The 52,298-nt window shown below is 68.3% G+C and carries 46 protein-coding genes (1 of these 46 running past the window's edge); 29 read left to right on the top strand and 17 right to left on the bottom strand.

Annotated elements, in window-relative coordinates; all coding sequences use genetic code 11:
* Positions 1-186 precede the first annotated feature (186 nt).
* From AB0F51_RS37690 to AB0F51_RS37675, 4 genes are all read right to left on the bottom strand, one after another.
* Positions 187-423, bottom strand: a complete 237-nt coding sequence (locus tag AB0F51_RS37690) for a hypothetical protein (RefSeq protein WP_360288284.1) — start codon at positions 421-423, stop codon at positions 187-189.
* Between the two features lie 225 nt (positions 424-648).
* Positions 649-1,407 (bottom strand): IclR family transcriptional regulator, encoded by a 759-nt coding sequence (locus AB0F51_RS37685; protein ID WP_360288282.1) that lies wholly within the window; start codon positions 1,405-1,407, stop codon positions 649-651.
* A gap of 24 nt (positions 1,408-1,431) precedes the next feature.
* Positions 1,432-1,623, bottom strand: a complete 192-nt coding sequence (locus tag AB0F51_RS37680; protein ID WP_360288280.1) for a hypothetical protein — start codon at positions 1,621-1,623, stop codon at positions 1,432-1,434.
* Between the two features lie 3 nt (positions 1,624-1,626).
* On the bottom strand, positions 1,627-2,523 hold the full coding sequence (locus AB0F51_RS37675) for a GNAT family N-acetyltransferase (protein WP_360288278.1): 897 nt from the start codon (positions 2,521-2,523) through the stop codon (positions 1,627-1,629).
* Between the two features lie 132 nt (positions 2,524-2,655).
* Here AB0F51_RS37675 and hutH point away from each other — a divergent pair, with 132 nt between their 5' ends.
* The 9 genes from hutH (at position 2,656) to hutI (ending at position 13,001) form a co-directional block, all read left to right on the top strand.
* Positions 2,656-4,209 carry a histidine ammonia-lyase gene (gene hutH, locus AB0F51_RS37670; RefSeq protein ID WP_360288276.1) on the top strand — a complete coding sequence of 518 codons (1,554 nt, stop codon included), beginning with the start codon at positions 2,656-2,658 and terminating at the stop codon, positions 4,207-4,209.
* 15 nt (positions 4,210-4,224) lie between these two features.
* Complete coding sequence (gene hutU, locus AB0F51_RS37665) at positions 4,225-5,880, top strand: urocanate hydratase (RefSeq protein ID WP_360288274.1); 1,656 nt, start codon at positions 4,225-4,227, stop codon at positions 5,878-5,880.
* A gap of 141 nt (positions 5,881-6,021) precedes the next feature.
* Entirely contained in the window at positions 6,022-7,023 is a 1,002-nt protein-coding gene (locus tag AB0F51_RS37660) for an ATP-binding cassette domain-containing protein (protein WP_360288272.1), read from the top strand.
* A complete protein-coding gene (locus tag AB0F51_RS37655; protein ID WP_360288270.1) occupies positions 7,020-7,676 on the top strand; it encodes an ABC transporter permease in 657 nt (218 codons plus the stop codon). Before AB0F51_RS37660 ends, AB0F51_RS37655 begins: the two co-directional genes overlap by 4 nt.
* Positions 7,676-8,383: an ABC transporter permease gene (locus AB0F51_RS37650; RefSeq protein ID WP_360288268.1), complete on the top strand. Its 708-nt coding sequence runs from the start codon at positions 7,676-7,678 to the stop codon at positions 8,381-8,383. The genes AB0F51_RS37655 and AB0F51_RS37650 overlap by 1 nt, the downstream gene beginning before the upstream one ends.
* 20 nt (positions 8,384-8,403) lie before the next feature.
* On the top strand, positions 8,404-9,327 hold the full coding sequence (locus tag AB0F51_RS37645; protein WP_360288266.1) for an ABC transporter substrate-binding protein: 924 nt from the start codon (positions 8,404-8,406) through the stop codon (positions 9,325-9,327).
* Complete coding sequence (locus AB0F51_RS37640) at positions 9,320-10,525, top strand: allantoate amidohydrolase (RefSeq protein ID WP_360288264.1); 1,206 nt, start codon at positions 9,320-9,322, stop codon at positions 10,523-10,525. Before AB0F51_RS37645 ends, AB0F51_RS37640 begins: the two co-directional genes overlap by 8 nt.
* Positions 10,522-11,829, top strand: coding sequence for a formimidoylglutamate deiminase (locus AB0F51_RS37635; RefSeq protein WP_360288262.1), 1,308 nt, complete (start codon positions 10,522-10,524; stop codon positions 11,827-11,829). Before AB0F51_RS37640 ends, AB0F51_RS37635 begins: the two co-directional genes overlap by 4 nt.
* Positions 11,826-13,001: an imidazolonepropionase gene (gene hutI / locus AB0F51_RS37630; RefSeq protein ID WP_360288260.1), complete on the top strand. Its 1,176-nt coding sequence runs from the start codon at positions 11,826-11,828 to the stop codon at positions 12,999-13,001. The genes AB0F51_RS37635 and hutI overlap by 4 nt, the downstream gene beginning before the upstream one ends.
* Before the next feature lie 40 nt (positions 13,002-13,041).
* On the opposite strand, the gene AB0F51_RS37625 is transcribed toward hutI, so the two are convergent.
* The 3 genes from AB0F51_RS37625 to AB0F51_RS37615 form a co-directional block, all read right to left on the bottom strand.
* A complete protein-coding gene (locus AB0F51_RS37625; RefSeq protein WP_360288258.1) occupies positions 13,042-13,677 on the bottom strand; it encodes a hypothetical protein in 636 nt (211 codons plus the stop codon).
* A 31-nt stretch (positions 13,678-13,708) separates the two neighbouring features.
* Positions 13,709-14,242: a hypothetical protein gene (locus tag AB0F51_RS37620; RefSeq protein WP_360288256.1), complete on the bottom strand. Its 534-nt coding sequence runs from the start codon at positions 14,240-14,242 to the stop codon at positions 13,709-13,711.
* A gap of 176 nt (positions 14,243-14,418) precedes the next feature.
* The gene (locus AB0F51_RS37615; protein ID WP_360288254.1) at positions 14,419-14,904 is read right to left on the bottom strand and encodes a GNAT family N-acetyltransferase; all 486 of its coding nucleotides are present in this window, start codon (positions 14,902-14,904) and stop codon (positions 14,419-14,421) included.
* A 229-nt stretch (positions 14,905-15,133) separates the two neighbouring features.
* On the opposite strand from AB0F51_RS37615, the gene dnaK reads away from it, so the two are divergent.
* From dnaK to AB0F51_RS37595, 4 genes are read left to right on the top strand one after another with little or no spacing between them, the layout of a single operon-like run.
* Positions 15,134-16,996, top strand: a complete 1,863-nt coding sequence (gene dnaK, locus AB0F51_RS37610) for a molecular chaperone DnaK (protein ID WP_360288252.1) — start codon at positions 15,134-15,136, stop codon at positions 16,994-16,996.
* Positions 16,993-17,694, top strand: a complete 702-nt coding sequence (gene grpE / locus AB0F51_RS37605; protein ID WP_360288250.1) for a nucleotide exchange factor GrpE — start codon at positions 16,993-16,995, stop codon at positions 17,692-17,694. The genes dnaK and grpE overlap by 4 nt, the downstream gene beginning before the upstream one ends.
* 29 nt (positions 17,695-17,723) lie before the next feature.
* Positions 17,724-18,893 carry a molecular chaperone DnaJ gene (gene dnaJ, locus AB0F51_RS37600; RefSeq protein WP_360288248.1) on the top strand — a complete coding sequence of 390 codons (1,170 nt, stop codon included), beginning with the start codon at positions 17,724-17,726 and terminating at the stop codon, positions 18,891-18,893.
* Positions 18,893-19,351: a helix-turn-helix transcriptional regulator gene (locus AB0F51_RS37595; protein ID WP_360288246.1), complete on the top strand. Its 459-nt coding sequence runs from the start codon at positions 18,893-18,895 to the stop codon at positions 19,349-19,351. The genes dnaJ and AB0F51_RS37595 overlap by 1 nt, the downstream gene beginning before the upstream one ends.
* A gap of 52 nt (positions 19,352-19,403) precedes the next feature.
* On the opposite strand, the gene AB0F51_RS37590 is transcribed toward AB0F51_RS37595, so the two are convergent.
* Positions 19,404-20,600, bottom strand: a complete 1,197-nt coding sequence (locus AB0F51_RS37590) for a glycosyltransferase 87 family protein (RefSeq protein ID WP_360288244.1) — start codon at positions 20,598-20,600, stop codon at positions 19,404-19,406.
* On the bottom strand, positions 20,597-21,829 hold the full coding sequence (locus tag AB0F51_RS37585) for a glycosyltransferase 87 family protein (RefSeq protein ID WP_360288242.1): 1,233 nt from the start codon (positions 21,827-21,829) through the stop codon (positions 20,597-20,599). The genes AB0F51_RS37590 and AB0F51_RS37585 overlap by 4 nt, the downstream gene beginning before the upstream one ends.
* 143 nt (positions 21,830-21,972) lie before the next feature.
* Here AB0F51_RS37585 and AB0F51_RS37580 point away from each other — a divergent pair, with 143 nt between their 5' ends.
* The 4 genes from AB0F51_RS37580 (at position 21,973) to AB0F51_RS37565 (ending at position 27,737) form a co-directional block, all read left to right on the top strand.
* Positions 21,973-23,826, top strand: a complete 1,854-nt coding sequence (locus AB0F51_RS37580) for a sensor histidine kinase (RefSeq protein ID WP_360288240.1) — start codon at positions 21,973-21,975, stop codon at positions 23,824-23,826.
* Positions 23,823-25,694 carry a sensor histidine kinase gene (locus AB0F51_RS37575; RefSeq protein ID WP_360288238.1) on the top strand — a complete coding sequence of 624 codons (1,872 nt, stop codon included), beginning with the start codon at positions 23,823-23,825 and terminating at the stop codon, positions 25,692-25,694. Before AB0F51_RS37580 ends, AB0F51_RS37575 begins: the two co-directional genes overlap by 4 nt.
* Positions 25,691-26,377 carry a response regulator transcription factor gene (locus tag AB0F51_RS37570; RefSeq protein ID WP_360288236.1) on the top strand — a complete coding sequence of 229 codons (687 nt, stop codon included), beginning with the start codon at positions 25,691-25,693 and terminating at the stop codon, positions 26,375-26,377. Before AB0F51_RS37575 ends, AB0F51_RS37570 begins: the two co-directional genes overlap by 4 nt.
* 85 nt (positions 26,378-26,462) lie before the next feature.
* A complete protein-coding gene (locus AB0F51_RS37565; RefSeq protein ID WP_360288234.1) occupies positions 26,463-27,737 on the top strand; it encodes a hypothetical protein in 1,275 nt (424 codons plus the stop codon).
* 41 nt (positions 27,738-27,778) lie between these two features.
* Here AB0F51_RS37565 and AB0F51_RS37560 read toward each other — a convergent pair whose 3' ends face one another.
* Positions 27,779-31,501: a S8 family peptidase gene (locus AB0F51_RS37560; protein ID WP_360288232.1), complete on the bottom strand. Its 3,723-nt coding sequence runs from the start codon at positions 31,499-31,501 to the stop codon at positions 27,779-27,781.
* A 257-nt stretch (positions 31,502-31,758) separates the two neighbouring features.
* On the opposite strand from AB0F51_RS37560, the gene clpB reads away from it, so the two are divergent.
* From clpB to AB0F51_RS37545, 3 genes are all read left to right on the top strand, one after another.
* Entirely contained in the window at positions 31,759-34,341 is a 2,583-nt protein-coding gene (gene clpB / locus AB0F51_RS37555) for an ATP-dependent chaperone ClpB (RefSeq protein WP_360288230.1), read from the top strand.
* A 150-nt stretch (positions 34,342-34,491) separates the two neighbouring features.
* Positions 34,492-35,037, top strand: a complete 546-nt coding sequence (locus AB0F51_RS37550) for a hypothetical protein (protein WP_360288228.1) — start codon at positions 34,492-34,494, stop codon at positions 35,035-35,037.
* On the top strand, positions 35,037-35,390 hold the full coding sequence (locus AB0F51_RS37545) for an ArsC/Spx/MgsR family protein (protein ID WP_360288226.1): 354 nt from the start codon (positions 35,037-35,039) through the stop codon (positions 35,388-35,390). Before AB0F51_RS37550 ends, AB0F51_RS37545 begins: the two co-directional genes overlap by 1 nt.
* Before the next feature lie 159 nt (positions 35,391-35,549).
* On the opposite strand, the gene AB0F51_RS37540 is transcribed toward AB0F51_RS37545, so the two are convergent.
* On the bottom strand, positions 35,550-36,935 hold the full coding sequence (locus tag AB0F51_RS37540; protein ID WP_360288224.1) for an ankyrin repeat domain-containing protein: 1,386 nt from the start codon (positions 36,933-36,935) through the stop codon (positions 35,550-35,552).
* Complete coding sequence (locus tag AB0F51_RS37535; RefSeq protein WP_360288222.1) at positions 36,932-37,900, bottom strand: gluconolaconase; 969 nt, start codon at positions 37,898-37,900, stop codon at positions 36,932-36,934. The genes AB0F51_RS37540 and AB0F51_RS37535 overlap by 4 nt, the downstream gene beginning before the upstream one ends.
* A gap of 146 nt (positions 37,901-38,046) precedes the next feature.
* Between AB0F51_RS37535 and AB0F51_RS37530 the strand changes: the two genes are divergently transcribed.
* The 3 genes from AB0F51_RS37530 to AB0F51_RS37520 all read left to right on the top strand — a co-directional run bounded on the left by AB0F51_RS37530 (position 38,047) and on the right by AB0F51_RS37520 (position 40,673).
* Entirely contained in the window at positions 38,047-39,246 is a 1,200-nt protein-coding gene (locus AB0F51_RS37530; RefSeq protein WP_360288220.1) for a sensor histidine kinase, read from the top strand.
* Complete coding sequence (locus AB0F51_RS37525; protein ID WP_360288218.1) at positions 39,243-39,875, top strand: response regulator transcription factor; 633 nt, start codon at positions 39,243-39,245, stop codon at positions 39,873-39,875. Before AB0F51_RS37530 ends, AB0F51_RS37525 begins: the two co-directional genes overlap by 4 nt.
* A 198-nt stretch (positions 39,876-40,073) precedes the next feature.
* On the top strand, positions 40,074-40,673 hold the full coding sequence (locus tag AB0F51_RS37520) for a hypothetical protein (protein ID WP_360288217.1): 600 nt from the start codon (positions 40,074-40,076) through the stop codon (positions 40,671-40,673).
* Between the two features lie 129 nt (positions 40,674-40,802).
* On the opposite strand, the gene AB0F51_RS37515 is transcribed toward AB0F51_RS37520, so the two are convergent.
* Positions 40,803-41,954, bottom strand: coding sequence for a pyridoxal phosphate-dependent aminotransferase (locus AB0F51_RS37515; protein ID WP_360288215.1), 1,152 nt, complete (start codon positions 41,952-41,954; stop codon positions 40,803-40,805).
* A 217-nt stretch (positions 41,955-42,171) separates the two neighbouring features.
* On the opposite strand from AB0F51_RS37515, the gene AB0F51_RS37510 reads away from it, so the two are divergent.
* Positions 42,172-43,032 carry a DMT family transporter gene (locus AB0F51_RS37510; protein WP_360288214.1) on the top strand — a complete coding sequence of 287 codons (861 nt, stop codon included), beginning with the start codon at positions 42,172-42,174 and terminating at the stop codon, positions 43,030-43,032.
* Positions 43,033-43,067: 35 nt separating this feature from the next.
* Here AB0F51_RS37510 and AB0F51_RS37505 read toward each other — a convergent pair whose 3' ends face one another.
* Positions 43,068-43,517, bottom strand: a complete 450-nt coding sequence (locus AB0F51_RS37505) for a MarR family transcriptional regulator (protein WP_360288212.1) — start codon at positions 43,515-43,517, stop codon at positions 43,068-43,070.
* A gap of 94 nt (positions 43,518-43,611) precedes the next feature.
* Between AB0F51_RS37505 and AB0F51_RS37500 the strand changes: the two genes are divergently transcribed.
* The gene (locus AB0F51_RS37500; protein ID WP_360288210.1) at positions 43,612-45,192 is read left to right on the top strand and encodes an MFS transporter; all 1,581 of its coding nucleotides are present in this window, start codon (positions 43,612-43,614) and stop codon (positions 45,190-45,192) included.
* A gap of 125 nt (positions 45,193-45,317) precedes the next feature.
* On the opposite strand, the gene AB0F51_RS37495 is transcribed toward AB0F51_RS37500, so the two are convergent.
* Both AB0F51_RS37495 and AB0F51_RS37490 read right to left on the bottom strand, forming a co-directional pair.
* On the bottom strand, positions 45,318-47,330 hold the full coding sequence (locus tag AB0F51_RS37495; RefSeq protein ID WP_360288208.1) for a glycosyl hydrolase family 28-related protein: 2,013 nt from the start codon (positions 47,328-47,330) through the stop codon (positions 45,318-45,320).
* 138 nt (positions 47,331-47,468) lie between these two features.
* The gene (locus tag AB0F51_RS37490; protein ID WP_360288206.1) at positions 47,469-48,167 is read right to left on the bottom strand and encodes an FCD domain-containing protein; all 699 of its coding nucleotides are present in this window, start codon (positions 48,165-48,167) and stop codon (positions 47,469-47,471) included.
* A 227-nt stretch (positions 48,168-48,394) separates the two neighbouring features.
* On the opposite strand from AB0F51_RS37490, the gene AB0F51_RS37485 reads away from it, so the two are divergent.
* From AB0F51_RS37485 to AB0F51_RS37475, 3 genes are read left to right on the top strand one after another with little or no spacing between them, the layout of a single operon-like run.
* Complete coding sequence (locus AB0F51_RS37485) at positions 48,395-49,696, top strand: sugar ABC transporter substrate-binding protein (RefSeq protein WP_360288204.1); 1,302 nt, start codon at positions 48,395-48,397, stop codon at positions 49,694-49,696.
* 4 nt (positions 49,697-49,700) lie between these two features.
* The gene (locus AB0F51_RS37480) at positions 49,701-50,657 is read left to right on the top strand and encodes a sugar ABC transporter permease (protein ID WP_360288202.1); all 957 of its coding nucleotides are present in this window, start codon (positions 49,701-49,703) and stop codon (positions 50,655-50,657) included.
* Positions 50,654-51,490, top strand: coding sequence for a carbohydrate ABC transporter permease (locus AB0F51_RS37475; protein WP_360288200.1), 837 nt, complete (start codon positions 50,654-50,656; stop codon positions 51,488-51,490). The genes AB0F51_RS37480 and AB0F51_RS37475 overlap by 4 nt, the downstream gene beginning before the upstream one ends.
* Here AB0F51_RS37475 and AB0F51_RS37470 read toward each other — a convergent pair.
* Positions 51,448-52,161, bottom strand: a complete 714-nt coding sequence (locus AB0F51_RS37470) for a pyrimidine 5'-nucleotidase (protein ID WP_360288198.1) — start codon at positions 52,159-52,161, stop codon at positions 51,448-51,450. The two genes, AB0F51_RS37475 and AB0F51_RS37470, sit on opposite strands and share 43 nt — an antisense overlap.
* A 52-nt stretch (positions 52,162-52,213) precedes the next feature.
* Between AB0F51_RS37470 and AB0F51_RS37465 the strand changes: the two genes are divergently transcribed.
* Positions 52,214-52,298, top strand: partial view of an SDR family oxidoreductase gene (locus tag AB0F51_RS37465; RefSeq protein WP_360288196.1) — the start only. The gene runs 683 nt beyond the window's last position; 85 of the gene's 768 nt are visible here — the first part of the coding sequence; it begins with the start codon at positions 52,214-52,216; its stop codon lies off the right edge, out of view.

The raw sequence follows: 52,298 nt of genomic DNA, 5'->3' as shown, positions 1-52,298 counted from the left end.
TGGAAGTTAAGCCCTTCAGCGCCGATGGTACTGCGACCGGGAGGTCGTGGGAGAGTAGGACGTCGCCGGACATTCACACTGTTAAGGGCCACCCCATTGGGGTGGCCCTTAACATTTCCCCCACCTACCGCCACACAGCGAGACGATGACCGCTGAAGAAGTCCGTCCGGACGGTGCCGGCGGGATTCAGCGACTGACGCTCGAGTCGAAGAAGTAGGCGACGTCGCTCAGGTGGTGAGAGCCCGCAGACCAGACCGGCTCGGGCAGACCGGCGTACCAGGGGGCTTTGCGGGCGAACTCGAAGGTGTAGGTCGGCGTTCTCGACGAGAGCAGCCGGTTCGTCTCTGCCGCCGGGACAGCCCAGCTGGAGTCGGTGAGCCGAGAGCGCGAGTCCGGCCGGCTTGAGGTCGGAGTAGGCCGCACGGACCCTCTCGGCGTCAGCTCCGAAGGCCACCTCAAAGCTGCTCTCGGTAGACGCCGTCCGTGGTCGTCGGGTGCAGAGGCACTACCGGCCCACCCAGTACCGGGCCGAAGTGGTCATCGGCCGTGGCGGCCAGGAGATCTTCGGATGGAATGTCGCGCAAGCGCGATCGCCATCGCCAGTCCGCGGTGGGGGGCGCCGCGGACGGGATGACGCGGAAAACAGCACTAGCCGCGGAGGCGGCGGGTTAGGGCGTCGGCGGCTTGGCGGGTGCGGCGGGCCAGGAGGAAGCGCTCGTTGGCGGGAACGGCGTCCGTGCGGAAGGTGATGCTGATGGCAGCGACCGGGTGGCCGGCGTGGTCTACGGCCGCGCTGGCGACGGAGGCGACCCCGGGAGTCACATGCGAGTCCTCCACCGCATAGCCCTGCCGCTTCTCGTCGGAGAGGATGCGACGCAGTTGGCTGAGCGTCTGGGGCCCCTGGTCGGTTCGGCGTACGAAGGTTTCCGGCGTAGGGAACAGGGCGCGGACCTGAGCGGGCGGGAGCTCAGCCAGCAGCGCGCGGCCGGAGGCGGTCAGCGTCGCGGGCAACCGGACACCGACGTCGGTGACGAGCGTGACCGGCCGGGGTGGTTGTTCCTTCAGCAGATAGACGAGTTCGCGTCCGTGCAGTACGCCGAGATGCGCCGTCTGGCCGACCTCGGCGACCAACTGGGCCAGCAACGGCCGGGCCAGCCGCTCGAGCGGATCGTGCCGCAGGTACGCCGAGCCGATCTCGAAGGCGGCCACCCCCAGCCCATAGCGCTTCTCCTCCGGCAGGTGCACCACGAAGCCCTCGCTGATCATTGCCTTCAGCAAGTGGTACGTCGACGAGCGTGGCAGTCCCACCGCGGAGGCGATGCGCTCCATCGGTACCGGTCCGGGCTGGGTGGCCAGGAACGTCAGCACCCGCAGGGTGCGGGTCGAGGCGGGAACGTTGCCGCTCACAACAGTGAGACTAGCGGGCCTGTCTCAGATTTCGGACGATTGACGGCTTTTGGTGCGCCCGCGCCGGATCCAGAGCCGCAATCCCTCGCCGGCCAGGGCCAGCGCGAACAGGCCGGCGGCGATCTCCCAGTCGAAGTACTCGGTGCCCGACGTCAGGAAGCCGACGGCGACCGCCAGGGCCGCGAAGAACGCGACCGCGAGGAAGAACCGATTCACAGGTCAGAGCACCTTCTCCGCGGTCCACGCCGCGGCGGTCAGTCGATAGCCGAGCCACTCGTTCACCGCGAGCATCGGTGCGTTGCCCGCGTCGTTTCCGGTGAACGCGCGCTCGAACCCTGCCTCTCGGCTGCGTGTCAGCGCGGCCGCCTTCACCACCTTGGCCAGCCCTCGCCCCCGGTACGCCGGGACGGTCCCGGTCAGGTTCGACCAGATCACTCGCCGGTCCGGATCGGCCGTCGTCGTCACGAACGACACGACCTCCTCACCGGCGAGCAACGCGATGCTGAGGTCGAGGCGCACGTCCGGGTGGTCCCAGTCGTGCGTCAACCACTCGTCGTACGGCGAGATGTGCGACAGCCCACTCGGGTCGTCACCGGCGACGGCCACGTTGGCCTCCCACAGCCGGCGGGGCTCGAGCGCGGTGAAGTCGACGAGCCGCAGGTCATCCGGCACGGGAGGCGGTTCAGGTACTGCGCTGAGCTCGGCGCAGGAGTGACTCATTTGCCGGCCGATCTCGTAACCGCGATGGATGGCGAACTCCTTGGAGGCGTCCTCATCCGCGACGACGACCAGGAGGCTGTGGGCACCCGCGTCGGTAGCCACCGCGGTGACCCGATCGGCGAGGGCGCTCCCGATGCCACGCCGTCGGTGCGCCGGGGGCACGTGCACCGTGATCCGCACCCGCGGAGCCACCTCGTCCGGCGACGGCCGGAAGACGTTCCCGTAGCCGACCACTTCATCGTCCTCGACCGCGACCAGCACGACCCGCGTGGTGGTCTTGCGAAGCTCCGCCTCGATGCCCCGAGCGGTCTTCACCAGGTGCGGCATCGCTGCCGCCCAAACCCCGGCAATCCCCACCGCGTCAGCAGGCGTCGCCGCCCGGATCCCGAACCCCATCCCTGAACCCTAAAGCGGACCGGGGTCTCACTCGCCCCGAAGAAGCTCTCTGAGCTGCACATGTCTCGAATCTGAGACGGTATACGGGTGGTGGTGCTGTGATCGGCGCGGTGGGCGGGGTGCAATGGGCAGGTGAACAGGCAAACATCCCAGGCAGTGACAGTCGGTGTCGGGCCGCTCAGTCCGGCTGACGTCGTCGCGGTGGCGCGCTACCGGGCGCCGGTGCGGATCGACGACCAGGCACTCGAGGAGATCGCGAAGTCGCGGACCGCCATCGAGGCGCTGGCCCATGCGGAGACCCCGCACTACGGCGTCTCCACCGGCTTCGGTGCGCTCGCGACCCGGCACATCGCGCCCGAGCTGCGCGCCCAGCTGCAACGCAGTCTCGTCCGGTCGCACGCGGCCGGCTCCGGCCCCGAGGTCGAGGCCGAGGTAGTCCGCGCGCTGGCCCTGCTCCGCCTGTCCACCCTCGCGACAGGCCGGACCGGAGTGAAGGTCGCAACTGCTCAGGCGTACGCCGGGCTGCTCAACGCCCAGCTGACCCCGGTCGTGCACGAGTACGGCAGCCTCGGCTGCTCCGGTGACCTCGCGCCCCTGGCTCACGTCGCGCTCGCCGTGATGGGCGAAGGCCACGTCCGCGACGCCGACGGCACGCTGCTCCCCGCGGGCGACGCGCTCGCCCAGCACGGGCTCGAGCCGGTCGTGCTGGCCGAGAAGGAAGGCCTGGCGCTGATCAACGGCACCGACGGCATGCTCGGCATGCTGGTGCTCGCCCTCGCCGACCTGGACCGGCTGCTCAAGACCGCCGACATCGCCGCCGCGATGAGCGTCGAAGGCCAGCTCGGCACCGACCGGGTCTTTGCCGAGGACCTCCAGGCACTCCGCCCGCACCCCGGGCAGGGCGCGGCCGCCGCCAACCTGCGCGCAGTACTGAGTGACAGCGGGATCGTCGCGAGTCATCGCGGGCCCGACTGCAACCGCGTGCAAGATGCCTATTCGTTGAGGTGTTCGCCGCAGGTGCATGGCGCCGCGCGTGACACCTGTGCCCACGCGGCCACCGTCGCGGGACGTGAGTTGGCGGCCGCGATCGACAACCCCGTCGTCCTGCCGGACGGACGTGTGGAGTCCAACGGCAACTTCCACGGGGCGCCGGTCGGCTACGTGCTCGACTTCCTCGCGATCGCCGTCGCGGATGTCGCCAGCATCAGCGAGCGGCGGACCGACCGGTTCCTCGACGTCGCCCGCAACCACGGCCTGAACGCCTTCCTGGCCGACGATCCCGGCGTCGACTCCGGCCACATGATCGCGCAGTACACCCAGGCCGCGATCGTGTCCGAGCTGAAGCGGCTCGCCGTGCCGGCCAGCGTCGACTCGATCCCGAGCAGCGCGATGCAGGAGGACCACGTCTCGATGGGCTGGTCGGCCGCACGCAAGCTGCGCAAGGCGATCGACGGCCTGGAGCAGGTGCTGGCCGTCGAGATCCTCACCGCGGCCCGGGCGCTCGACCTGCGGGCACCGCTCGAGCCTTCGCCCGCCACAGCCGCAGTACTGCGGGAGCTGCGGGCGCACGTCGAGGGACCGGGGACCGATCGGCACCTCGCCCCCGAGATCGCACACTCCGTCAAGCTCGTTGCTGACGGCACCTACTTGTCCGCTGTCGAGGCCGTCACAGGCCCACTGAACTGAGAGGCTGGATCACACATGTCCGGACCCCGACCTGTCCGCGCCCCCCGCGGTACCACCCTCACCGCCCAGGGCTGGCAGCAGGAAGCCGCGCTGCGCATGCTGCAGAACAACCTCGACCCCGAGGTCGCCGAGCACCCCGACGAGCTGGTCGTCTACGGCGGTTCGGGCAAGGCGGCGCGGGACTGGAACTCCTTCGACGCGATGGTCAGAACGCTGACCACGTTGAAGAACGACGAGACCATGCTGGTGCAGTCGGGTAAGCCGGTCGGCGTGATGCAGACGCACGAGTGGGCGCCGCGGGTGCTGATCGCGAACTCGAACCTGGTCGGCGACTGGGCCACCTGGGAGGAGTTCCGCAAGCTCGAGGCGATGGGCCTGACCATGTACGGCCAGATGACGGCCGGCTCGTGGATCTACATCGGCACCCAGGGCATCCTGCAGGGAACCTACGAGACGTTCGCCGCGGTCGCCACCAAGAAGTTCGGCGGCTCGCTGTCCGGAACGATCACACTGACCGCGGGACTCGGGGGCATGGGCGGCGCGCAGCCGCTGGCCGTCACGATGAACGACGGCGTCGCGATCTGCATCGATGTCGACTCGAGCCGGATCGACCGCCGGATCGAGCACCGGTACCTCGACGTCCGGGCGAACTCGCTCGACGAGGCCGTCCGGCTGGCCGAGGAGGCCAAGCAGGCTCGCCGGCCGCTGTCGATCGGCGTACTGGGCAACGCTGCGGTGATGGTGCCGGAGTTGCTCGCCAAGGGCGCGCCGATCGATATCGTGACCGACCAGACATCGGCGCACGACCCGCTGATGTACCTGCCGGTGGGGGTCGAGTTCGACGACTGGACGACGGCCCGGCAGAAGGATCCGGCCGGCTTCACCGAGCGCGCGCAGGAGTCGATGGCTCGCCACGTCGAGGCGATGGTGGGCTTCCAGGACGCGGGTGCCGAGGTGTTCGACTACGGCAACTCGATCCGCGACGAGGCGCGCAAGGCGGGTTATCACCGCGCATTCGACTTCCCCGGCTTCGTACCGGCGTACATCCGGCCGTTGTTCTGTGAGGGGAAGGGCCCGTTCCGGTGGGCCGCGCTGTCGGGCAACCCGGCCGACATCGCGAAGACCGACCAGGCGATCATCGACCTGTTCCCGGACAACGAGCACCTGACCCGGTGGATCAAGATGGCCGGCGAACGCGTTGCCTTCCAGGGGTTGCCGGCCCGGATCTGCTGGCTCGGTCAGGGTGAGCGGGACAAGGCGGGCGTGCGGTTCAACGACATGGTCGCCTCGGGTGAGCTGGAGGCGCCGATCGTGATCGGCCGCGACCACCTCGACACGGGCAGCGTCGCCTCGCCGTACCGGGAGACCGAGGGCATGCTGGACGGTTCGGACGCGATCGCGGACTGGCCGTTGCTGAACGCGATGGTCAACGTCTCCAGCGGCGCTTCCTGGGTGTCGATCCACCACGGTGGCGGCGTCGGGATGGGCCGGTCGATCCACGCCGGTCAGGTGTCGGTTGCCGACGGCACCGATCTCGCCCGGCAGAAGCTGGAGCGGGTCCTGAGCAACGATCCCGCGATGGGTGTGATCCGGCACGTGGACGCCGGGTACGAACGAGCAGACGAAACAGCCGCCGAACGAGGCATCAGGATCCCGATGCGGGAGAACTGACCGCTGCACAGTGCGACCGAGGCAATCCAGAGCGCTAAGGTGCACATTCTTGCGGACCGAGATACCCGCTAATCCCGTGTTCGCGGGCTCTCGGTCCCCTAGGATCGTTCGGGCGATCTCCGACGAGCGCGAAGGGGCGCCATGATCGAGTTCGAAGACGTCACCAAGCAGTATCCGGGCGGCACCGTGGCCGTCGACAGCCTGAGCCTGCGAATCCCGAGCAACCAGATCACCGTGTTCGTCGGACCTTCGGGCTGCGGCAAGACGACCTCGCTGCGGATGATCAACCGCACGATCGAACGCACCAGCGGCCGGATCTCGATCGACGGCGAGGACATCAACGCCGGAGACCCGGTCGCCCTGCGCCGACGGATCGGCTACGTGATCCAGCACGCCGGGCTGTTCCCGCACAAGACCGTGGTCGACAACGTCGCCACCGTGCCGAAGCTGCTCGGCTGGGACAAGAAGAAGACCCGGGCGACCGCGATGGAGCTGCTCGAGCGGGTCGGCCTGGACGTCAAGCTGGCCGAGCGGTACCCGGCCCAGCTGTCCGGAGGCCAGCAGCAGCGGGTCGGCGTTGCCCGCGCGCTCGCGGCAGACCCGAAGATCATGTTGATGGACGAGCCGTTCAGCGCCGTCGACCCGATCGTGCGGCACCAGTTGCAGGAGGAACTGCTCCGCCTGCAACGCGACATCGGCAAGACCATCGTGTTCGTCACGCACGACATCGACGAGGCGATCAAGCTCGGAGACAACGTCGCCGTACTGCGTGTCGGCGGCAAGCTGGCCCAGTTCGCGCCGCCGGCGGAGTTACTCGCGCACCCGGCCGACGAGTTCGTCGAGAGCTTCGTCGGCAAGGATCGCGGCTATCGCGCCCTGACCTTCCTGCACATCGACGGCCTCCAGCTCGGACCGCTGCCCAGCGAGCTCGTCCTGGACGACGCGGGGAAGCCGACCGGCTGGCGCAAGGGCGCGGGCGAGCTGCTGCCGATCGGCTCGACCTTCGACCGGAGCGACTCGGTGCGAGCGGCACTGGACGCAGTACTGACGTCCCCCACCGGCCAGGGCGTCTGCGTCGACGAGTCAGGCAAGGCCATCGGCGTCGTCGACCAAGCACTCATCGCCGAGACGTTGCGCTCATGAGCTGGATCGGCGACAACCTGGATGTGATCTGGGCGGCGCTGCGGGAGCACCTTTACCTGTCGGTGCTGCCGGTGTTGATCGGCCTACTGATCTCGGTACCGCTCGGCTACGTCGCCACCCGGTACGGCTGGTTGGCGAATCCCTTGGTGGCGCTCGGCGGCGTGCTCTACTCGCTGCCCTCGCTCGCGTTGTTCATCGTGTTGCCGGCCGTCCTCGGCACGAAGGTGCTGTCGCCGGTCAACATCATCGTCGCGCTGACCGTGTACACAGTCTCGCTGCTGATCCGGAACGTGATCGACGGCCTGCGATCGGTACCGCCCGAGGTCCGGCAGGCCGCGATCTCGGTCGGCTACAGCACCTTCCGGCGGGTGATCGCGGTGGACCTGCCGATCGCGGTCCCGGTCATCTTCGCCGGGCTCCGGGTGGTGACGGTGGCCAACATCTCGATGGTCAGCGTCGGCGCCATCATCGGGATCGGCGGCCTCGGCGAGCTGTTCACCGACGGCTTCCAGAAGAACTTCCTGACACCGATCGTGGTGGGCATCGTGTTGTCACTGGCGCTCGCGCTGGTGGCCGACCTGGTCATCGTCGGGCTGCAGCGGATCCTGACTCCCTGGGCCCGGGTGTCCACCGGCAGAGAGGCGGCCGCCTGATGATCCAGGGAATGCTGGACTTCCTCACCGATCCGGTCAACTGGTCCGGCGCCGAAGGTATTGGCAACCGGATCCTGCAGCACATCTGGTACACCTTCCTGTCCCTCGGCCTGGCTGCGCTCGTCGCCTTCCCGGTCGGCGTGGTGATCGGACACACCCGGCGCGGCGCCTTCCTGGCCATCAACCTCGGCAACGCCGCCCGTGCGCTGCCGACCCTCGGCTTGCTCACGCTCGTCGTCCTGCTGATGGGCCGGATCGGCGTGCTCCCGGTGCTGATCGCGCTGGTCGTCCTGGGCATCCCGCCGATCCTCACCTCGACCTACGCGGGGATCGCGGGCGTCGACCCGGACACCGTGGACGCTGCGCGCGGGATGGGGATGACCGGCGGCGAGATCCTGCGCAAGGTCGAACTGCCGATCGCGCTGCCGCTGATCATCTCCGGTCTGCGCAGCGCCACCCTGCAGATCGTCTCCACCGCCACCATCGCGGCCCTGGTCGCGCTCGGCGGTCTCGGCCGGTACGTCGTCGACGGGCTCTCACTGCGGGACTTCCCGCAGATGCTGACCGGCGCCGTCCTGGTCGCGCTGCTCGCCGTCGGCCTCGACCTCCTGTTCGCCCTGCTCGCCCGGCTGACCGTCTCCGACGGTCTGACCGGACGGGTCAGCAAAGCCCTCTCCCAGCCCAACCCGGCCCAGGCCGGTACCTGACGGACCCCTTGGAGGATCCCGTGTTTCACCGTGTAGCCATCCGCACCGCCGTCGCCGGCCTGGGGCTCGTGCTGCTCGCCGCATGCGGCGGCGGTGGCGATCCGCTCGACAGCGGGACCGGCGGGGACAAGAAGGCCCCGGACAAGGTCAGCAGCATCACCATCGGCTCGGCCAAGTTCGGCGAGAGCGAACTGATCGCCGAGATGTACGCCCAGGCTCTGCAGGCCAAGGGCCTGACCGTGAAGAAGCAGCTCAACATCGGCCAGCGCGAGGCCTACATCGCGGCCATCAAGGACGGCTCGGTCGATGTCCTGCCCGAGTACACCGGCGCGGCCCTGGAGTACTTCAAGAAGGGCGCCGAGACCGGCGACGACGACGCGACGTACGAGTCGCTGAAGAAGGCTCTGCCGGCCGGCCTGGAGGTGCTGGAGAAGTCGCCGGCCGCCGACGAGGACACCATCGTGGTGACCAAGGCGACCGCGGACAAGCTCGGCCTGAAGTCGATCGCGGACCTGAAGGGCAAGAACCTGGTGGCCGGTGGCGGCGCCGAGTTCAAGATCCGGCGGTCCGGCCTGGCCGGCATGAAGTCGGAGTACGACGTCGACTTCAAGGAGTTCAAGACGCTCGACTCCGGTGGCCCGCTCAGCCTGCAGGCGCTGAAGAGCAACCAGATCCAGGTGACCAACTTCTTCACCACCCAGTCGGTGATCAAGGAGAACAACCTGGTGATGCTGGAGGACCCGAAGTCCATCCTGCCGCCGAACAACGTCGTGCCGCTGGTCCGCACCGACCACAAGGACGCCACGGTCACGGACGCGCTGAACGCCGTCTCGGCCAAGCTCACCACCGAGGAGCTGACCGACCTGGTCAAGCGCGTCGAGGTCGGCAAGGAGCGGTCCGAGGCGGTCGCCAAGGAATGGCTGACGAAGAACAGCCTTGTCTGAGTCATTCGAGCAGCTGTGGGCGGCGCTGGCCGCCGTCGGCCGGGACCCCGAGACCGGGGGTTACCGCCGCGGCGGCTGGACGCCGGCCGAACGCGAGGCCACGCACTGGTTCACCGACCAGTGCGAGGCCCGCGGTCTGACCATCGAGTCGGACGGGATCGGCAACCTGGTCGCCTGGTGGGAGCCGACGGCACAGTCGGAGGGCACCCCAGGCATCGTGACCGGGAGCCATCTCGACTCGGTGATCGATGGTGGCGCCTTCGACGGTCCGCTCGGCGTGGTTTCCGCGCTGTCTGCAGTGGACCGGCTGCGCGCTGAGGGCTTCGTGCCCTCGGTACCGATCGGGATCGGCGCGTTCGTCGAGGAGGAGGGCTCACGCTTCGGGATGCCCTGTCTCGGTTCGCGGATCGCCACCGGTGTGCTCACGCCGGAGAAGGCCCTTGCCCTGCAGGATCGCGAGGGCGTCTCCCTGTCCGACGCCCTGGCACGGGCCGGCACCGATCCGGACCGGGTCGGGCCTTCGTCGTTGCTCTCGCGGATGGCCACCTTCGTCGAGTTGCACGTCGAGCAGGGACGCGCGCTGACCGCGCCGGTGGGAGTCGCGAGTTCGATCTGGCCGCACGGGCGGTTCCGGTTCACCTTCCGCGGTGAGGCGAACCACGCGGGCACCACGCTGATGGAAGACCGGCACGACCCGATGCTGACGTACGCGATGACGGCTCTCGCCGCGAACAAGCAGGCCCGGCTGGCCGGCGCGCGAGCCACCTTCGGCAGGCTGTCCGTCGAGCCGAACGGGACCAACGCCGTACCGTCGCAGGTGACCGCCTGGCTGGATGCCCGGGCGGCGTCCGCCGACGTGCTGGAGTCGTTGCTCACGGCAATCACCAGGCAGGCGACGGAACGGGCCGAGCGGGACGGTACGACGGTCGAGATGGTGCCGGAGTCCGTCTCGCCGATCGTTGACTTCCAGCCGGGGTTGCGGGACCGGCTGAGCGCAGTACTGGATGATGCGCCGGTGTTGCCGACCGGGGCCGGGCATGACGCCGGGGTGTTCTCCGATGCGGGGATTCCGACGGCGATGCTGTTCGTGCGGAATCCGACCGGGGTTTCGCACTCCCCGGCCGAACACGCGGAGATGGACGACTGTCTGGCGGGGGTCGAAGCGCTGGCCGCAGTACTGAAGGATCTGGCTCGGTGACGGCTTACTGGTGTGAGCAGGCGCTGCTGCCGTCCGGGTTGGCCGCGAGTGTGCTGGTCACCGTTGTGGATGGTCGCTTCACCTCTGTCGAGGTGGATGCGGTGCCTGGCGACGCGGTGCGGCTCAACGGGATAGTGCTGCCGGGCTTGGCGAACTGCCACAGCCACGCGTTCCATCGCGCGTTGCGCGGGCGCACCCAGACCGAGCGGGGCACCTTCTGGACCTGGCGCGAGCAGATGTACGCCGTTGCCTCCGTGCTCACGCCGGACAGCTACTACCAGCTCGCCCGCGCCGTGTACGGCGAGATGCTGCTCGCCGGGATCACCGCGGTCGGGGAGTTCCACTACTTGCATCACGCACCGGGCGGCCGACGCTATGACAACCGGAACGCGATGGGCGAGGCGCTGATCGCGGCGGCCCGGGATGCCGGCCTCCGGATCGCGCTGCTCGACACCTGTTATGTGGCAGGCGGAATCGACCAGCCGCTGAACGAAGTGCAGCAGCGGTTCAGCGACGGCGACGCGGCTGCCTGGGCGTCGCGGGTGCTCGACCTGCGCGCTGCGGACGACGTGGTGATCGGTGCTGCCGCCCACTCGGTCAGGGGTGTGCCGCAGGATCAGCTGAGCGCAGTGGCCTCTGCTCTGCCGCACGCGCCGCTCCACATCCACCTGTCCGAGCAGGGCGCCGAGAACGAGGCCTGCCTGCAGGCGTATGGCCGGACGCCTTCGCAGGTGCTCGACGAAGCAGGATTCCTCAGTGGGCGGACGAGTGCGGTGCATGCCACCCACCTGACGCCGGTGGATATCGGGCTGTTGGGGAGCTCGGGGACGTACTCGTGCTTCTGCCCAACCACCGAACGCGATCTGGCCGACGGCATCGGCCCGTCCGTCGCCCTGCGGGACGCCGGTTCGCCGCTGACGTTGGGCTCGGACAGTCACGCAGTGATCGATCTGTTCGAGGAGATGCGCGCCGTGGAACTCGACGAGCGCCTCGCCTCGCAGGAGCGCGGGCACTGGTCGGCGCCGGAGTTGCTTGCCGCGGGCACCGTTGTCGGACACCGCTCGCTCGGCTTCGACGATGCGGGCCGGATCGAGGTCGGCGCGTGGGCGGACCTGGTCGCCATACGGTCGGGCAGTGTTCGTACTGCGGGCACCGGCGCGTCGGTGGAGGCGGTCGTTTTCGCTGCCAGCGCGGCAGACGTGCGTGACGTAGTGGCCTCGGGCAACCACCTGGTCGCCTCGGGAGAGCACGGGAAACTGGATGTGGCGGCCGAGCTGGCCGCATCGATCGGAGCGGTGACGTGACCTCGTTGTTGCTGACCGGGATCAGCTCCCTCGTCACGAACGACACCAGCTACGGCTCGGTCGACGGGGCGCCGCTGGGGGAGATCCAGGATGCGGCCGTCGTGATCGAGGGGTCGCGGTTCGCGTGGGTCGGGTCGCGCCGGGATGCGCCGGCGGCGGACAGTTCGGTGGACGTCGGAGGCCGCGCGGTGATTCCGGGCTTCGTGGACTCGCATTCGCATCTCGTTTTCGCGGGCGACCGGGCCCAGGAGTTCGCGGCCCGGATGACCGGTACGCCGTACAGCGCGGGTGGCATCCGTACGACGGTAGCCGCGACCCGGCAGGCCTCCGATGACCAGCTGACCGCCAACGTGGCCCGGTTGGTGGCCGAGATGCGTCGGCAGGGCACCACCACGGTCGAGATCAAGTCGGGGTACGGGCTCACCACGCTGGACGAGTCGCGGGCACTGGCGATCGCGTCGGCCTTCACCGACGACACGACGTACCTGGGCGCGCACGTCGTACCGGCTGAGTTCGCCGACGATCCGGCGGGGTATGTCGACCTGGTGACCGGGCCGATGCTGGCGGCGGCCGCTCAGCATGCGAAGTGGGTGGACGTTTTTGTCGAGCGAGGTGCGTTCGACGCGGACCAGGCCCGGGCGATCCTGCTGGCCGGCGCCGCGAAAGGGCTCGCTCTGCGGGTCCACGCAAACCAGCTCGGCGAAGGGCCCGGCGTACAGCTGGCGTGTGAGCTCGGAGCTGCGGCGGCTGACCATTGCACGCACCTGTCCGATGCCGATGTGGATGCCCTGGCGGCTTCCGGCGTGGTTGCCGGGTTGCTGCCGGCTGTCGAGTTCTCCACACGTTCGCCGTACCCGGATGCGCGGCGCCTGATCGATGCCGGGGTGACCGTGGCGCTGGCGACCGACTGCAATCCGGGCTCGGGCTACTCGTCGTCGATGCCGCTGTGCATCGCGTTGGCCGTGCGGGAGATGCGGATGACTCCGGCAGAGGCGCTCTGGTCGGCGACCGCCGGCGGTGCTCGTTCGCTCCGGCGTGATGACGTCGGCCGGATCGTGCCGGGTGCTCGGGCCGACTTGGCGGTGCTGGACGCGCCGTCGTACCTGCACCTGGCCTACCGCCCCGGCGTGCCACTGGTGACACACACGTTCGTCGCGGGACGGCAGGCCTAGTGCCTGAACACTTGAATGGTGACTAGCTACCTGCGGTAGATCAGCCTGCTGCGCGGAGCTCGGCCAGGACCTGGTCGGCGGTGCGCATGGCCTTCGCCTGCTTCGCCACCGGTGACGACCCGTCCAGGCCGGAGGCAACACTGCCGTCCTTGTTCACCAGCAGCAGGCTGCTCTGGCTGGTCAGGACGTAACCGTCGTAGTTGAACTCCGGCGCGATCTTGGTCAGGACCAGGATCACGTCGGAGCCGACACCAGGTGTCCGGCGTTCCTCGACGACCACCCGCGAGCCACTGATCTCGGTCATCAGCGCCAGGTCCACGTGCTGGGTCCGCTTGCCCCGGACGTGGTCACTCACCTTGACGGTGAAGATCGTGTACTTCGCGGTCGGGTCGCCCTTGGCCAGCAGGACGCCGGTCTTGGCCTTGGTGATCTGGCCGCGGACGACCAGGTCGGAAGCCTTGGCCAGACCCTTCAGGTCGGCGTCGGCGAGACTCTCGTCGGTGTCCGTGTTCGCCTCCGTGCCGTCGGCGTGCTGGTAGAAGGAGCGGTCGTCGTCGTGCTGGTGGGTGGCGTGGTCGTGCTCGGCCTGCGGGGTCTGACTGCCACCACAGCCGGCCGTTGTCACGGCCAGTGCGGCGGCGCCCAGCGCAGCGGCGATTTTCGATCGACAAAGCATCGGAATTCTTCCTTTCTGCCCGCTGGCCGGATCAGTAGTTCGCATTGATGGAGCTCTTGTCGTGCGCGTCGAAAACGGTGACGATCGGCGGCGCGGCACCTTGGGTCATACAGGACGCATTGGTACTGCGGTGGCCCAGGCCGGCGACGTGACCGAACTCGTGCGTCGCGGTCTTGCGCCACTGCGTCGTAGTACCGATCGTGCGGCCGTTCAGCCGGACCGACTTCGAGGCACAGCGCGAACCGGACCAGGCGTTGCAGCTGGTCGAGCCGTACCAGGTGTCGGGATAGCTGGCCGCGTAGGACGACACGTTGTAACCCGAGGGACAGTGCACGCTGCTGGCGTTGACCTCGGTGGCACTGACCTGGCTGATGGCGTACTGGGAAGCGTTCTGGCCGTCGACCCAGCCGGAGACGCAGACCCGCCACGCGGTGGTGTTGAGGATTCCACTGGCGGCGCCTTGGCCGTGAGTGGCCTGGGCGGCGGGTGGAGTGAGCGCTGCGGCGCCGAGCAGAACTGCTGCGGCGATCGCGAGAGAGCGCAGGGTGAAATGGCGGAAGTTCATTCTTGAATAACCCCCTTCGAGGTGCCGAGATTGGGCGTTCAGGGCACTTCGCCCAAAGATCCGGCCCAAATCCGGGACCGTCAAGGGAGAGACCGCTTTTTCCCGGTTTTCCGGCACATTTGATCAAAAGGGGACGCATTCCCGGCAGGCGGGAATGCGATTTCAGCGGCGGCTGATCAGTCCGTCAGTTCCTTGGAAAGCATGGCGCTGGTGGTGCCGTTGGGGCGGCGGAGTTTGCCTACCTCTACGAAGCCGCGGGCGGCGTGGAAGGCGAGGGACGGGTCGTCCGGCGGGTCGGACTGGACCCGGCAGACCAGGCGGTCGAACGGTTTGGCGGCGCGTTCGATGGCGCGGTAGACCGCGGTGGCGACGCCCTGCCGGCGGTACGCTTCGGCGACCACGATCCGGTCAAGGTGCAGGAAGCGGTCGGCGTAGGTGTTGACGAACCACTGGTAGTCGAGCGAGTCATGGGCGGAGCCGGGCGCGAAGGTGAGGACGAAGGCGGCGAGCTCGCCCTCGATCTCCACCACGGCGGCGTGGGCGGCGATCAACCGGAGCCAGTCCAGCCGGTCCGGGCCCAGTGGGTCCGTCTGCTCGACAGCGGCGGCGTTCAGGGCGAGCACGGCCGGTTCGTCGGCTGACGTCAGGGGGCGGAGTTTCACAGGCACACCTTCCCACGGGGGACACCTTCCGCGGCAGGGGTTCGGTCAGGGCTTGACCCCGTCCGAACCCGGAAAATCCGGGCTCAGGGTTGGGAATGACCCAGGGGTAGGGCAATGTTGAGCCAGGTGAACTCAAGTCTGCGGATCCTGACCGCGGTCCGATTTGAATCCGGACCCCGGGATCGGCAAACTTGAGTCTGCATCACTCAACTTCGTGGAGGTAACGCACATGGCCCGCGCGGTCGGTATCGATCTCGGTACGACGAACTCCGTCATCGCCGTACTGGAAGGTGGCGAGCCCACCGTCATCCCCAACGCCGAGGGAGCCCGTACGACGCCCTCGGTGGTGGCCTTCGCCAAGAACGGCGAGGTCCTGGTCGGCGAGGTGGCCAAGCGCCAGGCCACCACGAACGTCGACCGCACGATCCGTTCGGTCAAGCGCCACATGGGCGAGGACTGGAACGTCTCGATCGACGGCAAGAAGTTCACCCCGCAGCAGATCAGCGCGTTCGTGCTGCAGAAGCTGAAGCGGGACGCCGAGGCGTACCTCGGGGAGCAGGTCACCGATGCGGTCATCACCGTGCCGGCCTACTTCTCCGACGCGCAGCGCCAGGCGACCAAGGAAGCCGGCGAGATCGCCGGGCTGAACGTGCACCGGATCGTCAACGAGCCGACCGCGGCCGCGCTGGCGTACGGGCTGGACAAGGGCACCGAGCAGACCATCCTGGTCTTCGACCTCGGTGGCGGCACCTTCGACGTGTCGCTGCTGGAGATCGGTGACGGCGTCTTCGAGGTGAAGGCCACCTCCGGTGACAACCACCTCGGTGGTGACGACTGGGACCAGCGGATCGTGCAGTGGCTGGTGACCCAGTTCAAGAACAAGAACGGCACTGACCTGTCCGGCGACAAGATGGCCATGCAGCGGCTGCAGGAAGCCGCCGAGAAGGCCAAGATCGAGCTGTCCAGCGCCGCCGAGACCTCGATCCACCTGCCGTACCTGAGCCTGACCGACTCCGGCCCGCTGCACCTGGAGGAGAAGCTCTCCCGGGCCGAGTTCCAGAAGCTCACCAACGACCTGCTCGAGCGCGCCCGCGCGCCGTTCAAGGCCGTCATCAAGGACGCCGGCATCGACGTGTCGAAGATCGACCACGTGATCCTGGTCGGTGGCTCCACCCGGATGCCCGCGGTCGCCGAGCTGGTCAAGGAACTGACCGGTGGCAAGGACCCGAACAAGGGTGTCAACCCCGACGAGGTCGTCGCGGTCGGCGCGTCCCTGCAGGCCGGTGTGCTGAAGGGTGAGGTCAAGGACGTCCTGCTGCTCGACGTGACCCCGCTGAGCCTGGGCATCGAGACCAAGGGCGGCGTGTTCACCAAGATCATCGAGCGCAACACCACGATCCCGACCAAGGGTTCGGAGATCTTCACCACCGCCGAGGACAACCAGCCGTCGGTGATGATCCAGGTCTACCAGGGCGAGCGCGAGATGGCCCGCGACAACAAGTCGCTCGGCAACTTCGAGCTGACCGGCCTGCCGCCGGCGCCGCGCAACGTGCCGCAGATCGAGGTCACCTTCGACATCGACGCCAACGGCATCGTGCACGTCAACGCCAAGGACCTTGCCACCGGCAAGGAGCAGCGGATGACCGTGACCGGTGGATCGGCGCTGCCGAAGGACGACATCGACAAGATGGTCCGCGACGCCGAGCAGTACGCCGAGGAGGACCGCAAGCGCCGCGAGGCCGTCGAGTCCCGCAACCAGGCCGAGGGCCTGGTCTACCAGACCGAGAAGTTCCTGCAGGAGAACGAGGACAAGGTCCCCGACGACGTCAAGACCGAGGTCAAGGACGGCGTCGCGGAGCTGAAGAAGGCGCTCGAGGGTGAGGACGCCGACGCGATCAAGGCGGCGTCGGAGAAGCTCGCCCAGTCCAGCCAGAAGATGGGTGCCGCGATGTACGCGAACGCCCAGGCGGCCGGTACGTCGGACGAGAGCGCGTCCTCGGACGAGAGCTCCAGCAGCGACGACGACGTCGTGGACGCCGAGATCGTGGACGAGGAGCGCCCGCAGGACAAGAAGCCAGAGGACGACAAGTGACCGATCGCGACCCAGGCAGCGAGTTCGGCGACGGCGAGCCCGTCGTGCGGGACAAGCGCCGGATCGACCCGGAGACCGGCGCCCTGCGGGAGCCCGCTGAGCACTCGGCGGACCCCGCGGCCGGCGTGGCAGCGGGCATGCCCGGTACGCCGGGCGCCCAGCCGCCGCGTGAGCCGTCCGACCTGACCGGGCCGTCAGCCCAGGAGGCCCTGTTGACCGAGGCGCTTGCCGAGCGTACGGCCGACCTGCAGCGACTGCAGGCGGAGTACGTGAACTACAAGCGTCGCGTCGACCGGGACCGGGAGGCGAACCGCGAGGTCGTCATCGGGACGGTGCTGACCGAACTGCTGCAGACGTTGGACGACATCGGCCGGGCCCGCGAAGCGGGTGAGCTCGAAGGCGCCTTCAAGGCGGTCGCCGAGTCGGTGGAGCGAGTCACGGAGAAGCTGGGCCTGGTGAAGTTCGGCGAGGTCGGGGACCCCTTCGACCCGCGGATCCACGAGGCACTGCTGCACAACTATTCCGACGAGGTCGACGGTCCGACCGCGACGCTGGTGATGCAGCCGGGGTACCGCCTCGGCGAGCGGATCCTGCGCGCGGCCCGGGTCGCGGTCTCGGAACCGACCGAGCAGCTCCCGGCCGACCAGGCTGCGGCCGACCAGGCCGGGACCGGCGAGGCCGAGAAGCCAGCGGAGTAGGGCATTCTTCCCGAGGAGGTGAGGCGTCGATGAGTACGAAAGACTGGTTGGAGAAGGACTTCTACAAGGTTCTCGGCGTCTCCAAGACCGCTGAGCCGGACGAGATCAAGAAGGCCTACCGCAAGCTGGCGCGCAAGTACCACCCGGACTCCAACACCGGGGACGCGTCGGCCGAGGCCAAGTTCAAGGAGGTCTCCGAGGCGTACGACGTCGTCGGGGACGCCAAGAAGCGCAAGGAGTACGACGAGGCCCGCCGGCTCTTCGGCAGCGGCGGCTTCCGGATGCCGGGTGGGGCCGGCCAGGCGGGTGGACAGGGGTTCGGCTTCGACGTCGGCGACCTGTTCAACCGGTCCGGCTCGACCGGTGGCGGAGGTCTCGGCGACATCCTGGGCGGGATGTTCGGCGGTGGTGGTCGCACGACCACCACGTCGACGGCCCGTCCGCGCAGGGGTGCCGACATCGAGACCGAGGCGACGATCGAGTTCGCCGAGGCCGTCAACGGCGTCACCGTCGCACTCCGGATGACCAGCGACGAGCCCTGTAAGACGTGCCGCGGCACCGGGGCGAAGTACGGGACTGTGCCGAAGGTCTGCCTGAAGTGCGAGGGCACGGGCATGCAGACCTCCGTCCAGGGTGGCGTCTTCGCGATGACCGAGCCGTGCACCGAGTGCAAGGGTCGTGGCCTGGTCGTCGACGAACCGTGCGAGACCTGCCACGGCTCCGGCCGCGGCCAGTCGAGCAAGACCATGCAGGTCCGCATCCCCGCGGGCGTGCAGGACGGTCAGCGGATCCGGCTCAAGGGCAAGGGCGCCGCCGGCGAACGAGGTGGACCCGCGGGTGACCTCTACGTCAGCGTGCACGTCAAGCCGCACCGGATCTTCGGCCGGCAGGGTGAGCACTTGACCCTGGCGGTGCCGGTGAGCTTCACCGAGGCCGCGCTGGGCGCCGAGATCAAGGTCCCGACGCTCGACGGCCTGCCCGTCACGGTCCGGATCCCGGCCGGTACTGCGAACGGCAGCAAGTTGCGCGTTCGCGGCAAGGGTTCGGTCCGCCGGGACGGGTCGAAGGGCGACCTGCTGCTCACCATCGAGGTCCAGGTGCCGCACGAGCTGACCGACGAGCAGCGCGCCAAGCTGCAGGAGTTCAGTACGGCGTCGGCTCAGCCCGATCTGCGTGCCGGGTTGTTCGGGAGTTCCTGATGGGCATCCCGTTCAGCCAGGTACCGACCTGGGACGACCGGACCCCGATCTACGTGATCTCGGTGGCGGCCCAGCTGGCCGGCATGCATCCGCAGACCTTGCGGCAGTACGACCGGCTCGGGCTGGTGACGCCGAGCCGGGCGAGCGGGCGCGGGCGGCGCTACTCGGCGTACGACGTGGCCAAACTGCGGTACGTGCAGCACCTGTCGCAGGAGGAGGGGGTGAACCTGGCGGGGATCCGGCACATCCTCGAGCTCCAGTCGGAGGTCGAGGATCTGCGCCGCCGGGTGAACCAGTTGCTTGCCGAGGTCCAGCGCGGTGTCGGGGTCTCCCGTCAGCACACCCAGCGCAGCCGGGTCTTCTCGGCGGGGCCGGCCGGTGACGTGATCGCGATGGGCCGCCAGCAGGCTGCTGCCCGCTGGATTCGGACCCAGCCGCTGGAGCTGGGACAGCGTTGAGTTCTTGCCGGAAGTCGTTCCCCAAGCGACTTCCGGCTTTCCCCGGAGACTCTCACCCCCTCGGAGTCTCCGGCCCGGAGGCAGCTACCCCCGAGGCGCCTCCGGCACCGAGCCCCCGGCCGGCCTGTTGGTATCCAGGCCCGGTCCGGGGGCCTCTTCGCGTAGCGACCATCAGGAAGACCAGTCCCAGCAGCACATAGCTTGAGCCGATCAGGTGTTCGGGCAACGACCAGTGACGGCCTTCGGGGTCGAGGAGTGTGTGCGGCCCGACCACGAACGGGATGGTTGCCAACAGCATCCATCTGCTCCGCTTCCACAGGTAGAGCGTCGCGGGAAGAACCCACACCCAGTGATGCGACCAGCTGACCGGTGACGCGAGCAGACCCCAAACCGCGATCGCCAGCAGCGCGCGGACGTCATCTCCCTCCGCCCGCGCCCGGCGAGCCGCTACTGCAGCCAGTACGCCGGTCGCCGCGACCAACGCGAGCCACAGCAGGGATCGGCCCGGCCCGTCCGTCATCACCCGATGCAGGACCGCCTGGTAGCACTGGTTGAACGCATAGGTCGCCCCACCGATCCGTCCCGGGTCGAACAACACCCCGAACCAGTACTTCGCCGAGTCGGCGGGCGCGAGCGCCCACGCGGCCAGGCTGAACCCGGCGAAGGACGCGAACGCGACCAGGGCCGGGCGGAACTGCCGGCGTACCAGGAAATACGGGATGAAGACGGCCGGGGTCAGCTTGATCGCGATCGCCAGGCCCAGCAGGAGCCCGCGCGGCCAGCGGGTCTTCGGCAGCAGGCAGTCCAAGGCGACTAGCCCCATCAGGATCAGGTTCACCTGGCCGAAGCCGATCGTGGATCGCACCGGCTCGAGCACCATCGCTCCGGCCGATACCACCAGCCCGGCGAGCAGAGCACGTTGGTTCCAGCCGAAGAGGCGCCACGCAACGACGAGAGCCGTTGCTGTCAGCGCGGTGACGCTGGCCAGATTCATGAACAGCTCGGCGATTGTGAGCGGCAGTACGTCCAGACCGACGAACAGGATCGCGGCCAGCGGGGGATAGGTGAACGGCAACCGGATGCCGGGGACCAGGTCGGCGAAGTGTTCGGAGTACAGGCTGATCCCGTGCAGCCACGCGTAGCCGCCGGTGCGGTAGACCTTGAGGTCCAGCGAGCCCGCGTAAACGACGTACAGGAAAGGCGTCAGGGCCAGCAGGGCAGCAACCGGTACTACGAACCGCCGGGTCATCGGCGCACCCGTCGGCGGAACGCATAGGCCGCCAGGAACAGGGAGACGACTGCGCAGACGGCGTACGAGTTGCCGAGGAACAGGTCGAACCCGCGGTGCGTGTACTCCTTGTCGCCCAGGTAGGGCGAGTGCCAGGGCAACCCGAAGGCGGTAGTAACCGTCCAGAGCGTCGCCAGCCCGGCCAGCACCCGTCGCCGGTGACCGGCGGCCTCGACGACGCGGAACCAGAGCAGGACGCAGATGGGCACTGCCCAGACCCAGTGGCCGGTCCAGGAGATCGGCGAGACGAGTACGCCGGTCAGAGCCGCCAGGATGATCGACTCGAGTCGGTAGCCGCTGTCGTGCGCCCGGCGCGCTCCCAGGAAGCCGACAGCGCAGGTCAGGGCGACTGCCAGCAGCCACACGGGCGCGATCCCGTCGATGCCGCCCGCCAGCCGAGCGAACACCCCACGCCAAGCCTGGTTGCTGATGAAGTGGGTGGCGCCGGGCCGGCTGGGATCGAAGATGTAGTGACCCCAGAACTGCTTGGAAGCGTCCGGCATCGCGACAGCACCGGCCACCATCGTCCCGGCTGTCGCGGCCGAGGCGACGGCCGCCTCACGGAACCGGCGGGTCACCAGCAGGTAGATGATGAAGATGCCCGGCGTCAGCTTGATCCCGGTGGCCACTCCGACCAGTACTCCGCGGAACCGGTACGGCAGGTGACCTAGCAGGTCGACCAGCAGGAGAGCCAGCAGGACGAGGTTGATCTGGCCGAGGTCGAAGGACGACCGCACCGGCTCCAGGGCGATCCCCGCCATGCCTACGGCCAGCCCGACGGCCGCCGTCCGCTGCCAGGACCAGCTGGGCCGGATGGCACGCACAGTCACCAACCCGATGATCAGCAGACAGCTCCCCGACACCAGGGACATCACCACGCGACCAGCCCCGGTACCGAGCAGTGCGATCGGGGCGAACACCAGCGCCGCGAACGGCGGGTAGGTGAACCCGAGCGCCATGTCGTCCGGGAACGCCAGGTGGGCGGTGTAGATGTCCTCGCCGTGCAGGAAGGCCCGCGCGGCCACGACGTACACGCGCAGGTCGTACTGCAAGGAGTTCGGCGGCCAGTTCCATACGCAGAAGGCCAGGAAGAGCGCGGCCGCGGCGGCCAGAAGCAGCACCGGGCGACGGGTGATCCTGGTGGTTGAGAGCCAGCTTTCTGAGGCGGCTCGGACAGGGCTGATGGTCATGGTTTCGACCCTCGCCGCCCGGCCCGGCCCGGCACATCGCCAGGACGAGCCAGCCTCGGTCAGCGCAATGGATGACCCGCCACGCCCAGGTGTCACTCCAAAGAGTGACGGCTGGGACCCCTCCGGAGTCGCAGAATGAGCAGGTGAGCGGACAGAGCACTGCCCCGAGCGCCGGCCTGCGTCGCCTCGGCGACAAGCCCCAGCTGGTGGACGGTGCTCTCGGTCTGCTCGCCACTCTCCTTTGTGCCATCGACCTGTTCGTGGTCGGCGGCAACGATCAGTGGTGGAGCGCAGACCGCTGGGTGGTTCTCCTCGTCGGCCTTGCCCCGGCGACACTGGCGGTCCACCGCCGCTGGCCTCTCCTGCCGGCCCCCGCGCTCGCGCTGGCGTGCGTCCTGGCCTATCCGGTCGTCGAGCGTTCCTGGATCCTGATCGCCTGCCTGGCGATCGCCCTGTTCCTGCTGGCCGTCGACCGCCCACCCCTGTACGCCGGTGTGGTGGCCGCACTGGCTCTCCTCACGCCGCCAACCGTTGCCTTGGTCAACTGGACGCGGCTCTCCCACCTGGCCGGACTGCTGCCGGGGATCGAAGGGCCGGAGTGGTGGTTCCTGGGCTATTCCCAGAACCGGCTTCCGTTCTACGAGGATCCACTCGCCTGGTCCTCCTCGGACTGGCTCTACCCGCTGCTGATCGGGTCCTGGTTGCTCGGCCTGGTCTGGAAGCGCCTTCCTGCCCGTCCGGCGATCCTGCGGCCGGTCAAGGACTTCGTCACCAACCCTGCCAACCAGCTGTGGCTGGACGGCGCCCTGGCCGCTGCCTTCGTCGCCGCGATGGTCTATGACCTCTCCAACCAGCGGGCAGGCGACTGGGAAGGAGTCAAGGGCTGGGTGGTGCTGCTCGCCTGCGCCGCACCGGCGTCGCTCACCGTACGTCGGGCGATCCCAGAGATCCCGGCGATGGCGTTGGGTCTCGCCGGGCTCCTGGTGTACCCGCTGACGCAGACCCACTGGGTGCTGACGCCGGCTCTCGCCGTTGCGCTCTACTCGCTCGCTGTGTGGCGTCCGTGGCTGCAGTCGGTTCTAGTGGCGGCGGGAGGTCTGGTGGCACTCCCGGTGCTCAGCTGGGCCATCCAGGGCAAACCGGTCGCGCGGCTGCTGATGACCAATGGCTGGACCGAGCTGGGCGGCTTGCGGCAAGATGCGCTGGTCGGGCGATCCTGGCCGGTCTGGTTGTCGGCCCTCATGCTGGCAGCCTGGTCGGTGGGCCTGCTGGTCCGGCTGGCGCGGGAGAACCGGCTGGCGGCGGCCCGCGAGGCGGAACTGGTCAAGCAGAACCAGGAACGTGAGCAGGTCCAGGTGCTGCTCGAAGGCCGGTCACAGATCGCGCGGGACCTGCACGACGTGGTCGCCCACCACGTGAACCTCATCGTGATCCAGGCCGAGACCGGGCCCGACCTGGTCCAGCGGGACGAACAGGACGTACTGCAAGGGTTTCAGCGGATCGGTGATGCCGGGCGAAAGGCGCTGGGGGAGCTGGACCGGATGCTGTCGGCTCTCCGCGACGCGCACGGCGTACCCGATCCGTCGCTCACCCCGCAACCAGGGCTGGAAGACCTGCGGGCCTTGACGGAAGGCCTGTCCGACCAGGGCCTGCCAGTCTCGCTGGAGATGACCGGCGACCTCGAGCAAATCCCCGACGGGATGCAGCTCACGGCGTACCGGCTGGTGCAGGAGGCGTTGACGAATGTGGTGAAGCACGCCCGTGCCGACGTGGTCCGCGTGCTGATCGACGTCACCCCCGACGGCCTCGGCGTACGCATCACCGACAACGGCCAGGGCTTCGACCCCGACAGCCCACCCGACGGCAGACACGGCCTCACCGGTATGCGCGAACGTGTCCGCGTCCACGACGGCACCCTCACCATCACGTCCCACCCAGGAACCGGTACGACGATCGCAGCCCTCCTCCCGTACTCCGAAGCGAAGGCCAAGGCATGACTGCCCTGCTCCGCAAGATCCTCGCGAGCCGGACGACGGACGTGGTGCTGGCCATCATCGGCTTGGCCATCACCCAGGTCTGGATCTACTTCCAGCCGGCCGGGTGGCCGAATGCTCCGGTCGTCATGGTTGCCGCGGTGGCGCTCGCGCCGGCCCTGATCGCCTTCCGCCGGGTCACTCCGGTGCTGGCCGCACTCGGTCTGGTCACCGGCGCCTACTTGTCGCTCCTGCTCGGACCGACCAACTGGGTGCTCCTCGCCGGTGCCGCACTTGCGGTGTGGGCGTTGCCGAAGCGCTGCCATCCGGTCACTGTCTTGGCGACTCTCGCAGCAGTGGCGGCTCCGCCACTGCTGACAAACACGGGGTGGAATGCCCTACTGCAAAAGCTCTACGTCGATCAGGAGATCCGGCGGCAGGTCTTTGACGTAGTGCTCCGCGGGATCACTGAGAACCGGTTCGAGCGACTGCTGCTCGGGGGCTGGCCGTGGTGGCAGTCGCTGGCGCTGGTGCTGGTCGGCCTGGTTGCCATCGCTGTCTCGCTGCAGCAGCGGCAGCCGAGAGCACGTCGGGACAAGTGGTGGCGACTGGACGAGCTGCCCCGCTTCCTGGTTGCTCGTGAGCATGCCCGGGCGCTCAACGTGCTGCTGGCCTTCACCGCCACCCAGGCGGTCCTCCTGGAGCTCTGGCGTGACCGGTACTGGGGCAACTGGTGGACCGCGCCGGACTGGATGCCGTACGCGATCGCCTGCACGGGTCTCGTCCTCGTACTGCGCCGGCGCCTGCCGTCCGTCGTGGTGGGGGTGCTTGCCCTCGCTTCGCTGGTGACGTATTGGCAGACCTCGACCAGCTGGAGTGTGCTCGCGGCGTTCTCGATCGCGCTCTACAGTCTCGCGGTGCACCGGCCGCTGCGAGTTTCGTTGCCGGTGGCATCCATTCCGCTGGTCGCGCTGCCGGTGCTGGCCGAGCTGGCGCGGTACAAGCAGATGATCTGGCTCTTCCCGGCGCTGGCAGACCAGCCGTTGAGCGATGGCTTCCACAACATTGCCTACGAACATGTCGTGGACCGGCAGTGGCCGGCGACGCTGTCGCTGATCCTGGCTCTACCCGTCTGTGTCGGCGTTCTCGTCCGGGTCTACTCGCGCTATCGCAAGACTGCTGCCCGGGAAGCCGCGCTGGAGCAGCTGGCCGCGGAGCAGGACGCCGCGAAGGCGGTCCTGACCGAGCGGTCACACGTCGCGCGCGATCTGCACGACATCGTCGCGCACGCGGTGAACCTGATGGTGATCCAGGCCGAGACCGGGCCGGATCTGCTGCTCCGCGGCGATCGCGAGGTGCTCGACGGGTTCCAGCGGATCGGGGATGCCGGCCGGCGCGCGCTCGGCGAGCTGGACCGGTTGCTGTCGGCCCTGCGAGATGCAGACGGGGTTCCGGATCCCCAGTTGACGCCCCAGCCTGGGCTCGCCGAGTTGCGGCAACTGGTGGAGGTCGTGTCCCACGATCGGCTGACGGTCGAGCTGGAGCTGCAGGGTGATCCCGGCCGTCCGCCGGCCGGGCACCAGCTCACGGCGTACCGGGTGGTGCAGGAGGCGTTGACGAATGTGGCGCGGCATGCCAAGGCGACGAGAGTGACGGTGCTGGTGAAGGTCGACGAAGCGGGGATCGTGGTGCAGGTGACGGACGACGGCGAGGGGTTCGATCTCGACGCGGCGCGCAGTGCCGGCCGGCACGGGCTGGCCGGGATGCGCGAACGGGTGCGGATCCACTCCGGCGGGTTCGAGATCAAGACGGCGCCCGGTGAGGGTACGACGATCTCCGCGCGCATTCCCGTCGGTACTCCGGCGGGCGTCACCGGCGAGGGGGTCCGGTGAGCGAGTCAATTGTGCCGGCCGGTCCGATCAAGGTGATGGTGGTCGACGACCAGGACCTGGTCCGGGACGGGATCGCGATGATCCTGGACGGGCAGCCGGACATCGAGGTGGTGGCGCAGGCCGTCGACGGTGCGGACGCGATCCGGCAGGCGGCCGCGGTACTCGATCTCGCGGTGGTCCTGATGGACGTGCGGATGCCGGTGATGGACGGGATCGAGGCGACCCGGAGACTGGCCGCCGGGCCGAACGCGCCACGGGTCCTGATCCTGACCACCTTTGATCTCGACGAGTACGTGTACGACGCGTTGCGGGCCGGTGCTAGTGGCTTCCTGCTGAAGCGGTCGTCGCGGGACGAGCTGATCAACGCGGTCCGGGTGATCGCGGCGGGCGACGCGTTGCTCGCACCACCGGTGACGCGGCGGCTGATCGACCGGTTCGCCGACAGCCGGCTCGACCCGGCGGTGGCTGCCCAGCTCGACGTACTGACCGCGCGCGAACGGGAGGTGCTCGTGCTGGTGGCCAAGGGCAACTCCAACGCGGAGATCGCGGCCGAGCTGCACCTCACCGACCACACGGTGAAGACGCATGTCAGCCGGATGCTCGCCAAGACCGGACTGCGCGACCGGGTCCAGGCGGTGATTCTGGCGTACGACGCAGGGCTGGTGACCGCGGGCCAGCGGTGATGTCAACCGTTGACGGACGGGGCGATCTACCGGAAGGATAACTGCGACGCCGCTGCAGCCAGCGCCCCGTGAGAACGAGGAACGCATGACGAAGCTAGCCGCAGTACCTGTACTCGTCCTGTCCGCCGCCCTCCTGACAGCACCGGCAGCCGCGCACGCCACGACGGCCGCCGTCACCACCTACTACGTCGACTCGTCCGCCGGCAACGATGCCGCCGACGGCCTCAGCAGTGCGACCGCCTGGCGCAGTCTGGCCAAGGTGAACAGCTTCCCCTTCGATCCGGGCAACCGGATCAGCTTCAAACGCGGCGGTTCCTGGACCGGCACGCTCAAACTGTCGCGCTCCGGCGACGAGGGCAACCCGATCGTGGTCGAGGCCTACGGCAGCGGCAACCTGCCGGTCGTCGGCGGGCCGGTCACGAACTGCGTCGAGGTCACCGGCTCGCACTGGTTCATCGGCGACCTGCGCGCCAGCAACTGCAATTGGGCCGGTTTCGAGTTGTTCGGCGACCACATCGTGATGGACACCATCCAGGCCGACGCGAACGTCACCGGGGTGTCGATCGTCGACGGCTCGGACCGCAACACGATCCGCTGGAGCACGATCACGAACAACAACAAGATGAGCAAGCTGACGCCGAAGGAGGTGAACCCCGACGACGACTCCGGTGCCTTCGGATTCCTGGTGCACGGCAACGACAACGTGATCAGCCGGAATGTGATCAGCGGCCACTACGCCTTCAGCTACGACTACGGCTTCGACGGTGCCGCGGTCGAGATCTTCAACGGCAACCGGAACCGGATCGAGTACAACACGACCTCGGACAACGAGACCTTCACTGAACTCGGCCGCAACGGCACGGGCAAGACAGCCGACGGCAACGTGTTCGCCTACAACAGCGTCACTTCGACCAAGGCGCTGGCCGGATTCCTCGTCACCCGGGGTGCCGGCAGCAACATCGGCCCGGTCCGCGGAACTGTCGCGGTGAACAACTCGGTCTACCTGCCGAACGGCGACGGCTTCAGTTGCGATGCGGGTTGTGGCGCGGACATCCTCAAGCTTCGCAGCAACATCATCAAGGTCGGCAAGAAGGTCGGCTACGAGGATGCCTTCGACAGTGGTGATCCCGCCGACAGCGCCGACGAGGATCGCGGCGTCTACTCGGGCAGTCAGTACCAGTTCACGCTCGGCCCGAACTCGGTGAAGGCCGACCCGCTCTTCACCAGCGCCACAGACCTGCGGCCGAAGGCCGGCAGCCCGGCCATCGGGCGCGGTGAGAACGCCGGGTTCGCCTACGACCTCGCCGGCAAGTCTCTTGCCGGCGTGACCCGTTGGGACGCCGGCGCCTACCAGTCCTGAGTGGGAGGGGGTGGAGCTTTGCAGGGCTCCACCCCCTTTGCTCACTTCAGCCCGTAGGCCTTGCTCACTTGCTGTTCGAGCTTGCCGCCCGCCTCGTCGGTCGCGGTCAGCCGGAGCGACGGTGCGTTGCCCGCCTGGCTCGCCGGGTGCGTCACCGCCGTGATGTATTTGCCGTCAGCAACCTTCGCCAAGGGCAGTGCGGTCCAGTGCGTCCCGTCGTACGACAGCTCCAGCTTCGCCGAGGTGAACTTGGCCTTGGTGCTCGAGCCTGCCTGATGACGCAGCCCGAAGGTGATGACCGTCGGCTGCCCGGTCTTCACCTGGTTGAGGTCGTCGGCCTGCGGTACGTCGAGATCGGCCAGCACCAACGGCATCACCTCTTGGGCGTCACCGCTGGACTTGAACGACCAGACCGACTTCACCTGGGTCGAGTACTTCCAGAACGTGTTCTCCCGCTTCGCGTCCAGAATCACCCGGTACTGCGCGGCGTCGGCGGGCGTTTCCACGAACACCGCGGGGTCGCTCGCCGAGGCGATCTCCTGCCCGTCGCGCTCGACCGAAAGGGCGAACTCGCCCACTCCCGAGAAGGGGTCGGCGAACTCGGCCGGACCTCGCCGGAACGGGCTGAGCATGACCACGAGACTGCCCGCGTCCTGACTGACGAAGGCGGCCTGGGTCGGGGTGGCCGGCAGGCCGCTGTTCTCCACCGGTGCGATCCAGCGCTCGGTGGTCCGGGCGCCCGCCCGATAGGTCTTCTGGGGCGTGAGCGTGTTGGCGGTGAAGCCGCCGTTGTCCAGGATGAGAGAGCTGTGCCACTGCATGCCGTTGGCCAGCACGTACGAAGTACGGCGTAGTGGTGTGGGCAGCACCGGCGGGAGCCAGGTGCCGAAGTAGCTTCCCATCGGGGTGGTGGAGGTTCGTGTCTCGGAGACCTGGGTGCCCTCGGTGTGAGCGCCGATGATGTCGTCCACGCGGGCCAACTGGGCGGGCTCGAGGACGAGGCGTACGCCGGCCGGAATGTGGTTCGCCCACGGTTGTGTGTAGTCGTAGACGACCGGAGTCGAGGTGGTACCGGTCAGCTTGACCGAGACCGGGCCGGTCTTCAGTTGCTCGATCATGGCCAGCGCGTGCTTGCGCGAAGTACGGAAAGCCGGGATCTTGGCCTCCGGCGGTTCGCCGTACGCCCAGTAGGAGAAGACGCCGTTGTTGCCGGGGACATCCGGGTTGTAGAGCAGCGCGGCGGCCGCGCCGGCGTCCTCGGCCAGCTTCACCAGTTGTCCGTTGTACCTGGGATCTTCGTTGGTGTAGCGAATCAGGGCGAGCTTGCCCCGGACTCCGTCGAGCTCACCCGGGTTCGCCGCGCCCGCGTCGTACAGCTGCAGGGTTTTCGTGCCGGTGAACCTCGGTCCGAAGACGAAGTCCGCCGCGTCGATCGGCTGGCCGCCGACAACCGACGCCTGGTACGGCGGAACTTCCAGCCGGCCGCCGGTGGAGAACTCGCTGGTGCCGATGGTCGCCTTCGCGGTCGGGCTGGCCGCGAGCGTGCGGGGTGCGCCGCTGAGCGAGATGCCGCTGCCGCCGGCCAGCAAGCCGTCGGAACCGGTGCGCAGGTAGGAGATACCGACCGAACGCGGCCTCAGATCGGGACGGCCCTCGACCGTGGTCTCGACCACTGCGGTCTTCCGGCCGTCGAGCGTGATCGTGGCGTCCTTGGTCACCGCCGTCTCCGGGCTGGTGACCAGATCGAACCGTTGGGGCGTGGAGTCGGTCGTCGCGCCGAACAGAATGGTGGTCGCCTCGTACTTGCCCGGTGGAACGCGAAGGGACGCCTTACCGTTCCGCATCGGCAGGCCGAACGGGCCGAGGTCGAGCGGCTCGCCGTCGAGGCGGCTGATGATCACATCGGCGGTGGCGGGACTGCCGTCGTGCTGGATGCCGTTGATGGTCAGCTCGTACAGCTCGGCCTCGGCGTACCAGCCGATGGTGGTGACGATCGGGTCGGAGCCGGCCGCGGTCGCGGTGATCCGGCCGGAGAAGATGCCTTGGCCGGCGGCGGCACGATCAGCCGTGACAGTGACCTTCGCCTCACCACCAGCCGGTACTACGAGTTGGCTCGCGCTGAGCTTCGGGGCCGGCTCCATCGTGGTGGCGAGGCTGAGCGTGACCGGCGTACTGGTGGGGTTGTGGTAGGTCAGTTCGCGGCTGACCGGGTCCGTTGCCGGGTAGGGCCAACGGAGGATGCCGAGCTCCAGTTCGCCGGTGTCGACCGTGACGCTCTGGTCCGTGGCCTGGTCGGCGTCGACGCGTCCTGCGCCTTGTTCGTCGACCCGGCTGCCTTGTTGCGGGTCAGCTGTGGAGATCAGCCGGGCCTTGAGTTGAGCGGCCTTCCAGTCTGGGTTGGCTTGGGCGACCAGGGCAGCGGTACCGGCGACATGAGGGCTCGCCATCGAGGTGCCGCTGAGGGTTGTGTAGTTGTCGTCGACCGGTTCGCCCCGGCTGGTTCCGGCGGCGCGGGCGGCGACGATGTCGGTGCCCGGCGCGGAGATCTCCGGCTTGAGGGCGCCGTCGCCCTTGCGCGGGCCGCGGCAGGAGGACCGGTTGAGCGATCCGTCCCGCTGCAGGTTGCCGACGGCCAGGGCGTCGTCGGCCGCGGCGGGTGAGCTGACCATGAACGGGCCGGTGGCGAAACAGTTGCCTGCAGCAATGACAAAGAGGGTGCCGGTGGAGCGGCTGATCCGGTTGACGGCCTGCGAGAGGTCGTCGGTGCCGTCGCTGGGTCCGCCGCCGAGGCTCATGTTGATGACCGAGGCGCCCTGGGCCGCGGCCCACTCCATGCCGGCGATGATGCCGGAGAACTCGCCGCTGCCGTCGTCGTCGAGGACCTTGCCGTTCAGCAGGGTCGCTTCGGGGGCGACGCCTTTGTACTTGCCGCCCGACGCCGCGCCGGTGCCTGCCGTGATGCTGGCGACGTGGGTGCCGTGACCGTTGTGGTCGACAGCGTCTTCGGTGGCGGTGAAGTTCTCGGCCGCCGCGATCCGGCCCTTGACGTCGGGGTGCATCGGGTCGATCCCGGTGTCGAGGACGGCGACCTTCACGCCCTTGCCGGTCAGGCCGCGCTGCCAGGCGGCCGGCGCACCGATCTGGGGCACGCTCTGGTCGAGTTGCACTGTGACCTTGCGATCCAGGGAGATGCGCTGGACGGTGCTGGTGACTCGAGCCGTGTTGCCGGGCGTCAGTGAGCGCCAGAAGTCGGGTGTCTTGGTGAGGGCGGCGGACTTGGCTCCGAGACTGCTGAGCACGCGGGTCTTGGTCGCGCCGGGGACTGGGGTCTGCTTCGCCTTGGCGAGTGCGCCGGCGGCGGTTCCGGAGTACCGGATGATGACCGGCAGGGTCTTGCTGGTCGCGTCGTCGCGGCCCTCGGCGATCAGGGTGGTGACGTCGAAGAGGGTGCGGTCGAGCCGACCGGAGGCGACATCGGCCGAGGCGGCGGACGGTACGACGTACGTGTGGCCGCCGGAGTAGCTGGTGATGGCCGAGTCGGAGCGGCTGCCCGGAACTGGCTCGAAGCTGACCTGGTCGGGGCGGCCGGGGTGGGTGGTGATCCGGACTCGGTCGCCGGTGATCAGGGTGAGCCGGCTCGTCGTTGGTTTGGCCGCGGTGGTGGAGCTGGTGCGGGCGGGAGGGGCGGCGTGGGCGGGGGGTGGGGTCAGGGAGAGGGCTAGCGCGGTCGCCAGCAAGGGCGGGATCCAGCGATGGCTGGGCAAGGAGGTCCTCCAAGTGGGCACAAGGGCGTGTGTGCAGGAGACGCGATCCAGGGGGCCGAAGGTTCGGCTTTTCGAAGGAGCCGGAAATGTCGGCGGGTTCTGGCACAGTCCGTAGCCGTTGGTTGCTCACTGTCATCGCCGACTCGGGGAATCCCTGAGTTATCCCCAGGTTTCGACAGAGTTGAGTGGAATGGACTCAAGTCTGGATAAGTTGTTAGTAGTAGGACTTGTCATTGAGCTTGAGAGGCTGGAACCAGATGGATGTTCAGCGGTTGACGACGCTGGCCCGGGAAACCCTGTCGGTCGCGATCCGTCAGACCTCCGCGGCGGGCAACCCGACCGTGGAACCGATTCACCTGTTGTCGGCACTGCTCGCGCAGCCGGAGGGGACCACCATCGGTCTCCTGGAGGCCGCCGGCGGTGACCTCGACGCGGTACGCCGCCGGACGGCGGAGCAACTGTCCCGGTTGCCCAAGGCGAGCGGTGGCAGCGTGCAGGCGCCCAGCCTGTCGCAGCGGACGAGTGACGTGCTGAACCAGGCTGAGCAGCGGGCGCTGGGGCTGGGGGACGAGTTCGTCTCCACCGAGCACCTGCTGATCTCGCTGGCCACCGTCGAAGGCGTCGCGCAGACCGCGCTGGGGGTGACCGCGGACGCTCTGCTGCAGGCGTTCGACTCGATGCGGGGAAACCGGCGGATCACGTCGCCCGAGGCCGAGGGAACGACCAAGACGCTGGAGAAGTACGGCGTCGACCTGACCGAGCGGGCCCGCGACGGCAAGCTCGACCCGGTGATCGGCCGGGACTCCGAGATCCGTCGCGTCGTCCAGGTGCTGTCCCGGCGGACCAAGAACAACCCGGTCCTGATCGGTGAGCCCGGCGTCGGCAAGACCGCCGTCGTCGAAGGGCTGGCCCAGCGGATCGTGGCCGGTGACGTCCCGGAGTCCCTGCGCGGCCGCCGGCTGATCAGCCTCGACCTCGGCGCGATGGTCGCCGGCGCGAAGTACCGGGGTGAGTTCGAGGAGCGGCTGAAGGCCGTGCTGACCGAGATCAAGGAGTCGGACGGCCAGATCATCACCTTCATCGACGAGCTGCACACGGTCGTCGGCGCGGGTGCCTCCGGTGAGGGCGCGATGGACGCCGGCAACATGCTCAAGCCGATGCTGGCCCGTGGTGAGCTGCGGATGATCGGCGCGACGACCCTGGACGAGTACCGGACGCGCATCGAGAAGGATCCGGCGCTGGAGCGGCGGTTCCAGCAGGTGTTCGTCGGCGAGCCGTCGGTCGAGGACACGATCGCGATCCTGCGCGGTCTGAAGGAGCGGTACGAGGCGCACCACAAGGTCGCCATCTCCGACAGCGCGCTGGTCGCGGCCGCGACGCTGTCCAACCGCTACATCAGCGGCCGGCAGCTGCCCGACAAGGCGATCGACCTGGTCGACGAGGCCGCCTCCCGGCTGCGGATGGAGATCGACTCCTCGCCGGTCGAGATCGACTCGCTCCGGCGGACGGTCGACCGGTTGAAGATGGAGGAGCTCGCGCTGTCCCGCGAGGAGGACGCGTCGTCGCAGGACCGGTTGGTCCGGCTGCGCTCCGACCTCGCGGATCGCGAGGAGGAGCTGCGCGCCCTCGAAGCCCGCTGGGAGAAGGAGAAGTCCGGCCTGAACCGGGTCGGTGAGGTCAAGGAGCGGATCGACGAACTCCGCGGCCAGGCCGAGCGTGCCCAGCGCGACGGCGACCTGGAGACCGCGGCCAGGATCCTGTACGGCGAGATTCCCGAGCTGACCAAGGAGCTCGAGGCCGCGGCCGCCGAGCCGGTCGCTTCGGAGGCGCCGGACGCGATGGTCAACGAGGAGGTCGGGCCGACCGAGATCGCCGAGGTGATCGCGATGTGGACCGGCATCCCGACCGGCCGCCTGCTCGAGGGCGAGACCGGCAAGCTGCTCCGGATGGAGGACGAGCTGGGTCGCCGGCTGATCGGGCAGCGCGAGGCGGTCAAGGCCGTGAGTGACGCTGTGCGGCGGGCCCGCGCGGGCATCTCCGACCCGGATCGGCCGACTGGTTCGTTCTTGTTCCTGGGTCCGACGGGTGTGGGTAAGACCGAGCTGGCCAAGGCGCTGGCCGACTTCCTGTTCGACGACGAACGCGCGATGGTGCGGATCGACATGTCGGAGTACGGGGAGAAGCACAGCGTCTCGCGGCTGGTCGGCGCGCCACCTGGCTACGTCGGTTACGAGGAAGGCGGTCAGCTGACCGAGGCGGTCCGCCGCCGGCCCTACTCGGTGATCCTGCTGGACGAGGTGGAGAAGGCGCATCCCGAGGTCTTCGACATCCTGCTGCAGGTGCTCGACGACGGCCGGCTGACGGACGGGCAGGGCCGGACGGTCGACTTCCGCAACGTCATCCTGGTGCTGACCAGCAACCTGGGCTCGGCGTACCTGGCGGACATGTCGATCGACGACGTCGCCAAGCGCGACCAGGTGATGAGCGTGGTGCGGCAGGCGTTCAAGCCGGAGTTCATCAACCGGCTGGACGAGATCGTGCTGTTCGACGCACTCGGCAGCGAGGAGCTGACCAAGATCGTCGGCCTCCAGATCACCGCCCTGCAGAAGCGCCTGGGCGACCGCCGAATCACCCTCGACGTCGGCGAGGATGCGATGGAGTGGCTGGCCCTGACCGGCTACGACCCGGTCTACGGTGCCCGCCCCCTCCGCCGCCTGGTCCAGTCAGCCATCGGCGACGAACTAGCCCGAGGCCTCCTCTCCGGCACCATCCGAGACGGCGACACAGTCCAAGTCCACCTAAACGAAGCCAAAGACGCCCTAGACGTCACACCCGCCTAACCCCGCGCCCGGCGCCGGATGCTCTCCATTCCGGCGCCGGGCCCACCCCCTCCGGGCGCGCCACCACGCACGGCCACCGAGCAGTGCGTGGGTGTTTTGTTGTGGTCTGGGAGGATCGGGGTAGCGACTGTGGAAGGAACTGTGGAGGAGATGAGCGACCAGTACGGCGGCGGGTCCGGCGACGAGCGGCCGGGGCCGTATCAGGGCGCCTATGGCTCGTCCGGCCAGCAACCGCCACCACAGCAGACGCCGTACGGCGGACAGCCCGGCCCGTACGGCGGCGCCTTCGGGCAGAACCCGTACTCCTCGCTGCCCGGCCCCGCCGCCGCACCTCAGCAGGTGAAGATCGCCTCGACGATCTCACTGGCTCTCGGCGCCCTCTGCGTACTGCTCGGCCTGTTCACCCTCACCTCGGCCGGCTCTGAGATCGCCGACGTGCTCACCGGCGATCCGTCCGCCAAGGGAATGGTTGTCGCGGTCATCCTCATCACCAGCGTCGCCTACATCCTCCCGGCGATCTTCCTCCGCAAACGCCGCCGCTGGGCCCGCACGCTGCTGATTGTGGTGGCCGCGCTGGGCATCGCCGGCGGCATCACCGCTCTGCCCGCCTCGATCCTCGGCCTGGCACTCCACGGCACGCTGTTGTACCTGATGCTGCAAGAGCCCACCAAACGCTGGTTCCAGGGGCCGCGCTGATGGAGATCTGGATCAATCCGGCCTGCTCCAAGTGCCGAGCCGCCACCGCAGCCCTCGACGAGGCGGGCGTCACTTACACCGTCCGCCGCTATCTGGACGACCCACCCACAGCCGAGGAACTCGAAGCAGTCCTGACCCGCCTCAACCTCGACCCCTGGCACATCGTCCGCATGGGCGAGCCCGCGGCCGCCGCCCTCAAGTCCCTCCCCAAGGACAACGCCCACCGCGCCGACTGGATCGCGGCCATGGTCACCAACCCGATCCTCATCCAGCGCCCCATCCTCACCACCGACGACGGCACCACAGCCATAGCCCGAGACCCAGAAACACTCACCCGCCTCCTTGATAGCTAACCCGTAAAACGCTGAAAAGCGTTGCGCGGAAGGCGTCCTGGGGTGGGGTCCGGCAAGCAGTCTGCTCTCGGATCTGGACGGCCCGACACTGGCTGGATGCTGTGTCCATGAAGTGACCCTCGCGGCTCGCACCCAGGTACTGCGGTTGAGCGCGCTGCGTCAGCGGGCTCCGGCTGTGCGGAGGATGGTGGCTATTTGGTGGTGGCCGTGGTTGGTTGCGTGGCGGAGGGGGGTGACGCCGTCTCGGTCCGGTAGGGAAGGGTTGGCGCCGGCGGCGAGGAGGATGCGGACTATCTCTTGCCACGGTTCGGTGCCCTTGCCGAGGATCACTGCCTCCAGGAGCGCGGTCCAGCCGAGGTTGTTGACGTGGTTCACGTCGATACCCGTCTTCACCACACGGCGGACGTAGTCGACGTGTCCCCGTTCGCTCGCCGGGATCACCGAGATGCCGCCGTAGCGGTTGCGCAGCTTGAGGTCGGGTTTCGCGGGCAGCAGCGTCTCGAGCATCGCCACGCTCCCGGTCACGCCGGTCACCAGCCAGGCAGAATCTTGCCGCTCGTCCTGCGCGTCGGGGTCCGCGCCCAGTCCTACCAGCAGGCGCGCCGCGGCGACCCGGTCGTGCAGCGACGCCAGCAGCAGTGCGGTTCGGCCTTGGCTGTCCTTGTGTTCCAGCCGCGCTCCCGCTGCGAGAGCTGCCGCGACCCGGTCGGCGTCGCCCGCCTCGGCTGCTGACAGCAGAGCCGTCGGAGCGTTTGCACGGCTCGGCGGCTCCGTGGTCAAGGTGGCGACCACGGCCGTCTGGCTGCGAGTTTTGGCGCCCTGCAGTGGCGTGGTTCCATCCCGCTCGGCGGAGCGGTGGCGGTCTGCTCCGGCGGCGACCAGGAGGCGCACGGTGTCGACGTACCGCGGGCTGCCGTCACCGAGCAGGACGGCTTCGTGCAGCGCGGTCCAGCCGAGGCGGTTGACGTGGTCCACCGCAGTACCGGCGCGCAGCAACCGGCCGACCACGCTGGCGTGGCCGCGCTCCGCGGCGCGAATCAGAGCGGTTCCGCGGTAGCTGTCGAGACTGCGGACGTCGGCGCCGTGCTGCAGGGTCAGCTCGAGCAGGTCGAGGTAGCCCTCGCTCGCGGCGATCAGAAAGGTGCTCTGGACCGTGTCGTCGACCGCGTTGACGTCAGCCCCGGCCGCGATCAGCCGACGAGCCGCCGGTACGTCGTTCTTCCAGGCGGCAGCGATCAACTGCCGGTCGAGGCCGTCAGCAGTCGGCACGGTCGAACTCCTCGCAGTCGGTGTGGTCAGCCCCGCCGTCGGCGCGGCCATCGGCCCACCGGTCGAGCCCGTCGAGCCGGTGGGGCCGATTGGACTGGTCGTGTCGGTCCCGCCGGTCGGGTTGGCCGGGTCGGTGGGGCCGGGTGGGTTGGAGGGTGGTGGCGTCGTTGGGGTTGAGGCGGTTGCGGAGGGCTGGGTGGCCTGCTGGGGTGTGCAGGCTACTCCCGCCAGCGCCACCAGGATGACGGCAGCCACGGCGGTCGCAGTACGGGTCATCGGGCTGGTGGGGTTAGGGCGACTACCTGGTACGGCGGGAGGCCGACGGGCTCGTCGAATTTGCTGTCTACCAGGAGCAGCCGGCCCTGGGCCAGCTTCGCGGTGGTGAATACGCGGGTGGGGTCGGTGGGTGTCGCGGCCACCAGCGTGGCTGTGCTGCCGTCGGGGGTCAGGCGCAGCGTGGTCAGGACGCGGGAGAAGTTGCGCACGACCCACAAGAGGTCGCCACCTCGCACCAGCCCGTCGGCGTTCACCAGGTCGGCGCCGCCGGTGCTGACCGGCGAGGCCGCCCCACTCCGCAAGTCGAACCGCCACAGCTTGCCGACGTTGCCCTGCGCAACGACCAGCGCGCGGCGGTCTGCGGAGACCACGATGCCGCCGAGGTTGAAGCCGGTCTGCGTCGGGATCGTCCCGGTCGCGTCGGCCCAGGTGCGGACCGTCCAGCGACCGTCGCGTTCGGCGACCCGGAACACCTGCGGCGCGTTCGAGTTGGTGAAGTACGCCGCGCCGTCCGGACCGATCGCGATGTCGTTCAGGAACGCGTTCGGTACGCCGGTCCGAAGCGCGGCCAGCAACCGGCCCGACCGGTCGTACACCCACAGGTCAGGCGCCCCCGGGTGGTCGATGCCGTTCGGTCCGCCCGCGACATACACACGCCCGTGCGCGTCGACGGTGACGCCGCGCGCGGTCCACCGGCCATCGGTACCGTCACCGGCCAGCCACTCGGTGGCGGCACTGGCTCGCACCGACCCGCGGTGGATCTCGCCACCCGTCGTCTCCGACACGTAGAACCGCTGCGTGCGCCCGTCGTACCCGATTCCCTCGTACTTCGATCCGCCGGCACCGTTCACCACCGGGTCGCCGGGCAGTTCGTAGTCGGCGGTCCGGGCGGACGCGGCCGGCATCCCGGCGCCGAGCAGTACGGCGGACAGCGCCAGGGTCGCGGACAGGGAGCGAACAGACATGAATACCTCGCATCAAGGGTGCTTGAACGGTCGACAAGGTCAAGCGTGCTCGGCGGACGCTCCGCACACGACCGGCGTTCGGGGACGATGAAGTAGCCGATCGGATGATTCGGTTCGCGCGCCGGCAGGCTTACCATCGGCTCGAGATGACCACCTCACAGTCGCGGCCGATCACCCCCGCTTGGGCCGCCGGGATCCTGGGCCGTGCCGACGGGCTGGCGACCGCCTCGCACGCGACGTTCGTCGTACTCGTGGCGGCGTCCGCTGTGCGGTACCTGTCCGGGCACGGCTTCGGCGACCAGGCTCCCTGGGTGCTCGCCGGGGCAACGCTCCTGCTGGTGACGTACGCCGCGCGCCGGGTGCTGCCAGGCTGGGTGTGGCTCGCCCTGCTCGTTGCTGGCTGGTTCGCGCTGGTACTGCTGGCTCCCTCGTTCGCCTGGTGCGCAGTACCGCTGTCCTTCGTGGCGCTCCGCGTGCTGCCGTTCCGGGCGGCCTGTGCGGTGGTTGCCGCCATGGTGGTGACCACTGTGGTCACGTGGACCCGGATGTCGGACCGGCTGGACCCGACGATCGTGCTCGGGCCGGTGTGCATTGCGGTGCTCGCGGTGGGCGCGTACAGGGTGCTGGAGCGGGATGCGCTCGCACGGCAGTCGCTGCTGGACGAGTTGCGCGCGGCGCAGGGTGACCTGGCAGACGCGCAGCACCGGGCCGGCGTACTGGCTGAGCGGGCACGGCTGTCGCGGGAGATCCATGACAGCGTCGCCCAGGGGCTGACGAGTATCAACCTGCTGCTGCAGGCGTCCGACAGTGAGTGGGAGAGCAGGCCTGCGGCGGCCCGCGAGCACGCGGCCCAGGCGGCGGCGACCGCCCGCGACGGCCTGGACGAGGTACGCCGGGTGGTCCGCGACCTGGCACCGGCGGAACTCGCCACGGAACCGGGTGATCCAGCGTTGCCCGCCGCGCTCCGGCAGACTTGCGAACGGCTCGCCACGCATAGCGAAGTGGAGGTCCGCGTGCAGGTCCACGGAACGCCGGTACGCCTCGGGCCGGAGATCGAGACGGCTCTGCTGCGTACTGCGCGTGGAGCTCTGGCGAACGTGCTTGAGCATGCGGCCGCGACTACGGCCGTGGTCACGCTGACCTATCAGCCGGACGCTGTCACGCTCGACGTCCGAGACGACGGGCGCGGTCTGCCCGAGCACCCGCGCTCGACTGGCCCAGATCGTGGGCGAGGGTTGGCTGGGATCCGCAGCCGGCTTCAGGAACTCGGTGGCACGTTGGTGCTGGAGAGCGAGCCGGGCGAAGGTACTGCGCTGGCTGCTTCCGTTCCGTTGGACCGATCGTGATCCGGGTGGCGTTGGTCGATGACCATCCGGTGGTTCGGGCCGGGATGCGGGCGCTGGTCGACGGGCAGGACGACCTGACGGTGGTGGGCGAAGCGTCCGACGCGCACAGCGCCGAGCAACTCGTCGCGGCGGTGCGGCCGGACGTCGTACTGATGGACCTGAACCTCGGTCGCGGACCCGGCGGCGTCGAGGTCACGGCGCGACTGCGCGCGCTGCCGGAGCCGCCGCAGGTGCTGGTGCTCACCACCTACGACACCGAGGCAGACATCCTGAGCGCAATCGACGCCGGCGCCTCCGGCTACCTGCTGAAGGACGCGCCGCCGGAAGACCTCTTCCGCGCGATCCGAGGCACCGCCCGCGGCGAGGTAGTCCTGGCCCCGGCAGTCACCGCCCGGCTAGTAAAACGAGCCGGCTCGCCGGGCCCGGTCCTCACCGAACGCGAGGTAGAAATCCTCGGCCTCCTAGCCACCGGCCAGTCCAACCGAGAACTAGCCAAACGCCTCTTCGTCAGCGAGGCAACGGTGAAGTCCCACCTCTCCCACATCTACACCAAACTAAAAGTAGAAACCCGAGCCGCCGCAGTAGCCCGAGCCATAGAACAACACATCATCCGCCCCCCAGCCAGCTAACAACGCGAAAGCTGGGGCCCACCGTCCGGAGGGAATCCCAGCTCCACTTCTCCACAAGGAGCCCCTGGGAGCTAGTGAAAAGCCTTGCACACAAGGCGCTTTGGGGCATACGTCAGAAATCAATCTGCCCCCGGCTGCCCCGCCCCACACCCTGAGTGGCTCCCCGCAGTACCGCGAGAACCCTTGCATCATCCTCGGATGCCTGCTGCGCGCCCTCCTGTTTCTGCCCTGTCCGCCTGGATCGACGAGTCCATCATTGTCGGAGGCAATCAACATCCCGGTGCCTACACCCTCGCGTCGGTGGTCGCGGATCCGGCCGCGGCTGACGACCTTCGCGACGTCCTGCGATCGTTGCGGGAGCGGAAGCTGCGCCGGTTGCACTGGACGAGTGAGTCCGCGAAGCGGCGTGATCTGATTGCTCACGCGATTGCCGGACTGGACGTGGCCGCGGTCGTTGCCCTGGGGACGCCTGTCCACCGGAAGAAGCAGGAGCGTGCCAGGCGATGCTGCCTGGAGTGCCTCCTGTACGAGTTGGAGGACTTTGGTGTCACCCAAGCCTGGTTCGAGTCGCGTGCGGCGTTGCTGGACGGGCGCGATCGGAGCTTGGTCGACAGCGCTCGACGCACAGGACTGCTCTCCGGGCGGCTGTCGGTTGACTTTGCCCTGCCGATCCAGGAACCCATGCTCTGGTTGCCGGATGCGGTGGCCGGTGCGGTGACGGCCGCGCAGCTGGGAGAGCCGAGGTGGTTGCTCACGCTTTCCGAGTGTGTCCATATTCATCACGTCGGGGTGCGCTAGAAAGCGCGAAAGCTGGGTCCCACCGTCCGGAGGGAGTCCCAGCTTCACTTCTCACCAAGGAGCCCGTGGTGAGCTGTTCCGAGTGTTGCACATGACTGGATCGATTGTCTCGGGGCAGTGTGGGGCAGGTCAGAGTTTGGTTAGGCGGGTTAGGGCTTCTTGGAGGAGTTCTGGTTTTTTGCAGAAGGCCCAGCGGACTAAGGGGCGGCCTGCTTCGGTGTTGTCGTAGAAGACTTGGTGGGGGATGGCTACGACGCCGGTGCGTTCGGGGAGCATGCGGCAGAACTCGATGCCGTCGGTGTGGCCGAGGGGGCGGATGTCGGTGGTGACGAAGTAGGTGCCTTGGGGGCGGTGTACGCCGAAGCCGAGTGACTCGAGGCCGTCGCAGAGGAGGTCTCGTTTGGCCTGCATGGTGGCGATCAAGGAATCGAAATAGTCGTTGCTTAGGGCAAGGGCTCCGGCTACGGCGGGCTGGAAGGGTGCGCCTGAGACGTAGGTGAGGAACTGCTTCGCGGTGTTCACCGCGGTGACGACCTCCGGCGTGCCGGTGACCCAGCCGATCTTCCAGCCGGTGACCGAGAAGGTCTTGCCCGCGCTGCCGATCGAGACCGTTCGTTCGGCCATTCCCTCGTACGCCGTGAGCGGCCGGTGCTGCAGGCCGTCGAAGATCAGGTGCTCGTAGACCTCGTCGGTGATGACGACCAAGTCGTGCTCCACCGCGATCGCGGCGATCCCGCGGAGTTCCGCGTCGTCCAGCACGGTGCCGGTCGGGTTGTGCGGGGAGTTGATCAGCAGCACCTTGGTGCGGGGCGTTACGGCGGCGCGGAGCTCGTCCAGGTCGAGCCGGAAGTCGGGAGCGCGCAAGGTGACCGGCACGCGGTGTCCGCCGGCCATCGCGATGCATGCGGCGTACGAGTCGTAGTACGGCTCGAGGGCGATCACCTCGTCGCCTGGTTCGACGTACGCGAGCAGGGAGGCGGCGATCGCCTCGGTGGCGCCCGTGGTGACGAGCACCTGCGTGTCCGGGTCGTACGTCAACCCGTAGAAGCGCTGCTGGTGGTCGACGATGGCTTGCCGCAGGGCGGGGATGCCGCGCCCGGGCGGGTACTGGTTCGCGCCTGCGCGGATAGCGGCGACCGCGTCCTCGAGCAGCGAGTCCGGTCCGTCGGTGTCGGGGAATCCCTGCCCCAGGTTCACCGATCCGGTCCGCACCGCCAGCGCGGACATCTCCGCGAAGATCGTCGTTCCGAGCCCCTGCAACCGCCGAGCATGTTCACGCATGCCTCCGACCCTAACCTGCCCCGCGCGCCCCTGCCGGGTTAGGATCGTGGCCAAGTGCCTAGGGTTCCGCTGCCGGTCCGTGTGAGGGTAATCAGGGTTTGGCGGGGCAGGTCCGAGCGGCACAGCCGGGGCGGCCGGACGCCGCGCCGGTCATCTGACGGGACAAAAGCCTGGAGGACCTGGTTGTCCGCGTGCGCGGACGCCTGAAGGGTCTTCGGTGGATGTCACAGCACTTTCCCTGGTCCTCGTAGCGGCTGTTCTGCACGCCGCCTGGAACTTTGCGGCCAAGCGGGTGCGGCGAGGTGGGCCGCTGTTCGTGTGGTCGTACTACACGGCGGCCGGCGTCCTGATGCTCCCGGCGCTCGTCGTCGCGGTGGCCACGACGAACGCGCGACCCCAGTGGAGTTGGCTGGTCGCTATCTGCGTCACTGCTGTGCTGCACATCGGGTACGGCGTTGTGCTACAGCGCGGGTATGACGTGGGCGACCTGTCGCTCGTGTACCCGCTGGCGCGCGGCACCGGCCCGTTGCTGGCGGTCGTCCTGGCTGTCCTGCTGCTCGATGAGCGTCCGGGGCCGATCGGGCTGGCCGGTGCCGGGCTGATCATCATCGGGGTGCTGACCATCAGCGCAGGCCGGGCAGCTACCAGGCGCAGTGTTCGCGCCGGGATCGGGTACGGCGTGGCGACGGGCGCGCTGATCGCGGCGTACACCCTGGGTGACGCCTACTCCGTGGCGGAGATCGGCATTCCTCCATTGATCTACTTCGGCGCAGCCTCGTTGCTGCAGAGCCTGCTGCTCACCCCGCATGCGCTCCGCCACCGCGAGCAGGTGCGGCTGCTCTGGGCGGAGAGCCGCCGGGAGATCTGGATCGTCGCCCTGTTGTCGCCGGCGGCGTACCTGTTGGTGCTGTTCGCGATGCGGCTCGCGCCGGTGAGCCTGGTCGCGCCGGCCCGCGAGGTCAGCATCGTGCTCAGCGGGCTGGCAGCGTGGTTAGTACTGGGCGAGGCCGGGGCGCCACGCCGGCTGGTGGGCAGCGCGATCGTCCTGGCAGGCATCGTCGCCATCGCCCTCGCCTGAGCCGCCCGGGGCCCCGGCCACCGGGCGACCTCAGATTACGGCTCGTCGATCGGCACATCCGTGTTGACCATCCGGGTCAGCCAGGCGCGGGCCGCGGCGCGGTCGGCTGCGGTGAAGTCGGACTCCAGCTCGCGTTCAACCGCCTGTACTGCGGGCGTCGCCGCCGCCAGCCGGGAATGCCCGGCGTCAGTCAGATAGACCTGCTGCGAGCGCCGATCAGCCGGATTGGCCCGCCGTTCGATCAGCCCGGCCCGCTCCATCCCGGTGATCAGCTCATTGGCGGACTGCCGCGCAGTACCGACCTTGCGCCCAACCTCCGCGATCGTCCGGCCGGGGCTGTCGCGCAGGATCAGCAGCGTGCCGTACTGCGGTACCGACAACTCGTGTTCGGCCAGCGCGGCGGCGACCGCCGAGCGCATGCTCAGCCAGGCGTGGCGCACCAGGAAGGTGACGCAGCCGCCACTCGCCTCCTCCACAGGATCCATACCGCCATTCTGCCTGGACAAGGTGATTGACAGGTTCCTGACGATCATGCCACGCTGATCACCGTCAGGACCCTGTCAATCATAGGAGTCTTCGGTGCATCCTGTCGATCCACGCCGGCAACGCCGGATCCTTTCGATTCTTGTCGTCTCCGCGATCCTGATCTGGATCGACTCGACCGTGCTCGGGATCGCGCTGGAGCGTCTCGCCGACCCGGTCGACGGCCTCGGCGCCACCCCCGGCCAGCTGCAGTGGGCGCTGGGGATCTACTCACTCTTCTTCGCCACCGCGCTGTTCGCGGCCGGCGCGCTCGGCGATCGCTACGGCCACCGGACCGTACTGATGCTGGGCATGAGCGTCTTCGGTGTCTCGTCGGCGTGGGCCGCCTGGGCCGACGGCCCGGTGTCGCTGATCCTGGCGCGCGCGTTGATGGGCATCGGCGGCGCGATGATCATGCCGACCTCGATGGCGATCATCGGCTGGGTCTTCCCGCCCGAACGCCGGGCCGGCGCGATCGCCGCATGGTCGGCGTCCGCCGGTCTCGGTGTCGCGGTCGGGCCGGTGCTCGGCGGCCTGCTGATCGACCACTTCTGGTGGGGTTCGGTCTTCCTCATCAACCTGCCGATCGTCGCGGCGGGCCTGATCGGCGCGGCCCACGTCGTACCGAATCCGCGCAGCCCGCACAAGCGCCGGTTCGATCCGCTGGGGCTGACGTTGTCGACGCTCGGGTTGCTCGGCGTCACCTACGGGCTGATCGAAGGCGGCCAGAGCGGCGGCTGGGGTCGCTGGCAGGTCTGGGGCAGCATCGTCGCCGGAGTACTGCTGATCACCGCATTCCTGTACTCCGAATGGCGGGAAGCCAATCCGAGTTTCGATCCGCGGTTGTTCCGCAACCGTCGTTTCGCCGCGGGCAATGTCAGCATGGCCGCGCTTTTCTTGACGATCACCGGACAGAGCTTCTACATCACCTTCTACCTGCAAGGCGCGCGCGGAATGTCGGCCCTGCATGCCGGTCTGCTGTCGTTGCCGGGGGCAATGGGTGTGGTCGTCGGATCAGCTGTCGGTGCTCGCTTGGTCCGTCGCTTCAGCGTCGCGGCGGTCTCCGGTACTGCGCTCGCCGTGTTCGCCGCCTGCCATGCGCTCAACCTCACGTTCGTGGTCGACACGTCGCTGGTCTGGTTCGGCGTGGTCGGTGCGGTGGCGGGGATCGCGATCGGTACTGCGGTGGCGCCGACCAGCGCGGCCATCATGGCGGCCCTGCCGATGGAGCGGATGGGGGCGGGATCGGCCGTCAACAACGCGATTCGGCAGGTGGGCAGCGTGCTCGGCATCGCAGTGCTGGGGACGATCGTGTCGAATGTCTACCAGGACTCGATCGCGTCGTCGCTCACCAGCCTGCCCGAAAGTGCTCGCGAGGCCGCAGGCGGATCGGCCGAAGCAACCCGCCGTACTGCGGCCGCCCTCGGCCGACCCGAGTTGGTGCAGGCGGCCAACGACTCGTTCATCCACTCCATGCACCTAGCAGCCGCCACCGCAGCCGCCATCGCCCTGGTAGGAGCAGTAGTCCTCATCCTCGCCTTCCGCACCAAGCCCACTCCGGTGGGGGCGCCCGGCGCGGAAATGTCGGCTGTGCCGACTGAGGCGGCTGGTCCGCTGGAACCCGAGCGGGCTGGCTAGGCACGGCCCGCAGGGCGCTCATCCAGCTCGCTCGAGCTGGATGAGCTGGGTGGCTCCCCCGCCGCACGGGTCGGGGGCGGGAAGTGCGCGGTGGTCTGGGGGCAGGCCCACCGCGCTGGTTGGGGTTAGGGCCAAGGGGTCGGGGGTGGTGGTGGGACGACGGCGGGGCGGTCTTCGCAGTGGCCGGGGGGAGCGGCGTCCGCGGTCCAGTTGCCGTCGTTGCTCGAGCCCAGGAGGCGTACGTCGAACTCCGGGGTGCCGGTGAAGTGGAAGGTGCCGCAGTTGTTGACGAACGGGGCGCCGACGTTGCGGGCGTCCACGTTCTCGAAGGTGGCCCAGCCGCCGACCCGGGCGTTGACCACGTTCGTGCCGGTGCCGTCGACCTTGATGTTGCGGAAGGCAACGTTCTCGATCCGGTAGTCGTCCTTCACCGGCCAGTCGACGACGAACAGGAACGCGTTGTACGTCGAGTCCAGGAACGAACTGTCGGTCACCTCGATCCGCCCCGACATCGTCGACTGCAACGCGTACAGCCAGAGCGCGCCCAGTCCGAGATTCCAGTTCAGGTCCCGCGGCCCACCGCGCACGGTCGTGTTGCGGGCGAACGACAGCGTCCCCTCGAACGGCGTCGAGTTGAACCGTGACCCGGCGTGCAGCGTGCTGCCCTCGCGAATCGGGTCGGCCACCAGGTTGTCGGTCACCGCGTTGTCGCGCCCGCCGTAGATCGCGATGTTGTTGGCCAGGGTCGGCGTCTGGACGGTGTTGTGGTCGTAGACGTTGTCGTGGTTGACCAGCCCGTCCGGGTTGGCCTCCGACCACATCGCCAGGCCGTCGTCACCGGTGTTGCGGACGAAGTTGTTGGTCGCCCGCACGTGCGAGACGCCGAGGTGCAGGTTCATCCCGTCCGCGATCGCGTCGGTGATGACGTTGTTCTCGATCAGCAGGCCGCTCATCGGCCCGTCCAGCCAGATCCCGACCTTGGTGCGGTGCAGGTAGAGGTTCCGGATCGTCGAGCCACCGCCGATGGCGCCACCGATCCCGTTCACCTGGTCGGTGTCGATCCGCTCCCGTACGTCGCTCTCGATCGCGAAGTCGGACAGGTGCACCTTCGTGCTGCCCCCGTCGGCGGCGTACCGGCCGTAGAAGCCTGGCGCGCTGTGGATCGACTTGTCGGGCGCAGGCTCGGCTAGTGGCAGCACCCTGCCCTTGATGATCGTCCACCAGTTGCCGGCGCCGCGGACGGTGACCTGGTCCACCACGATGTGCCGGTTGACCTGGTAGGTGCCCGGCGGGATGAACACCGACCACCCGATGCGCTTGGCCATCGCGATCGTCCGCTCGATCGCCGGCGCCGCATCGCGCCGCCCGGTCGGGTCAGCGCCGAAAAGCCTGACCGACAAGGACTTCGCGGGCTGTTGCAGTGGTTGGGCAACGAGTTCGAAGTCGGCGACGTCGAGCACCGTCCACGCCACCGTCGTACCGGCCGGGAGCTGGAACCGGACCTTGTCGCCGGCGCCGTAGGTCTTGCCGAGCACCAGTCGCTGCTCGTCGTAGAAGTGGTTCGGCCGGAACGGTTTCGCCACCGGGTCTGGCTCCGGCTTCCACCAACCCGGCTTCGGGTCGACGTTCGGGTCGTTGGAGAACGGATACATGCCGTACAGCCAGGCGTACTCCGAGGTCAGCGTCATCGTCTTCGCGCGCTTGCCGTTCACCAGTACGTCGAGCGGCGACCGCAACCCGCCGCCGGCCGCGGAGTCGGGAATGCTGTAGCGCAGGGTCAACGCATTGGCCGGCTTCGACAGCGTGAACTCGACGTACTGACCAGCCTGAGTCAGCCGTACTGCGCTGCGCCCCGACGCCTCGGCGGGCAAGGTGTAGGCCTCGCGGCCGGGACCGATCTTCTCGCCGGTCGTGGCCGCGTTCTCCGCCTCCTGCTCGACGAACGGCACAGTGGCCCCACGTCCCTGCACCAAGGCGGGATCAAGCCCTGCCCGAGTCACCACCGGCGCCAACGCGGCGGCGGGCTCAGCAGAAGCACGGGTCGACAGACCTGGTACTGCGAGAAGGGCGCCCACTGCGGCGCCGATCACCACCGTCCGGCGGCGATGGAAGACGGACTGAACGACAGATCGGGACACGGGCAGACATCCCCTCGAACTCAACGGCCGCCCCACAGGCGTGCCGAGTGAGCCGGACACTACGCAGACCGATCTTTCTCTGCAAGATCTCGACAGAAGAAAGAAATTTCCGCGCAATCGAAGCCGGCTAGGGGAGGGTCAGTCCAGGACCACCTGGGGCTGAGGGCGCAGGGCGCGGAGCCAGAGTTCGGTCTGGGCGATGTGGGCGGAGGCTGCGGTGGCGGCCGCGGCCGGGTCGCGCTGGGTGATGGCGGCGAGGATCGCGCGATGGCCGCGATCGCTGGTCTGCTTGATCGCGTCGAAGTCGTCACCCGGTTCGAAGATCCGGTAGTGCCCGCCGCGCCCGCGGATCACGCCGGTCAGTGCCGTGACGGTCGGGTTCCCACCCGCAGTACAGAGCGCGCCGTGGAACTCGGCGTCCAGAAGCTGGATTTCGGTGGCGTCGGTAGTCGCCTCCAGGCGATCGAGGATGTCGCCCAGCTGTTCGGCCAGTGCCGGATCCTGCCGGGCCGCGGCCGCCGCGGTCGCGTGCGCTTCGAGCACCCGCCGTACTTCGAGCAGTTGCAGGAGCCCTTCGAGGGGGATCAGCTCGACCGAGAGGGAGAACCGGCTGATGATCTCGGCCGGGTCGAGGGCCGAGACGTAGGTGCCCGAGCCGTGCCGCGACTCGATCACGCCCAGCGCGGCCAGTGAGCGCGCGGCCTCGCGCAGGGAGCTGCGGGACACCCCGAGGTGGTCGCACAGCTCCGGCTCCGGCGGGAACTTCTCGCCCGGTCCGAGCTCACCGGACGCGATCATCTTCCGCAGGCCGGCCAGCGCCTTGTCCGTCGCCGCCATCAGCACCTCCCCTTCGGGCTCCCCGGGGTTCGGGAAGCTCCGGTTGACCAAACCTCTCAGAGCGTAAGTCCTCAGACCACTTGTGGTCACGTCGTCGGTAAGTCCTTGTCGATTCAGCGCAAAACTGGCTAGTGTGCGGAGATCGCTCCAAGAGTCATCAGATGTCAGAGCAAAATTGTCCCTGGCCCACATCCCCTGAGGAGAAGTGCCGAATACGCTACCGACAGATGTTCGCACCTCTGACCGCGTTCGCCATGGTCGTCGCCGCGGCCGCCTGCGGCCCGGGCCCGGCCGAGAAGGCCCAGGGTGAGGGCAAGGGCGGCGAGGTGAAGCTGCAGATGGTCGAGAGCCTGACCAACCCGACCCGGACCACCTTGCTGAAGAAGCTGATCGCCGACTTCGAGGCGAAGAACACCAACATCAAGGTCCAGCTCATCTCACCGCCGACCAACTCCGCGGACCAGAAGATCCAGCAGATGCTGCAGTCCGGCAAGGGTGTCGACGTGCTGGAGGTCCGTGACACCACCGTCGGCCCGTTCTCCACCAACAAGTGGATCTACGACATGGCCCCCGACCTCAAGGGCTGGGACGGTCTCAACGCGCTGACCGAGAACGCCCTGAAGGTCACCCAGCAGGGCGGCAAGTCGTACATGGTGCCGTACGGCTTCTACGGCCTGTCGCTGTTCTACCGCAAGGACCTGGTCCAGCAGGCCGGCTTCAGCGGACCGCCGAAGAGCTGGGCCGAGCTGGTCGAGCAGGCCAAGAAGATCAACGACCCGAGCAAGAACCGGTACGGCTACTCGTTCCGCGGCGGCCTCGGTGCCGGGGGCAACGCGGTCGCGATCATCTCGGGATACGTGATCGACGAGATCAACAAGGACAACGCCTTCAAGCTGACCAGCGGCAAGACGATTTTCTCCTCGCCGAAGGCAGCCGACGCGCTCAACCTGTACGTCGACCTGTTCAAGAACGCCTCGCCGCCGTCCGCGGTGAGCTGGGGTTATCCCGAAATGGTGCAGGGCTTCACCTCCGGTACGACGGGCTTCCTGCTCCAGGACCCCGAGGTGATCGCGACGGTCAAGGAGTCGAAGACCATCAAGGAAGACCAGTGGGGTACGGCGCCGCTCCCGGTCGGCCCGACCGGCAAGGCGGCCCAGCCGCTGGCCAACGCGGGCTGGGGTGTCGCCGAGGGCAGCACGCACAAGAAGGAGGCGGTCGAACTGGTGAAGTTCCTGACCTCTGGTGAGTCCGCGATGACGTTCTCCAAGGAGAACAGCCTGGTACCGATCCTGAAGAGCGCCGCCGAGGACCCGTACTTCAAGGACGGCCCGTGGGCGTCGTACGTCGCGATGAACTCGTCGCCGGACACCTACGTCGTGGTCACCCAGCCGCGGGGTGTGCCGTGGTCGACCGAGTGGGGCAACAAGTCCGACGCCGACGTCCAGAAGCTGATCACCGGCAAGGCGCAACCGGCCGAGATCCTGAAGAGCTGGGACGAGTACTGGACCAAGAAGTGGGCGGGGAACTGAGCCGATGGCTCTGACCGACACCGAACGCCGCGGCACCAAGCTGGAGCCGGTGCCGCGGCGGCCGGTCACCCGGCGACGCCAGTTCACCGGGCGGACGGCGCTCACCTTGTTCCTGTTCATGCTGCCGGCGATCGCGTTCGTCGGCATGTTCACCTACTACCCGCTGGCCAACGGCATCTCGATGGCCTTCCGCAACTACAACCTGAACGACCTGTCCGACACCTCCTGGGTCGGGCTGAAGAACTTCAGCACGCTGCTGCACGACGAGATGTACCGCGGCACGGTGAAGAACTCGGTCGTCTGGGTGGTCGGATCGCTGGTGCCGCAGTTCCTGATCGGCTTCACGATGGCGTTGTGGTTGCGGCGGAAGTTCCGCTTCCGCGGTACCTACCAGGCGCTGGTGTTCTTCCCCTGGGCGGTGTCGGGCTTCCTGATCGGCATCCTGTTCCGCTGGATGTTCAACGGTGAGTTCGGGGTCGTCAACGACCTGCTGATGAAGACGCACCTGATCGACACCCCGGTGCCGTGGCTGGCCGACGCGAAGTACGCGATGGTCGCGGTGATCGTCGCGAACGTCTGGTACGGCGTGACGTTCTTCGCGATCATGATCCTGGCCGCGCTGCAGTCGGTGCCCGAGGAGCTCTACGAGGCGTCCGCGATCGACGGCGCGGGCAAGGTCCGGACGCTGTTCAGCATCACCATCCCGTCGATCCGGACGACGCTGGCGCTGACCGTGCTGCTGCGGGTGATCTGGATCTTCAACTCACCCGAGCTGATCTTCGGCATGACCGGGGGCGGACCGGCCAACGAGACGCACATCGTGACGTCGTACATGATCCAGGTGACCCAGGAGGGTGACTACGGGCGCGCGTCGGCGATGGGCGTGATGGTGGTCTTCGTGCTGATGCTGTTCGCGATCTTCTACCTGTTGTCGATCCGTCCCAGGAAGGCGATGAGATGATCCGCGACTACAGCACCGGCGGCAAGGTCGCGCGCTTCGTCGGACTCGGCCTGTGCCTGCTGATCACGATCTTCCCGCTCTACTGGATCCTGGTCACGTCGTTCAAGGAGCCGGGCACGATCTTCGCCTATCCCTTGAAGTACTGGCCTTCCGACTGGTCGCTGGCCAACTACCAGGGGTTGTTCGAGCAGTCGAACTTCGCGGTCTTCCTGGTCAACAGCCTGATCGTCTCGACGGTTGCGGCCGCGTTCGCGACGGTGATCGCACTGCTCGCGGCGTACGTGCTCGCGCGGTTCGAGTTCGTCTCCAAGGGCGCGGTGATGGGTGCCTTCCTGGTCACCCAGATGATTCCCGGCTTCATCGCGCTCGGCTCGCTCTACATCCTGATGACGAGGCTCTACCTGGTCGACAACCGGTGGGGCCTGGTGCTGGTGTACGTCGCGGTCTCGATCCCGCTCTGCACGGTGATGCTGCGCGGCTTCTTCGAGAACGTGCCGGCCTCGCTCGAGGAGGCGGCGATGGTGGACGGGTGCTCCCGGCTGACCGCGTTGTTCCGGGTGCTGGTCCCGGTGATGACGCCGGGCATCGCGGCGTCGTACATCTTCAACTTCGTGAACTGCTGGAACGAGCTGTTCCTGTCGGTCACCTTGATGAACAGCGACAGCAACCGAACCATCCCGGCCGCGCTGAACGGCTTCATCAGCAGCTACAACATCGACTGGGGTTCGATGTCGGCCGCGGCCGTGCTCTCGATCGTCCCCACGATGGTGCTGTTCGCCTTCGCCAGCCGCTACATCGTCGAGGGCCTGACGGCCGGCGCCGTCAAGGAGTGAAGGAAGGCGGGGAGGTCCCAAACCCGCCACCGTCGCGGTGCCAGCTCCTGGTACTGCGCGGTGCCGGGTGCGGCCTCGCCGCCGACGAGGACCGTCGCCATCCCCAACTCCTCGGGCACGGTCAGGTTGACCGCCAGGTCGTCGAAGAAAGCCGCGCGGCGAGGATCGATGGAGAACCGCTCGACGAAGCGCTGGTAGCTCTGTGGGTAAGGTTTTGGGATCAGCTCGCCGGCCAGGATGTCGAACACGTCGTCGAAGTGATCAGCCAGCCCGAGCCGGGGCAGCGCCTGCTCGGCGTGGTACGCCGATCCATTGGTGTAGACGAACTTGCGCCCCGGCAGGGCCGCGATGGCGTCCACCAGCAGCGGGTCGGGGCGTAGTACGGAGTAGTCCATCCGGCGCTCGAAGGCGAGGTAGTCGGCCGCCTCGATGCCCTCGGTCGTCATCAGGCCGCGCAGCGTGGTGCCGTGAGCGGCGATCAGCTCGGCCTGGATCCGGCGCGCTCCCGCCTCGTCGGTGCCGAAGTAGTTGCCCACGTATTCGCGGATCCCCGCGTTCAGCTGATCCGCCAGACCCGAGGCAGGTGGGTAGAGCGTGTTGTCGAGATCCAGCACCCAGGTGTCGACATCGGCCAGACCGGGGTGGTGGGGTGGGGCCGTATGACACAGCATCACTCCAGAGTAGTGACAGACTGGGCGACGTCATCTACGGGAGGACTGAGCTGTGGCGACGGCACTCATCACTGGGCCCACCGCGGGAATCGGGCGGGCGTTCGCGGACAAGTTGGCGGTCGAGGGCTACGACCTCG

It is taken from the genome of Kribbella sp. NPDC023855 (assembly GCF_040639475.1).
In the GTDB taxonomy this organism is placed as follows: domain Bacteria; phylum Actinomycetota; class Actinomycetes; order Propionibacteriales; family Kribbellaceae; genus Kribbella.
The sequence above is the reverse complement of the archived record's forward strand: the minus strand, read 5'-3'. Positions and strand labels throughout refer to the sequence as shown.

Bases quoted from the DNA above. Each gene is read 5' to 3' on its own strand.
- AB0F51_RS37675 (WP_360288278.1), bottom strand. From the start codon at position 2,523: ATGGGGTTCGGGATCCGGGCGGCGACGCCTGCTGACGCGGTGGGGATT.
- hutU (WP_360288274.1), top strand. From the start codon at position 4,225: ATGTCCGGACCCCGACCTGTCCGCGCCCCCCGCGGTACCACCCTCACC.
- AB0F51_RS37660 (WP_360288272.1), top strand. From the start codon at position 6,022: ATGATCGAGTTCGAAGACGTCACCAAGCAGTATCCGGGCGGCACCGTG.
- AB0F51_RS37655 (WP_360288270.1), top strand. From the start codon at position 7,020: ATGAGCTGGATCGGCGACAACCTGGATGTGATCTGGGCGGCGCTGCGG.
- AB0F51_RS37650 (WP_360288268.1), top strand. From the start codon at position 7,676: ATGATCCAGGGAATGCTGGACTTCCTCACCGATCCGGTCAACTGGTCC.
- AB0F51_RS37625 (WP_360288258.1), bottom strand. From the start codon at position 13,677: ATGCTTTGTCGATCGAAAATCGCCGCTGCGCTGGGCGCCGCCGCACTG.
- AB0F51_RS37620 (WP_360288256.1), bottom strand. From the start codon at position 14,242: ATGAACTTCCGCCATTTCACCCTGCGCTCTCTCGCGATCGCCGCAGCA.
- dnaK (WP_360288252.1), top strand. From the start codon at position 15,134: ATGGCCCGCGCGGTCGGTATCGATCTCGGTACGACGAACTCCGTCATC.
- dnaJ (WP_360288248.1), top strand. From the start codon at position 17,724: ATGAGTACGAAAGACTGGTTGGAGAAGGACTTCTACAAGGTTCTCGGC.
- AB0F51_RS37595 (WP_360288246.1), top strand. From the start codon at position 18,893: ATGGGCATCCCGTTCAGCCAGGTACCGACCTGGGACGACCGGACCCCG.
- AB0F51_RS37590 (WP_360288244.1), bottom strand. From the start codon at position 20,600: ATGACCCGGCGGTTCGTAGTACCGGTTGCTGCCCTGCTGGCCCTGACG.
- AB0F51_RS37585 (WP_360288242.1), bottom strand. From the start codon at position 21,829: ATGACCATCAGCCCTGTCCGAGCCGCCTCAGAAAGCTGGCTCTCAACC.
- AB0F51_RS37575 (WP_360288238.1), top strand. From the start codon at position 23,823: ATGACTGCCCTGCTCCGCAAGATCCTCGCGAGCCGGACGACGGACGTG.
- AB0F51_RS37565 (WP_360288234.1), top strand. From the start codon at position 26,463: ATGACGAAGCTAGCCGCAGTACCTGTACTCGTCCTGTCCGCCGCCCTC.
- clpB (WP_360288230.1), top strand. From the start codon at position 31,759: ATGGATGTTCAGCGGTTGACGACGCTGGCCCGGGAAACCCTGTCGGTC.
- AB0F51_RS37550 (WP_360288228.1), top strand. From the start codon at position 34,492: ATGAGCGACCAGTACGGCGGCGGGTCCGGCGACGAGCGGCCGGGGCCG.
- AB0F51_RS37545 (WP_360288226.1), top strand. From the start codon at position 35,037: ATGGAGATCTGGATCAATCCGGCCTGCTCCAAGTGCCGAGCCGCCACC.
- AB0F51_RS37540 (WP_360288224.1), bottom strand. From the start codon at position 36,935: ATGACCCGTACTGCGACCGCCGTGGCTGCCGTCATCCTGGTGGCGCTG.
- AB0F51_RS37535 (WP_360288222.1), bottom strand. From the start codon at position 37,900: ATGTCTGTTCGCTCCCTGTCCGCGACCCTGGCGCTGTCCGCCGTACTG.
- AB0F51_RS37530 (WP_360288220.1), top strand. From the start codon at position 38,047: ATGACCACCTCACAGTCGCGGCCGATCACCCCCGCTTGGGCCGCCGGG.
- AB0F51_RS37520 (WP_360288217.1), top strand. From the start codon at position 40,074: ATGCCTGCTGCGCGCCCTCCTGTTTCTGCCCTGTCCGCCTGGATCGAC.
- AB0F51_RS37515 (WP_360288215.1), bottom strand. From the start codon at position 41,954: ATGCGTGAACATGCTCGGCGGTTGCAGGGGCTCGGAACGACGATCTTC.
- AB0F51_RS37505 (WP_360288212.1), bottom strand. From the start codon at position 43,517: ATGGATCCTGTGGAGGAGGCGAGTGGCGGCTGCGTCACCTTCCTGGTG.
- AB0F51_RS37490 (WP_360288206.1), bottom strand. From the start codon at position 48,167: ATGGCGGCGACGGACAAGGCGCTGGCCGGCCTGCGGAAGATGATCGCG.
- AB0F51_RS37485 (WP_360288204.1), top strand. From the start codon at position 48,395: ATGTTCGCACCTCTGACCGCGTTCGCCATGGTCGTCGCCGCGGCCGCC.
- AB0F51_RS37480 (WP_360288202.1), top strand. From the start codon at position 49,701: ATGGCTCTGACCGACACCGAACGCCGCGGCACCAAGCTGGAGCCGGTG.
- AB0F51_RS37475 (WP_360288200.1), top strand. From the start codon at position 50,654: ATGATCCGCGACTACAGCACCGGCGGCAAGGTCGCGCGCTTCGTCGGA.
- AB0F51_RS37470 (WP_360288198.1), bottom strand. From the start codon at position 52,161: ATGCTGTGTCATACGGCCCCACCCCACCACCCCGGTCTGGCCGATGTC.